The sequence below is a fragment of the Chromohalobacter canadensis genome, assembly GCF_034479555.1.
GTDB classification, from domain to species: domain Bacteria; phylum Pseudomonadota; class Gammaproteobacteria; order Pseudomonadales; family Halomonadaceae; genus Chromohalobacter; species Chromohalobacter canadensis.
This window is the reverse complement of record NZ_CP140151.1, coordinates 57,672-112,374: the sequence shown is the minus strand read 5'-3', so window position 1 is coordinate 112,374 and position 54,703 is coordinate 57,672. Positions and strand designations below refer to the sequence as shown.

At 59.9% G+C, this 54,703-nt stretch carries 56 protein-coding genes, 2 tRNA genes and 1 riboswitch (2 of these 59 only partly in view); of the genes, 22 read left to right on the top strand and 36 right to left on the bottom strand.

From position 1 onward, the window contains the following. Positions 1 to 315: the 5' portion of an ABC transporter permease gene (locus tag SR908_RS00550; protein ID WP_246922005.1), read on the bottom strand. 453 nt of this gene lie to the left of the window's left edge; only the first 315 of its 768 coding nucleotides appear in the window; it begins with the start codon at positions 313 to 315; its stop codon lies off the left edge, out of view. After that, positions 312 to 1,073: an ABC transporter ATP-binding protein gene (locus tag SR908_RS00545; RefSeq protein WP_246922003.1), complete on the bottom strand. Its 762-nt coding sequence runs from the start codon at positions 1,071 to 1,073 to the stop codon at positions 312 to 314. The genes SR908_RS00550 and SR908_RS00545 overlap by 4 nt, the downstream gene beginning before the upstream one ends. Before the next feature lie 33 nt (positions 1,074 to 1,106). Beyond that, a riboswitch (TPP riboswitch) is annotated at positions 1,107 to 1,211 on the bottom strand. Positions 1,212 to 1,296: 85 nt separating this feature from the next. On the opposite strand from SR908_RS00545, the gene SR908_RS00540 reads away from it, so the two are divergent. The 4 genes from SR908_RS00540 to SR908_RS00525 all read left to right on the top strand — a co-directional run bounded on the left by SR908_RS00540 (position 1,297) and on the right by SR908_RS00525 (position 4,955). Beyond that, complete coding sequence (locus tag SR908_RS00540) at positions 1,297 to 2,139, top strand: hypothetical protein (RefSeq protein WP_246922002.1); 843 nt, start codon at positions 1,297 to 1,299, stop codon at positions 2,137 to 2,139. A gap of 66 nt (positions 2,140 to 2,205) precedes the next feature. Continuing rightward, the gene (locus SR908_RS00535) at positions 2,206 to 3,915 is read left to right on the top strand and encodes a potassium/proton antiporter (RefSeq protein WP_097023644.1); all 1,710 of its coding nucleotides are present in this window, start codon (positions 2,206 to 2,208) and stop codon (positions 3,913 to 3,915) included. Between the two features lie 81 nt (positions 3,916 to 3,996). Then, positions 3,997 to 4,248, top strand: a complete 252-nt coding sequence (locus SR908_RS00530) for a hypothetical protein (protein ID WP_246921999.1) — start codon at positions 3,997 to 3,999, stop codon at positions 4,246 to 4,248. A gap of 44 nt (positions 4,249 to 4,292) precedes the next feature. Further along, positions 4,293 to 4,955, top strand: a complete 663-nt coding sequence (locus SR908_RS00525) for a metallophosphoesterase (RefSeq protein WP_246921996.1) — start codon at positions 4,293 to 4,295, stop codon at positions 4,953 to 4,955. A 104-nt stretch (positions 4,956 to 5,059) separates the two neighbouring features. On the opposite strand, the gene SR908_RS00520 is transcribed toward SR908_RS00525, so the two are convergent. Together SR908_RS00520 and SR908_RS00515 are read right to left on the bottom strand one after the other, a co-directional pair. Beyond that, positions 5,060 to 5,150, bottom strand: a tRNA-Ser gene (locus tag SR908_RS00520). Between the two features lie 108 nt (positions 5,151 to 5,258). Next, positions 5,259 to 5,348, bottom strand: a tRNA-Ser gene (locus SR908_RS00515). A 170-nt stretch (positions 5,349 to 5,518) separates the two neighbouring features. On the opposite strand from SR908_RS00515, the gene SR908_RS00510 reads away from it, so the two are divergent. The 6 genes from SR908_RS00510 to SR908_RS00485 all read left to right on the top strand — a co-directional run bounded on the left by SR908_RS00510 (position 5,519) and on the right by SR908_RS00485 (position 9,027). Next, entirely contained in the window at positions 5,519 to 6,190 is a 672-nt protein-coding gene (locus tag SR908_RS00510; RefSeq protein WP_246921993.1) for a Bax inhibitor-1/YccA family protein, read from the top strand. 729 nt (positions 6,191 to 6,919) lie between these two features. After that, a complete protein-coding gene (tusD, locus tag SR908_RS00505; RefSeq protein ID WP_246921989.1) occupies positions 6,920 to 7,312 on the top strand; it encodes a sulfurtransferase complex subunit TusD in 393 nt (130 codons plus the stop codon). 36 nt (positions 7,313 to 7,348) lie between these two features. After that, positions 7,349 to 7,729: a sulfurtransferase complex subunit TusC gene (gene tusC, locus SR908_RS00500; RefSeq protein WP_246921986.1), complete on the top strand. Its 381-nt coding sequence runs from the start codon at positions 7,349 to 7,351 to the stop codon at positions 7,727 to 7,729. Positions 7,730 to 7,782: 53 nt separating this feature from the next. Continuing rightward, positions 7,783 to 8,073: a sulfurtransferase complex subunit TusB gene (tusB, locus tag SR908_RS00495; protein ID WP_246921984.1), complete on the top strand. Its 291-nt coding sequence runs from the start codon at positions 7,783 to 7,785 to the stop codon at positions 8,071 to 8,073. Further along, positions 8,073 to 8,426, top strand: a complete 354-nt coding sequence (locus SR908_RS00490) for a TusE/DsrC/DsvC family sulfur relay protein (protein WP_097023651.1) — start codon at positions 8,073 to 8,075, stop codon at positions 8,424 to 8,426. The genes tusB and SR908_RS00490 overlap by 1 nt, the downstream gene beginning before the upstream one ends. A gap of 46 nt (positions 8,427 to 8,472) precedes the next feature. Then, a complete protein-coding gene (locus tag SR908_RS00485; RefSeq protein WP_097023652.1) occupies positions 8,473 to 9,027 on the top strand; it encodes an acyl carrier protein phosphodiesterase in 555 nt (184 codons plus the stop codon). A gap of 18 nt (positions 9,028 to 9,045) precedes the next feature. Here SR908_RS00485 and SR908_RS00480 read toward each other — a convergent pair whose 3' ends face one another. From SR908_RS00480 to SR908_RS00430, 11 genes are all read right to left on the bottom strand, one after another. Beyond that, positions 9,046 to 10,236, bottom strand: coding sequence for a molybdopterin molybdotransferase MoeA (locus SR908_RS00480; protein WP_246921982.1), 1,191 nt, complete (start codon positions 10,234 to 10,236; stop codon positions 9,046 to 9,048). Continuing rightward, positions 10,229 to 10,753, bottom strand: coding sequence for a molybdenum cofactor biosynthesis protein B (gene moaB, locus SR908_RS00475; RefSeq protein ID WP_097023654.1), 525 nt, complete (start codon positions 10,751 to 10,753; stop codon positions 10,229 to 10,231). Before moaB ends, SR908_RS00480 begins: the two co-directional genes overlap by 8 nt. Then, positions 10,750 to 11,070, bottom strand: a complete 321-nt coding sequence (locus SR908_RS00470; RefSeq protein ID WP_246921980.1) for a DUF1244 domain-containing protein — start codon at positions 11,068 to 11,070, stop codon at positions 10,750 to 10,752. Before SR908_RS00470 ends, moaB begins: the two co-directional genes overlap by 4 nt. Before the next feature lie 115 nt (positions 11,071 to 11,185). Then, positions 11,186 to 12,229: a formate dehydrogenase subunit gamma gene (locus tag SR908_RS00465; RefSeq protein ID WP_246921978.1), complete on the bottom strand. Its 1,044-nt coding sequence runs from the start codon at positions 12,227 to 12,229 to the stop codon at positions 11,186 to 11,188. 11 nt (positions 12,230 to 12,240) lie between these two features. Further along, on the bottom strand, positions 12,241 to 12,891 hold the full coding sequence (gene fdh3B / locus SR908_RS00460) for a formate dehydrogenase FDH3 subunit beta (protein ID WP_097023657.1): 651 nt from the start codon (positions 12,889 to 12,891) through the stop codon (positions 12,241 to 12,243). 58 nt (positions 12,892 to 12,949) lie between these two features. Further along, complete coding sequence (locus tag SR908_RS00455; protein ID WP_246921976.1) at positions 12,950 to 15,811, bottom strand: formate dehydrogenase subunit alpha; 2,862 nt, start codon at positions 15,809 to 15,811, stop codon at positions 12,950 to 12,952. A gap of 33 nt (positions 15,812 to 15,844) precedes the next feature. Then, positions 15,845 to 16,066: a twin-arginine translocation pathway signal gene (locus SR908_RS00450; RefSeq protein ID WP_246921974.1), complete on the bottom strand. Its 222-nt coding sequence runs from the start codon at positions 16,064 to 16,066 to the stop codon at positions 15,845 to 15,847. A 71-nt stretch (positions 16,067 to 16,137) separates the two neighbouring features. Beyond that, positions 16,138 to 16,845 carry a TorD/DmsD family molecular chaperone gene (locus tag SR908_RS00445; protein ID WP_246921972.1) on the bottom strand — a complete coding sequence of 236 codons (708 nt, stop codon included), beginning with the start codon at positions 16,843 to 16,845 and terminating at the stop codon, positions 16,138 to 16,140. A gap of 2 nt (positions 16,846 to 16,847) precedes the next feature. Continuing rightward, positions 16,848 to 18,506 (bottom strand): 4Fe-4S binding protein, encoded by a 1,659-nt coding sequence (locus SR908_RS00440; protein WP_246921969.1) that lies wholly within the window; start codon positions 18,504 to 18,506, stop codon positions 16,848 to 16,850. A gap of 194 nt (positions 18,507 to 18,700) precedes the next feature. Next, on the bottom strand, positions 18,701 to 19,300 hold the full coding sequence (locus SR908_RS00435; RefSeq protein WP_246921966.1) for a DUF3306 domain-containing protein: 600 nt from the start codon (positions 19,298 to 19,300) through the stop codon (positions 18,701 to 18,703). A 4-nt stretch (positions 19,301 to 19,304) separates the two neighbouring features. Then, complete coding sequence (locus tag SR908_RS00430) at positions 19,305 to 19,730, bottom strand: DUF3305 domain-containing protein (protein ID WP_097023663.1); 426 nt, start codon at positions 19,728 to 19,730, stop codon at positions 19,305 to 19,307. A 160-nt stretch (positions 19,731 to 19,890) separates the two neighbouring features. Between SR908_RS00430 and SR908_RS00425 the strand changes: the two genes are divergently transcribed. The 3 genes from SR908_RS00425 (at position 19,891) to SR908_RS00415 (ending at position 23,307) form a co-directional block, all read left to right on the top strand. Next, positions 19,891 to 20,778 carry a formate dehydrogenase accessory sulfurtransferase FdhD gene (locus SR908_RS00425; protein ID WP_097023664.1) on the top strand — a complete coding sequence of 296 codons (888 nt, stop codon included), beginning with the start codon at positions 19,891 to 19,893 and terminating at the stop codon, positions 20,776 to 20,778. Then, positions 20,775 to 21,698: a helix-turn-helix transcriptional regulator gene (locus SR908_RS00420; protein WP_097023665.1), complete on the top strand. Its 924-nt coding sequence runs from the start codon at positions 20,775 to 20,777 to the stop codon at positions 21,696 to 21,698. Before SR908_RS00425 ends, SR908_RS00420 begins: the two co-directional genes overlap by 4 nt. 160 nt (positions 21,699 to 21,858) lie before the next feature. Beyond that, on the top strand, positions 21,859 to 23,307 hold the full coding sequence (locus tag SR908_RS00415; protein WP_246921963.1) for an APC family permease: 1,449 nt from the start codon (positions 21,859 to 21,861) through the stop codon (positions 23,305 to 23,307). A gap of 67 nt (positions 23,308 to 23,374) precedes the next feature. Here SR908_RS00415 and SR908_RS00410 read toward each other — a convergent pair whose 3' ends face one another. After that, positions 23,375 to 24,007 (bottom strand): helix-turn-helix domain-containing protein, encoded by a 633-nt coding sequence (locus tag SR908_RS00410; protein WP_097023666.1) that lies wholly within the window; start codon positions 24,005 to 24,007, stop codon positions 23,375 to 23,377. 84 nt (positions 24,008 to 24,091) lie between these two features. Continuing rightward, the gene (locus SR908_RS00405) at positions 24,092 to 25,030 is read right to left on the bottom strand and encodes a histone deacetylase family protein (RefSeq protein ID WP_246921960.1); all 939 of its coding nucleotides are present in this window, start codon (positions 25,028 to 25,030) and stop codon (positions 24,092 to 24,094) included. Between the two features lie 262 nt (positions 25,031 to 25,292). On the opposite strand from SR908_RS00405, the gene SR908_RS00400 reads away from it, so the two are divergent. From SR908_RS00400 to SR908_RS00385, 4 genes are all read left to right on the top strand, one after another. Then, positions 25,293 to 28,040 (top strand): bifunctional acetate--CoA ligase family protein/GNAT family N-acetyltransferase, encoded by a 2,748-nt coding sequence (locus SR908_RS00400; protein WP_246921957.1) that lies wholly within the window; start codon positions 25,293 to 25,295, stop codon positions 28,038 to 28,040. A gap of 350 nt (positions 28,041 to 28,390) precedes the next feature. After that, a complete protein-coding gene (locus SR908_RS00395; protein WP_097023737.1) occupies positions 28,391 to 29,599 on the top strand; it encodes a quaternary amine ABC transporter ATP-binding protein in 1,209 nt (402 codons plus the stop codon). Next, positions 29,599 to 30,444, top strand: coding sequence for an ABC transporter permease (locus tag SR908_RS00390; RefSeq protein ID WP_097023669.1), 846 nt, complete (start codon positions 29,599 to 29,601; stop codon positions 30,442 to 30,444). Before SR908_RS00395 ends, SR908_RS00390 begins: the two co-directional genes overlap by 1 nt. 104 nt (positions 30,445 to 30,548) lie before the next feature. Then, a complete protein-coding gene (locus SR908_RS00385; RefSeq protein WP_097023670.1) occupies positions 30,549 to 31,433 on the top strand; it encodes a glycine betaine ABC transporter substrate-binding protein in 885 nt (294 codons plus the stop codon). A 118-nt stretch (positions 31,434 to 31,551) separates the two neighbouring features. Here SR908_RS00385 and pdxH read toward each other — a convergent pair whose 3' ends face one another. From pdxH to arsC, 5 genes are all read right to left on the bottom strand, one after another. Beyond that, on the bottom strand, positions 31,552 to 32,199 hold the full coding sequence (gene pdxH, locus SR908_RS00380) for a pyridoxamine 5'-phosphate oxidase (RefSeq protein WP_097023671.1): 648 nt from the start codon (positions 32,197 to 32,199) through the stop codon (positions 31,552 to 31,554). Between the two features lie 197 nt (positions 32,200 to 32,396). Continuing rightward, positions 32,397 to 33,665: a hypothetical protein gene (locus SR908_RS00375; RefSeq protein WP_097023672.1), complete on the bottom strand. Its 1,269-nt coding sequence runs from the start codon at positions 33,663 to 33,665 to the stop codon at positions 32,397 to 32,399. A gap of 3 nt (positions 33,666 to 33,668) precedes the next feature. Beyond that, positions 33,669 to 34,064 carry a DUF2069 domain-containing protein gene (locus SR908_RS00370; RefSeq protein ID WP_245846449.1) on the bottom strand — a complete coding sequence of 132 codons (396 nt, stop codon included), beginning with the start codon at positions 34,062 to 34,064 and terminating at the stop codon, positions 33,669 to 33,671. Continuing rightward, the gene (gene wrbA, locus SR908_RS00365) at positions 34,061 to 34,690 is read right to left on the bottom strand and encodes an NAD(P)H:quinone oxidoreductase (protein ID WP_246921954.1); all 630 of its coding nucleotides are present in this window, start codon (positions 34,688 to 34,690) and stop codon (positions 34,061 to 34,063) included. The genes SR908_RS00370 and wrbA overlap by 4 nt, the downstream gene beginning before the upstream one ends. Positions 34,691 to 34,717: 27 nt before the next feature. Continuing rightward, on the bottom strand, positions 34,718 to 35,065 hold the full coding sequence (arsC, locus tag SR908_RS00360; protein WP_246921951.1) for an arsenate reductase (glutaredoxin): 348 nt from the start codon (positions 35,063 to 35,065) through the stop codon (positions 34,718 to 34,720). 63 nt (positions 35,066 to 35,128) lie between these two features. Between arsC and SR908_RS00355 the strand changes: the two genes are divergently transcribed. Then, entirely contained in the window at positions 35,129 to 36,349 is a 1,221-nt protein-coding gene (locus tag SR908_RS00355; RefSeq protein ID WP_246921948.1) for a YihY family inner membrane protein, read from the top strand. A gap of 61 nt (positions 36,350 to 36,410) precedes the next feature. Here the strand turns inward: SR908_RS00355 and SR908_RS00350 are convergent, their stop codons facing one another. Further along, positions 36,411 to 36,830 (bottom strand): gamma-glutamylcyclotransferase family protein, encoded by a 420-nt coding sequence (locus tag SR908_RS00350; protein ID WP_246895050.1) that lies wholly within the window; start codon positions 36,828 to 36,830, stop codon positions 36,411 to 36,413. Between the two features lie 157 nt (positions 36,831 to 36,987). Here SR908_RS00350 and smrA point away from each other — a divergent pair, with 157 nt between their 5' ends. After that, on the top strand, positions 36,988 to 37,581 hold the full coding sequence (smrA, locus tag SR908_RS00345) for a DNA endonuclease SmrA (RefSeq protein ID WP_246921945.1): 594 nt from the start codon (positions 36,988 to 36,990) through the stop codon (positions 37,579 to 37,581). Positions 37,582 to 37,664: 83 nt separating this feature from the next. Here the strand turns inward: smrA and SR908_RS00340 are convergent, their stop codons facing one another. From SR908_RS00340 to metH, 3 genes are all read right to left on the bottom strand, one after another. Continuing rightward, the gene (locus SR908_RS00340; RefSeq protein ID WP_097023678.1) at positions 37,665 to 38,162 is read right to left on the bottom strand and encodes a DUF934 domain-containing protein; all 498 of its coding nucleotides are present in this window, start codon (positions 38,160 to 38,162) and stop codon (positions 37,665 to 37,667) included. Beyond that, on the bottom strand, positions 38,155 to 39,807 hold the full coding sequence (locus SR908_RS00335) for a nitrite/sulfite reductase (protein ID WP_246921942.1): 1,653 nt from the start codon (positions 39,805 to 39,807) through the stop codon (positions 38,155 to 38,157). The genes SR908_RS00340 and SR908_RS00335 overlap by 8 nt, the downstream gene beginning before the upstream one ends. 206 nt (positions 39,808 to 40,013) lie before the next feature. After that, positions 40,014 to 43,751, bottom strand: a complete 3,738-nt coding sequence (gene metH / locus SR908_RS00330; protein WP_246921939.1) for a methionine synthase — start codon at positions 43,749 to 43,751, stop codon at positions 40,014 to 40,016. A 203-nt stretch (positions 43,752 to 43,954) separates the two neighbouring features. On the opposite strand from metH, the gene nfuA reads away from it, so the two are divergent. After that, complete coding sequence (gene nfuA, locus SR908_RS00325) at positions 43,955 to 44,545, top strand: Fe-S biogenesis protein NfuA (protein WP_075369273.1); 591 nt, start codon at positions 43,955 to 43,957, stop codon at positions 44,543 to 44,545. 136 nt (positions 44,546 to 44,681) lie between these two features. Here nfuA and SR908_RS00320 read toward each other — a convergent pair whose 3' ends face one another. Continuing rightward, positions 44,682 to 45,647, bottom strand: a complete 966-nt coding sequence (locus SR908_RS00320) for a DNA-binding protein (protein ID WP_246921936.1) — start codon at positions 45,645 to 45,647, stop codon at positions 44,682 to 44,684. 213 nt (positions 45,648 to 45,860) lie between these two features. Between SR908_RS00320 and SR908_RS00315 the strand changes: the two genes are divergently transcribed. Then, a complete protein-coding gene (locus tag SR908_RS00315) occupies positions 45,861 to 47,081 on the top strand; it encodes a tyrosine-type recombinase/integrase (protein WP_246921934.1) in 1,221 nt (406 codons plus the stop codon). A gap of 27 nt (positions 47,082 to 47,108) precedes the next feature. Further along, entirely contained in the window at positions 47,109 to 47,519 is a 411-nt protein-coding gene (locus SR908_RS00310; protein ID WP_246921933.1) for a SufE family protein, read from the top strand. A 38-nt stretch (positions 47,520 to 47,557) separates the two neighbouring features. Here the strand turns inward: SR908_RS00310 and yidD are convergent, their stop codons facing one another. From yidD to ectA, 9 genes are all read right to left on the bottom strand, one after another. After that, positions 47,558 to 47,845 carry a membrane protein insertion efficiency factor YidD gene (gene yidD / locus SR908_RS00305; RefSeq protein ID WP_246921931.1) on the bottom strand — a complete coding sequence of 96 codons (288 nt, stop codon included), beginning with the start codon at positions 47,843 to 47,845 and terminating at the stop codon, positions 47,558 to 47,560. Between the two features lie 5 nt (positions 47,846 to 47,850). Next, on the bottom strand, positions 47,851 to 48,291 hold the full coding sequence (gene hisI, locus SR908_RS00300) for a phosphoribosyl-AMP cyclohydrolase (protein ID WP_178998675.1): 441 nt from the start codon (positions 48,289 to 48,291) through the stop codon (positions 47,851 to 47,853). A 29-nt stretch (positions 48,292 to 48,320) separates the two neighbouring features. Continuing rightward, positions 48,321 to 48,770: a transcriptional repressor gene (locus SR908_RS00295; RefSeq protein WP_246922219.1), complete on the bottom strand. Its 450-nt coding sequence runs from the start codon at positions 48,768 to 48,770 to the stop codon at positions 48,321 to 48,323. Positions 48,771 to 48,854: 84 nt separating this feature from the next. Beyond that, the gene (locus tag SR908_RS00290; RefSeq protein ID WP_246921929.1) at positions 48,855 to 49,817 is read right to left on the bottom strand and encodes an alpha-L-glutamate ligase-like protein; all 963 of its coding nucleotides are present in this window, start codon (positions 49,815 to 49,817) and stop codon (positions 48,855 to 48,857) included. Between the two features lies 1 nt (position 49,818). Next, positions 49,819 to 51,327 carry an inactive transglutaminase family protein gene (locus SR908_RS00285; RefSeq protein WP_246921927.1) on the bottom strand — a complete coding sequence of 503 codons (1,509 nt, stop codon included), beginning with the start codon at positions 51,325 to 51,327 and terminating at the stop codon, positions 49,819 to 49,821. A gap of 78 nt (positions 51,328 to 51,405) precedes the next feature. Further along, positions 51,406 to 52,239 carry an ATP-dependent zinc protease family protein gene (locus SR908_RS00280; protein WP_246921925.1) on the bottom strand — a complete coding sequence of 278 codons (834 nt, stop codon included), beginning with the start codon at positions 52,237 to 52,239 and terminating at the stop codon, positions 51,406 to 51,408. Between the two features lie 327 nt (positions 52,240 to 52,566). Further along, positions 52,567 to 52,962: an ectoine synthase gene (locus SR908_RS00275; RefSeq protein WP_040241151.1), complete on the bottom strand. Its 396-nt coding sequence runs from the start codon at positions 52,960 to 52,962 to the stop codon at positions 52,567 to 52,569. Between the two features lie 114 nt (positions 52,963 to 53,076). Continuing rightward, positions 53,077 to 54,348: a diaminobutyrate--2-oxoglutarate transaminase gene (ectB, locus tag SR908_RS00270; protein ID WP_246921923.1), complete on the bottom strand. Its 1,272-nt coding sequence runs from the start codon at positions 54,346 to 54,348 to the stop codon at positions 53,077 to 53,079. Positions 54,349 to 54,368: 20 nt separating this feature from the next. Next, positions 54,369 to 54,703, bottom strand: the 3' portion of a protein-coding gene (gene ectA, locus SR908_RS00265; RefSeq protein WP_040241148.1) for a diaminobutyrate acetyltransferase. It continues 244 nt past the right edge of the window; 335 of the gene's 579 nt are visible here — the last part of the coding sequence; the start codon falls outside the window, past its right edge; the stop codon is at positions 54,369 to 54,371.

Below are 54,703 nucleotides of genomic sequence, written 5' to 3'. Positions count from 1 at the left end.
GGCGAACAAGGGTACGGCTTGGCTGATCAGCAATATCGGCAGCAGGGTGCGCCGCAAGCCGTGAAAGCGCGCCAGGGCCAGCGCGGTGCCTAGCCCGCCGATGCACCCGATAAACAGCCCCGCGACAATCTCGATTACCGTGATACCGGCATGATGCCACAACAGTTGCTGGTGCGCCGCGAACGCTTGCATGACGGCCAGCGGTGAGGGCAAAACATAGCCGGGAACGCCGGTGATGACGACGAGCGCCTGCCACAGCCCGAGTATGCAGACAATCCCGAAAAGGGCGGGCCAGAAACGCTTGAGCACGCTCATGAGACGCTCCCATCGTCGGCATGAGGGGTGGCGTGAAGGCGCGCCACCAGCTGCGATTGCATGCGTTGTACATCGGGTGCGTCGAGCGCGCGGGGACGTTGCCCACCGGGAACCTCGAAGTCGCTCAACGCCGCTGGCTGACCGCCGAGTATCAGGATGCGATCGCTCAGGCGCAGGGCTTCGAGGGGATCGTGCGTCACCAGCAGCACAGTACGCCCGGCCAGCAGGCGTGCGGCGAGTTCATGCAATTCCAGGCGAGTGATGGCGTCGACGGCGGAAAAGGGCTCGTCCATCAAGACCACTGGGGCATCCTCGAAGAGTGTGCGTGCCAGCGCCACTCGCTGGCGCTCCCCGCCGGATAGCGTCTTGGGCCATTGTTCGGCCTTGTCGCTCAGGCCGACGTCGTCGAGCAGGGTCATCGCGTGCTGACGTTGCGCCGCCGTGGGACGCCCACGCAGCGCGGGACCAAGCAGGACGTTGTCGATGACCTTGCGCCAGGGAAGCAACTGATCTTGCTGGGCCATCCACGCCAGGCGGCCGGCCAACGGGCGCTGATCGTCGGTAGTGATGGTTACGGTGTGGGTATCGGGAATGGGTAGGTCGGCGATCATGCGCAGCAAGGAGCTTTTGCCGCTGCCGCTGCGGCCGAGCAGTCCCGTCCAGCTGCCTGCGGCGAAGGTGGCCGAAAGGCCATCGAACAGCCATTGTCCCGAAAAGGCGAGTCGCGCCTGGGACAGGGAAAAACCGAGGGACGTCATCAAGGCTCCATGAGTGGGGCGAAGGACGTGCCGACGGCACGCTCTGGTATTTCCTCCGCCGGTGCTAGCCGGATCAGGTTCCAGGGTTGCGCGTGGCGCTCTCAGCCCATTGCGTGATGGGCACCCCTATCCAGAGATGATTATTGTATCCTGATACGGTGGCGACTGCCCAGGCGTGGCGGGGGCCGCCGTCTCGCTATCGCTTGGGCTATCAGGAGTGTGCATGTATCCCGATCCCGCATTGACGCACCGCGTCGAAGTCTTCACCGGTCATGCGCTTGCCCCACTGCCATTGGCGTGGGATGACAGTGCCAATTGGTTGTGGCGAACGCGCGATGAGGCACCACAGTTGCTCAAGCTGGCACGAACGCACCCGGCCCAGGATCCATTCTGGCAGGGGTTGGAGCGTCTCTTCGGCTTTGACCGCTGGCGCTGTCCCGAGGCGCTGACGCGTTTGGTCGGTGCCTTGCCGACACAGTTGCCGCTCCCGCCATTACCGTTGACGTATCTGGGAGCACTGCACCAGACGCCGCTCTGGAGCCTGCCCTGGAGCGATGGTGCGTCGGCACGCATGGGAGAGGTGTTCGCTGAACTCTTGGGGAGTCAGTTGGGTCATCTGCACCGTGAAGCAGTATCGGGCTGGGGGCATCCTCTGGAGACGGTCTGGCCGCTATCGCAGTGGCCGCGACGGGCGCACGATTTTTTGAGGCGCCATCCACGTTGCGCCGATTGGGAAACGCTTCCCGATTTTCCTATACCGTCACGCGCGGTGTGGTGCCTGCCCGATTTGCGTGCCGATCAGTTCCTGTGCGGCGCCACCGGTTGGCTATGGAGTGATTGGGAGGCGCTGGTATGGGCGCCGCTCGAGTTCGATCTATGCGTGGCTGAACTGCTCATCACGGAGGGCGCCGAGCGGGACGCCTTTGTCACCGCCTACCGGCGGCAGTCGCCGGACGTTACGCTTGGCGAATATCGGCAGGGTATGCGCGCTCTTATCTGGGCCATGCGATTACAGGGCGATATCGACTGGCCTATCTTGCAATCGCATCCCGCCTGGTTGATGTAGATAACAGCATGGCGTGTCGGGACATGGCATACTAGGCCCTTGAATTTAGGGAGATAGTCGTTAGTCGTGGATACCATCAACAGCCTTTTTCTGTTTTCGGGGTTTCTAATCGCGCTCAGCATCGTCGCGAGCCGTGTCTCGTCGCGCATCGGCGTGCCACTGTTGGTGCTGTTCCTGGGGTTGGGCATGATGGCCGGCGAGGAAGGTGTACTAGGCATCGAATTCGATGACTATTCACTGGCCTACCTGATTGGGCACCTGGCGCTGGCAATGATCCTCCTCGATGGCGGGTTGCGCACGCGGCTCAAGACGTTCCGTGTGGGTCTCAAACCGGCGCTGTGCCTGGCGACACTGGGGGTCTTCGTGACCAGTGGCCTCGTTGGCCTGATGGCGACCTGGATCTTCGATCTGTCCTGGGTGGAAGGCTTGCTGGTGGGGGCGATCGTTGGTTCCACGGACGCTGCCGCGGTCTTTTCGATGCTCAGCGGTCAGGGTGTGACGCTCAACGAGCGGGTGGGGGCGACGCTGGAGATCGAGTCGGGCACCAACGACCCGATGGCGATCTTTTTGACTATCACCCTGGCCGAAGTGCTGGTGAGCGGTGCCAGCGGTGTTGGGCATACACTGATGACATTCGCCTCGCAGTTCGGGTTGGGCTTGTTGGTCGGGGTTGGGGGCGGCTGGCTAGCTGCCAAGTTGCTGCGCTGGCTCGACCTGGCATCGGGACTCTATTCGCTACTGGCGCTGGCGTCGGGCTTTTTCATCTTTGGCTTGACCAGTGCGGCTGGCGGTAGCGGTTTCCTGGCGATTTATCTGGCGGGCTTGATGATCGGGAACCAGCCCGGGCGGCATCTTACGCATATTCTTCCGGTCCACGATGGCTTGGCTTGGCTGAGTCAGATCGGGCTTTTCCTGGTGCTGGGATTGTTGGTGACACCCAGTGAAATGATCGATTACGCCATACCGGGCGCTGTCTTGGCGTTGGGCCTGATTTTCGTGGCGCGTCCGTTGGCCGTACTGGTTTCGCTCAAGCCGTTCTTCAATTTCCGCTGGCGGGAGCTCGGCTTCATTTCCTGGGTCGGCTTGCGTGGGGCGGTGCCCATCGTGCTTGCCATCTTTCCGGTGATCGCCGGGGTCGAGAATGCAACGTTGTATTTCAACGTCGCATTCTTCGTGGTGCTGATGTCGTTGTTGATGCAGGGGGCCTCCCTGGCACGAGTGGCGCGTTGGATGCGCGTCGAAGTGCCGGCCGGGACAACGCCCAATCGCCGCGGGGCGCTTGGGGTGTTGCCGGAAAACGATTATGAGATGTTCGTCTACAAGGTCGAGAACGAAGCGCTTGAGGACGTGCCCATTCGCTTGCTGCGCTTCCCGTCAGGGGCCTTGATTTCCGGCCTGTTTCGCAAGCACACCATGCTGCATGCCAAAGGCAGTACGCGGTTGAAACTTGGTGATGTCATTTGCGTCATCGGACGCAGCGAAGATCTACCGGCGCTCAATCGATTGTTCAACGGAGATGCCACACTCAAGCGTGAGCGCGCCTTCTTCGGCACCTTTACATTGGATGGAGAAGCCGTCATGAGCGATGTGGCAGATGCTTATGGACTGACCTTGAGCGCCGGGGAGCAGAACATGACCCTGGGCGAATTCGTGTCGCTGCGTGTCGGCGGCCACCCCGTGGTAGGGGACGATGTCGATTGGCATGGCTTTCACTGGGTCGTCAATGCGGTGGAAGGTAATCGAGTGACTCGGGTTGGGTTGAGGCTTTATCACTGAGCCAGGAACTTGAAGGCAATAGCGCACAGCACGTTATCTTGTTCTATGCTGAGTAGATTGTTTTGTCCTGCGGAGTTTGTCATGTCCATGCCCCATCGGCGCCTCTATCGTTGTCGCGCTTGTCAGGTTGAAGTATTCATCCAGGCAACCCGACGGCCGCTGGAAGCCAGGTGCCCGGAATGCGCGGCGAGCGATTTCGAGAGCGTCGAGATGGCCGGGGCGCATCCGCGTGCCACCGTCGATGAACTGCTGGCGAAGGCGTTGGAGCGCGAGGGCAAGGACTCTCGTGATGTTTTGCGGCAGGTTGAAGAATCGGTGTGTCGTGATATTTAATCGCTCCGTGCGGTGTTTTGGTTAGTTGATAAGGAGCCGTTTGCGTGATTCAACGGCACGGTCCCAATGAGCACGGCCGCGACTTCATCGTCGGCGATATACATGGCCAGTTGGCGTTGCTTAATGACAGGTTGAGCGCAGTCGATTTCGATCGACAACGCGATAGACTGTTCAGCGTCGGGGATCTGATCGATCGTGGTGCCGATAGCCTGCAGTGCTTGTCTCTAGCCCTCGAACCCTGGTTCTACGCCGTGCGTGGCAATCACGAAATGCTGGCGCATGACGCGTTGCTGGGCGAAGAAAGAGGCAGTCTAAAAACCCGCGATGCCTGGATGATCAACGGAGGCACATGGGCCCTGGAGGCGGGGTTGGCCGAGGCACAGATGATGCTTCAGCAGGCTTTGCCATGCATGCCTTATGCGCGCGAAATAGCCGTCGCCGGCAAGCGTCTCGGCATTGTTCACGCCGAACCTCCCGCCGACTGGCGGGATGTCGTAACGCCTTCTCAGGACCTGCTTTGGGGAAGAACACGCATCCGGCGTGGTAACGAGACCCCGGTCAGCGGCATCGATGCCGTGGTGGTAGGACACACCATCGTGGAGCGCCCCTTGTGGCTGGGGAACGTCCACTACATCGACACCGGCGCCTTCACGACGGGGAGATTAACGCTCATCGAAGCGCGCTCGTTGATGAGTAGTGTCGAATAGTAGTCACTGTAATGGTGCGATGTAACGACGGTGGGATGTAACACCCGAAACGAAAACGCCCCGAGACCAGCAAGTTACTGAAATCTCAGGGCGCTTGGATGTAGTGGCGGAGGGACAGGGATTCGAACCCTGGGTAGGCTATTAACCTACGCCGGTTTTCGAGACCGGTACATTCAACCACTCTGCCATCCCTCCAGTTTAAGCCGCATACATTACCAGTGTGTGCTGAAGCGTCAATAGCTTTTATACGAAAAACGCCCTGAGACCAGTAAGTTACTGAAACCTCAGGGCGCTTGGATGTGGTGGCGGAGGGACAGGGATTCGAACCCTGGGAAGGCGCAAACCTTCGCCGGTTTTCAAGACCGGTGCATTCAACCGCTCTGCCATCCCTCCGGCTTACGGCGGTGTATACTACCAGTATTCATTGAGTCGTCAAGACTTTTTGTGCTTTCAATGAGTTAAAACAACGGTAGGGCGTTGAATATCCATCTTGCAGTGGGAACTCAAGCGGGGCATCCTAGGTCTTACCTTATGTTTTCAGCGCCACCGAGGAGAGAAATCCCATGGCACACCGTACTTCTCAGATTGCCGGTCAGCAGACGCGATCGGAAATCAGTACTAACAAGGTGTTGCGTAACACCTATATGCTCCTGGCCATGACGCTGTTGTTCTCCGCTGTGACGGCGGGAACCGCGATGGCCATGGGCATCGGGCAGATGAATATCTTCATCTTCCTGATTGGCGCCTACGGCTTGATGTTCCTGGTTCACAAGACCGCGAATTCGGCGGCGGGCATCTTGTCGATCTTTGCGTTCACAGGCTTCATGGGGTTCACGTTGGGGCCGATGTTGAGCCTCTACCTGTCATTGCCCAATGGGCCGCAATTGGTGATGACTGCGCTGGGGATGACAGGGGCGACTTTCATCGGGCTGTCGGCCGTGGCCTTGATTACCCGCAAGGATTTCAGCTTCCTGGGTAACTTCATGATCGCCGGGGCGATCGTGTTGGTACTGGCGATGGTCGCGGCGATGATCTTTAACATCACCGCGCTGGCGCTGGCCGTATCCGCTGGCTTCGTGCTGTTTTCATCGGCTGCGATCCTGTACCAGACCAGCGAGATCATCCATCGCGCAGGGGAAACCAACTACATCTTGGCGACTATCACCCTGTTCGTATCGATCTACAACCTGTTCGTTAGCCTGTTGTCTCTTCTGGGCTTCATGTCCAACGATTGATCAGGCTAGTGGCGCTGCGGCGCCTGTTTGTCGAAGGCCCGCGCCCCGAGAGGTGCGGGCCTTTTGTGTAGGGAGGGTTTATCCTCTCCAAAATTGCAGCAGGGGTTCGGCCAGTCCGTGCCAGCGGGTATAGAAGATCGCGCGTCGGCGAGCATTGGCGAGATCCTCGGTGTCATATATGTCATGACGAAGGTGCAGGTCATGACGAAGGAGTGCCAGACAGCCTATCTCGCAATGAGGCCTTGGACCTGAGGTAGTCGCTCGGTCGCAGTGGGTGCTCGACAGCGTGGCTGAAACGTCCTTGTCGGCCGTCTTCAGCGTCGCTGGCGAGCGCTTGGTCGGGGAAAGCAGGGCAACGGTCATGATCGTAACCTCCACGAATCAGTGGGTGTGCCGGTACATTACGACACATACACTTTCAATTTAGCCGGATTTCGTAACGGCTAAAGAAGATTCGAACAAACCGTGACGGCGCTCATATTAGCCGCTTCCCGTTGCGGTACGGCATAAAAAAAGCCGCCTGAGAAGGCGGCCAAGGTTGGGGATATCAACAGATCGTATCGCTAGCTAAGGACGTGCTATACGTTAGCTTGTTAAAAATATACTCGCTAACATGATTGGCGTCAATGATCGTTTGATGCCATGCCGCGTACCTATCCATTATTTGCCTGATCTCGCTACGTCGAGGACAATCGCGTCATTCAACACGTCCGTGATGGGAGACTCTCGATGCGTTACGCGTTACTCGTGCTGGGAGGGCCGTACAGCGATCAGGCAGCGCACTCTGCCTTGCGTTTCGCGCATGCCGCCATTGCGCGGGGGCATCGTGTCGACACGGTGTTCTTCTATCACGACGGGGTTCACAACGCCGCACACCTTGCGGCGCCGCCGCAGGATGAACCGCACCTTGTCGATGCCTGGCGCGACTTGCAGCGCATGCATGGAACCGCCTTGCAGGTCTGTGTGGCGGCGGCGCTGCGTCGTGGCTTGCTCGATGCCCGTGAGGCCGAGCGTCATGGCAAGAGCGGGGCGAGTCTCGAGCCTCCCTTCGAGTTGACGGGGCTGGGACAGTTGCTCGACATCGGCCAGACGCACGAGCGGCTGATTACCTTCGCGCCCTGAATTTGGCGTTTCTCATTTATGTCACGGGGAGCTGTCATGTCCGAGATAACCGAGGTACCGCACGGCGATCTTCTGGTGATGTTGCGCCATGCGCCGCACGGCGGTTTATGGCTACGCGAGGCTCTCGATCTAGCATTGGTGGGTGCGGCTTTCGGCCAGTCCGTCTCGTTGTTGCTGATGGGGGACGGCGTCTGGGCATTGCTCCAGGGACAAGGCCCGGGCCCGCTGGGACAGAAGGGCTCCCAAAGCACCTTCGAGATGCTGGAGATGTATGATATAGAGCATTTGTATATCGATTCCGAGTCGCTCGAGGAGCGTGGTTTAACCCGCGACGATCTGCTCTTGCCGGTGATTGAAGTTCCGACGTCGGAACTCTCGACGGTGCTTGCCGGCCACCGCCAAATCTTCAATTTCTGAACGCTGCCTGTACTGAACGCCAGTTGGATAGCGCTGTTAGGAGACACCTGCGAATGTTGTTGCACTTGCTCAATCGTGCCCCAAGTTCGAGTTCCGTTCATCAGGACGTATTGCGCGCGATGGGGGAGGAAGATGCGTTGATGCTGATCGAAGATGGCGTGTTTGGCGCGGTAAGTGCACAGGTACAACATTTTCCCGGACTGGAAGGGCGCTTGTTCGCCCTGCGCGAGGATCTGGAGTCGCGCGGTCTGGCGGGGCGCTGCGATGCGCGCGTGATCATCGTCGACATGGATGGTTTCGTCGCCTTGACTGAGGACGCACAACGCACGGTGAGCTGGTTCTGATGGCGACCACACAAGCGACACGTTATATCACGGTGGAAGATCGAGAAATCGGGCTCGACCCCGAGGGGTTCGTGGTCGATCTGACGGCCTGGACGCCGGCTGTGGCCGAGGCGCTGGCCGCCGAGGAAGGCCGAGAACTGACGTCTGAACATTGGGAAGTTCTCGAGGTGTTGCGGGCTTTCTATGCGCGTTACGAAAACGCCCCGGCGATGCGGCCCTTGGTCAAGGCCGTCAGCCAGGCGCTGGGGCCCGATAAAGGGCGCTCCCTGCACTTGATGCGGTTGTTCCCCGATAGCCCGGCCAAGGTGGGCGCGCGCCTGGCGGGATTGCCCAAACCAACCAACTGTCTTTAAGAACTGTCTTTAAAGACTGTCTTGAAGCATTACCTCTAGGCCTTCGATGAACTTTCTTGCACATGCCTGGCTGGCACGTGGCGGCAACGACGCCTTCCTGTACGGTAACTTGATCGCCGATGGTGTCAAAGGCGATCCTGACGGCGATTGGGCGGCGGATATCGCGCGCGGTATTCGCCATCATCGCCGCGTGGATGCCTGGGTTGACGACCATGCCGTGATCCGTGGCGTGCGAGAGCGCGCGCCACGCCCTCAGCGGCGTGTGGTGGGTATCGCGCTGGACCTGGTGTGGGATCACTTCGTGGCGCGCGATCACGCCGATGCCGCCTTGATCGCGCGTTGCTACCGAGTTCTGGGGAAACAAGGTTCGGCCCCGAATCGCCTGGCGCCGATGATTCCCGCCCTGATCGAAGACGACTGGCTGAGTCGTTACGCCGACTTCGACTTTACCTGCCACGCGATCGCGGGCCTCGGGCGTCGTTTGAGTGGTCCCAATCGCCTGGCCGAATTGGTTCCCTGGTTGCGCACCGACTACCCCACACTAGAGCACGATTTCCATGTCCTCTGGCCGGCGCTCAATAAAGCGTTGAGCGCTGACTAGGCCTCGTTTTCAGTGGTATTAATCCGTTAGCCATAGGCATTCCACACGCCCGCCCTCGTTGAGGGTGGTGTGTTCGGGTACGACCGCCAGGGCGTCGGCCTCCAGGCAGGAGGACAACACAGCCGAGTTCTGATCGGCGAAGGCATGCGCGACGACACCCTCGGGCGTGAATTCGAGTCTCACGCGCATGTAGTGGCGACGTGCCTGGGTGCGCGTCTCGAAGTCGGCACGCGCCCACAAGCGAGGTAGCGTGGCCATGCGTGGGCAACCCAGCAGGGCTCCCATGAGGGGGCGGAGGTATACCCAGGCGCCGACAAAGCAGGACACGGGGTTTCCGGGTAGGCCTACTAACCGCGCCTGACCGATGCGTCCCAGCGCCAGGGGCTTGCCGGGGCGCATGGCCAACTGCCAGAGATCTAGCTGACCCAGTGATTCCAGCGCGTGCTTGACGTGGTCTTCTTCGCCGACGCTTACGCCACCGGTGGTGACGATGACATCGGCGCGTTCGGAGGCCTCGCGCAGGAGACGTTGGGTTGTCGCGAAATCGTCGGCGACGTGCTTACGCATGACCAGCTCGGCGCCGAAACGTTCGAGCAGGCGTGACAGCATGGGGCGGTTGGAGTTGTGGATCTGTCCCGGCGCGAGCGATTGACCGGGCTCGATGATCTCGTCCCCGGTGGAGAGTAGCGCCACGCGTGGGCGACGATACACCCCGACCTGAGTGATGCCCTGGCCGGCCAGATGCCCCAAAGCGGCCGCCTCGAGCCGGGTACCTGCTTCCAGGAGTGGGGTGTCGGCTCGTACGTCGCGCCCACGGCGACGCACGTTATCGCCCAACGTGATGTCGCCGGGAATATAGGCCTGGGCGTCTTGCGCTTCCACGCGCTCTTGCATGATCACTGTGTCGGCGCCCGGCGGAATTTCACTGCCGGTGAAGATACGTGCGCAGGTGCCCGGTGCGAGCGAATCGGGCGCGTGGCCGGCGGCGATGCGCTGGCTGATGGGCAACCACTGGCCGGCATCGGCCTGGCGCAGTGCATAGCCATCCATGGCGCTGTTGTCGGCGGGCGGTACGTCAAGGCGGGCGGTGACCGATTCGGCCAGCACGCGGCTCGCCGCTGCCTCGCAATCGATTCGTTCGACCTCTCCCGCCTTCACGTCCTTCAGCAGTGCCTCCAGCGCGCTTTCGACGCTTTGTAACTCAGCCATGCTGACCTCTCCCGGGGATCACGAGATTGGCAAAGTTGCAGGGTTTGTGACGGCTATCGAGCTGTTCGTGAAGGATGCCGTCCCAGGCGGTACGACATGCCCCGGTGGAGCCGGGGAGGCAGAACACCACGGTGGCGTTGGCCAGGCCGCCGAGGCAGCGGCTCTGCACGGTGGAACTGCCGATTTCCTGCCACGAGAGATGGCGAAACAGTTCACCGAAACCTTCTATGTGCTTGTCGAGCAACACCTCGACCGCCTCGGGGGTGGAGTCACGTCCGGTGAAGCCCGTTCCGCCGGTGGTGACGATGACCTGCACCGCCTCATCGGCAATCCATTGGGCGACGACCGCTCGAATACGATAGACGTCATCCGCGACGATACGCTTTTCGACCAGCTCGTGGCCGTCGCTCTTGAGGCGTTCGACCAGGGCATCGCCGGACCGGTCGGTCGCTTCGGTGCGTGTGTCAGAGACGGTCAGCACTGCGATCTTGAGAGGAATGAAGGCGGCCTCGCTCATGCCTGGGTGTCCTTCTTGCGCTGCTGGCGGGCATCCAGCGCCTCGAGTTGTTCGGGCGTGGCAGGGGCCTGATAGAGTTCCTTCCATTCGCTATAGGGCATGCCGTAGACGTATTCGCGGGCCGTGTCGTAGTCGAGCTCGACTCCCCGCTGCTCGGCGGCGGCCACCAGCCATTTGGACAGGCAGTTGCGGCAGAAGTCGGCCAGGATCATCAGGTCGATATTCTGCACGTCCTTGTTGGCGTCGAGGTGATCGAGTAGTTGGCGAAAGGCGGCCGCCTCGAGTTCGGTGCGCGTGGCAGTGTCGATGTTGTGCATGGGAAAGCCTCCTCGCTGGGTATGTCATCATGAGATGGCATTAGCATAACAAAGAGCGACACCGCCCGGGGGCGGTGTCGTCTCGCTTGCGGTGTTTCAGCGCTCGTGATGGCGTTCAATTGGGTCGGTGTGCCGTTGCCGTGTCGTCGCCGACGGGCGGGTCGCTTTGCTGAGGCTGGCCGGCGTTGTCCTTGACCTCCTCGTACCACAGGTTGTGGTGCTGCTTGGCCCAGGTTTCGTCGACATAGCCGGTGGCCATGCCTTCCAACGCGCCCTCGGTGCCCAAGGTGCCGATATAGATATGCCCGAGCGCCACGGTCATCAGGATCAACGACGTCACGCCGTGGAACATGTTGGCCCACTGCATGTTGTCGCGGGTCTGGCCGAAGATGGGGAAGTCGAGCACGAAGCCACTGACGACGACCAGCATGCCGACGCTGGCGAGCAGCCAGAACCAGACCTTTTCGCCAGCATTGGCGAAACCGGCATCGGGGTGCTTGTCGCCAACCATGCCGCCGCCTTGCTTGAACCACTCCCAGTCATGCTTCTTGGGCAGGTTGACCTTGAGCCACTTGGCAAGAATGACGATGAGCAGGATACCGAAGACGGGCCCCGCGTAGTTGTGGATTAGCTTGGAGCCCATGATCATGTTGGCCCAGAAGACATCGCCGAAGACATGCCTGAATACGAACTTGCCATACAGCAGGTTCAAGCCGGTCAGCGATAGGGCAATGAATAGCGTCGCCACGGTCCAGTGCAACGAGCGCTCGAAGGCGGTCCAGCGCAGGATCTTGCGTCCCGTACGCTCGTGATTGAGGTCGTTGCGCCCGACAACCAGGTAGAAAATCACGAGAACCGTCAGCATGCCGCCGATGGCGATAAGGCCGGCGGGCGAAACCCACTCGTTGCGGATTTGACGCCAGGTCTCACCGCTGGGGTTGATCAGGTTATACGTCGAGTCATAGCGGGAATCGATGAAGTTCTCGCCACTCTTGACCTGCCGCCAGGTGTCGGCGTCCACCGTGCCGACCGCTTGACCTATTTCCTCGTCGGGCTCAGCCGCCGATGTGGGTGGGGCCAGGCTGGCGGCCAACACCGCCAGCAATAGCACCGCACCGATCATACGCAGCCGCCACAGGCATTGCATGAGTGTGTGCATTAGCTTTCTCCTCACCCTTCACGTGTGGCGCGGGTGGCGTCGTAGGCCATCTCGTCGAGATTGGCCGAGACGTCCGGGCCCGACATTTGCGCCTTCTCGACGGACGACCAGCCACCGTCTTCATGGCCGCGATAAACCACACGCTCACGGAAGATGTCGGAAATGGTCTGGGCGTCACCGGCCAACAGCGCCTTGGTGGAGCACATCTCGGCGCACAGTGGCAGCTTGCCTTCGGCGATGCGGTTGGCGCCGTACTTCTCGTATTCCTCTTCCTTGGTCTCGGCGGGGCCGCCGGCGCAGAAGGTGCACTTGTCCATCTTGCCGCGCTCGCCGAAGGCTTCTTCCTTGGGAAACTGCGGTGCGCCGAAGGGGCAGGCGTAGAGGCAGTAGCCGCAGCCGATGCAGATGTCCTTGTCGTGCAGGACGATGCCGTCATCGGTCTTGTAGAAACAGTCGGTCGGACAAACCGCCATGCACGGCGCGTCGTCGCAGTGCATACAGGCCACCGAGATCGAGACCTCGGAGGGCTTGCCGTCGTCCAGGGTGACCACGCGACGACGCTGGATGCCCCAGTCGGTCTCGTTGGCGTTCTTGCAGGCCGTGACGCAGCCGTTGCATTCGATGCAGCGTTCGGCGTCGCACAGGAATTTCATTTGAGCCATGGTGTTCTCCTCTTGCCGATGAGGCACGTGGCCTCATCGGTGTTTCAAGCATCGTCGGTCAGGCGGAGGCTTTCTCGATCCGGCACAGGGTGCACTTGGTTTCCTGCATCAGGGTCACCGGATCGTAGCCGTAGGTCGTGGCGGTGTTGGCCGCTTCGCCGAGCACGTAGGGCTTCGCCCCTTCGGGGTATTTGTCGGCCAGGCTTTCGCCTTGGTAGACACCGCCGAAGTGGAAGGGCATGAACGCCACGTCACGTGCGACGCGTGGCGTCACCATGGCCTTGACCTTGACCTTTCCACCCTCGGGGCCGTGAACCCAGACCATGTCGTCGTTCTTGATGCCCAGGTCGTTGGCCTGCGCTGGGTTCACCTCGACGAACATTTCCTGCTGAAGCTCGGCGAGCCATGACATGGAGCGGGTTTCTTCGCCGCCGCCCTCGTACTCGACCAGGCGTCCTGAGGTCAGAATGATCGGGAAGTCCTTGCTGAAATCCTTCTCCTGAATCGAACGGTAGAGGGTTGGCAAGCGGAACAATGAGGCCTTGTCGTCCCAGGTCGGGTACTCGTCGGCGAGATCGCGACGGTTGGTATAAAGCGGTTCGCGGTGCTTGGGCACCTCGTCGGGGAAGGTCCAGACACGGCAGCGAGCCTTGGCGTTGCCATAGGGTGCACAACCGTGTGCGATGGCTACGCGCTGAATCCCACCGGACAGATCGGTCTTCCAGTTCTTGCCTTCTGCGGCGGTTTTTTCGTCCGCAGTGAGGTCGTCCCACCAGCCCAGATCCTTGAGCATGTCGGCGGTGAACTCGGGATAGCCATCGTTGAGTTCGGAATCCTTGGAGAAGGAGCCGTCGGCGAGTAGCGGTTGGCTGTCATACTCGATCCCGAAACGGGCGCGGAAGGGCATCCCGCCCTCGGCGACACTCTTGCTGATGTCATAGAGGTTGGGCGAGCCAGGGTGCTTCATGCCCGGTTTGCCCCAGCACGGCCATGGCAGACCGTAGAAATCGCCATCCGAGGGGCCACCTTCCGCCTTCAGGGTGTCGAAGTTGAAGGTATGCCAATTCTTCTGGTGTTCCTTGAGGCGTTCGGGGCTTTGCCCGGTATAGCCCACGGTCCACATGCCGGCATTGATCTCGCGCAGCACGTCCTCGATCACTGGACGACCGTCCTCGATGGCGTAGTTGCGTGTGAATTCGTCACCGATACCCAGTTTCTGGGCGATGAGATACATGATCTCGTGATCGGGCTTGGAATCGAACATGGGTTCGATGACCTGATCGCGCCATTGCAGGGAGCGATTGGTGGCGGTCACGCTGCCGGTGGTTTCGAACTGGGTCGCGGCGGGCAGGAGATAGACCCCGTCCGTGCGGTCGTGCATCACGGCGGCAACGGTGGGATAGGGATCGACCACGACCATCAATTCGAGCTGACTCATGGCCTTTTTCATTTCCGGGCCGCGGGTCTGAGAGTTGACCGCGTGCCCCCAGTAGAACATCGCCTTGAGACTGGAGCGCTGGGCGATGTGCTCGTCTTCCTCGAGCACCCCGTCGACCCACCGCGAGACGGTGATGCCGTTGGAGTTCATCGGCAGGGCGCCGTTGTACTCGGTCTGGTCGTAGCGGTTCTTGATCCACTCGTAGTCGACGTCCCAGACCTTGGCCCAATGCTGCCAGGCGCCCTCGCTGAGGCCGTAGTAGCCGGGCAACGAGTCGGAGCCCAGCCCCAGGTCGGTGGCGCCCTGCACGTTGTCGTGACCGCGGAAGATGTTGGCCCCACCGCCGGAAACGCCGATATTGCCCAGCGCCAGCTCGAGAATGCAGTACGCGCGGGTGTTATTGTTGCCGGTGGTGTGCTGGGTCCCGCCCATGCACCACACCACACAGCCGGGACGATTGTCGCTGATGCGCTTGGCGACATCGTACATGTCGGCTTCGCTGACGCCGGTGATACGTTCGACCACGTCCGGGGTGAATTCGGCGACTTCGCGGCGGACTTCTTCCATGCCGAACACGCGCTGATCGATGAACTGCTGGTCCTCCCAGCCATTCTCGAAAATATGCCAGAGCAGGCCCCAGATATAGGCTACGTCGGACCCCGGGCGCAGACGCACGTACTTGTTGGCCTTGGCCGCCGTGCGCGTGAAGCGGGGATCGACGACGATGATCTGCGCCTGGTTGCGCTCCTTGGCATGCAGAATGTGCTGCATGGCCACCGGGTGCGCTTCGCTGGGATTGGACCCGATGAACAGGATCGACTTGCTGAAGTGCATGTCGTTCAGCGAGTTGGTCATCGCCCCGTATCCCCAGGTGTTGGCCACGCCCGCCACAGTGGTGGAGTGGCAGATGCGTGCCTGGTGATCGGTATTGTTGGTGCCCCACAGCGAGGCGAGCTTGCGCATCAAGTAAGCTTGTTCATTGCTGAACTTGGCCGAGCCCAGCCAGTAGACGCTGTCTGGACCGTGCTGCTCGCGCAGTTCCAGTACCTTGTCGCCGATCTCCTCGATGGCCTGATCCCATTCGAGACGCTGCCACTTGCCGTCGACCAGCTTCATGGGGTACTTCAGGCGCTGGGTGGAGTGTCCATGCTCGCGCAGCGAGGCACCCTTGGCGCAGTGCGCGCCACGGTTGATGGGATGGTCGAATGCCGGCTCCTGCTTGGTCCAGACACCTTCCTGCACCTCGGCGTAGACGCCGCAGCCGACCGAGCAGTGCGAGCAGATGGTGCGTTTGGTTTCGACGGGAGCGTCGGAGTAGGCCGTTTTTTCCTTGGCGTTGGCGGCCTGCATCATGCCATGGCCCATGAAGCCAGCCGCAGCGAGGCCGCCCGTGGCCACGCCGCTGCGCTGAAGGAATTGTCGGCGGCTGATGCCGAGGCCGCCCTGGCCGGCGGGTTGGGAGGATTTTCGAGTCAATCGCATGGTTATGTCCTCAGTTCCGGTTCTCTCGACCGTTTAGTCGCGCAAGGTGGCGTAAAATGCTTTGACGTGATCGGTCTCGCGATACGTTGTTTCGTTATTGTCGGGTGTTTCCTGCTTTTCGTCCGACTGTGCCTGCGCCAGCGTGACGTGACCGACGGTCACGGCAGCGCCAGCGGCCACCGTGCCCAGCCCGATGTGGCGCAAGAAACGCCGCCGGGCAGGATTGTTCGACGCGTTGTTGTTCGACTCTTTCATGGGACGACTCCTGTGGTCACTGCGCACCGTGTCAGCGCCGTCAGGCGGGCGGTGTGCGTCATTGGTGCAGGTCATGAGTGGGTATCCCCTTCACTGAACTTGGCCCCTTCACCAAGCGTAGAGGGGGTTGGCGAAAACGTGACGACTTGCGCGTCGGGCTCGCTTTGCAGCTGATTGTCCTCGCGAGAGAGAAAGGCATCCCCCAGGGCGCCGACGCTGGCATAGAACGGGTCCTCGACCTGGGCGAGATCGCGCATGAAGCGCAGCACCCAAGGGCTCAGATGGCGTTTGAAGAACACCGCCTGGGCCTCGGCCTGAGATTCGATGAGCATGGCCATGACTTCGCACATCGCGGAGAAGTGGTCCTCGGGCTCCTTGACGTGCGCGGCGCGCTCGAAACCCAGATGCTTGAGGTCGTGGCGCAGTGCCACTAGCGGCATTTCCATCAGTGAGCCGGTGAGATACCAGGAGGCATACGGCACGAGTTGGCCCTGGATCACGCCGATCAGCAGTCCAAAATGCACATCGTGCAGCGTACCGGGATGCGCATGCTGAGCCGCCAGCGATAAGGACGCCCAGTGCCGCTTGAGTGCCGAGTTCTCGTCATCGGGTTCGAGCGCGGAGAGAAACTCGAGCAGCTCGGCATTGGGGGGTTCACGTACAAGACGCGCCAGCAATAGATAGACATCGGCGCGCAGGGCGTTGCGCTCCTCGAGTGCCGCGGAAAGCGACGCGGGCGTATCGGTCGAGTGCGTGTCGGTATGCTCGGATGTCGTCATGGTCATACCTTGAGCTGAGCGTTGGGGTCACGCGCCATGTCGTGCCAGATATCCTTGACGCGGCAGTCTTCGCACATTTCCAGGCGTTTGATGGCATCGCCGGCAAAATACGGGTGGTCGGCCAATTTCTGCTTGATCGAGGCGATGGTGCTGGCGGTGGCAAAGGGCTTGCCGCAGCTGATGCACTCGAAGGGCGGCTCCTCCTTGACCGTCGCGACGCGGTTGCGCGGCTCGGGAGCGGCCATGAAGCCGGGGTGCAACGCAATGACTTGCTCGGGACACGCGGTCTCGCACAACCCGCATTGCACGCAGGCACTTTCCTGAAAGTCGAGAGCCGGTGACTGCCCGGGACTGCTGAGGGCCTGGGTGGGGCAGACCGCCACGCAGGCCATGCACAGCGTGCAGTTGTCGGTGTCGATATCCAGCGTGCCGAAAGGCGCGCCTGCGGGCATGGCCACGCGCTCTTCACTGGGGGTGCCATGTGCCGCCAGGAAGTCGAGGATGGTGTTGAGGGCCTCGCGCTTTCCGTGTGGGCGCGCCGTCTCCAGGCGTTCGTCGAGGGGCGGCACGCTCGGGAGTGCATCGCGTATGGCGACATCGCCTGCATCGATCAGGTGCAGGCGCTGGGGGTCATGCCCCAGGGCCTCTAGCATGGTAATGGCCTGTGCATGCTGGTCGCGTACTAGATGCGCCAAGGACGGCGGCAAGGCGTCATGCATGACGATGCGTACTTCGGCGGCGCCACGGACGAGGGCGCCGAGCCAGTGGTCGAGCCCCGCCGCGCCGAGCTCTTCCAGCGGTACGTCGAGTACATGGCCTGCCGCTTCAGACGTTTCGCTGGCTTGGGTTTCCTGATCCAGGAAGCGCACGACCGCAGTGTCACCCCCTTCGGAATGGTATGTCGCGAGGAGACGCATGATGTAATCGTCCAGGCGCTCCGGCGTGGGCAAGGCATAGCGAATGGCCCCTGTGGGGCAGGCGCTGGTGCAGCTTCCCGCGCCATGGCAGCGAAACGGATCGACGACGATTTCCTGCTTGACGCTGGAGATGGCGTCGGCGGGGCATATGTCGAGGCAACGGGTACAGCCGCTTTGACCGCGACCCGCGTGGGCGCATAAATCACTGTCGATTTGAAAATAGCGCGGCTTTTCGAACTCGCCGATGCATTCCTGGAGTTCCTGCACGGCCTGTTCGAGGGGCGTCGCTTGTGTGACGCGGTGATACCCCGGCGGCGGCAATTCGTACTGCAATAGCGCTGGTGTGCCGAGGTCGAGCACGGCGTCGAAGTGGTCACGGCCGATCGTCGCCTTGGAGAGGAGCGGACCACCTTCGCCCGCGGTCATGTGAAAGGCGCCGAGATAGCCTTCCAAGTGCGGGGCATCGCAGGCGATGTAATGCGCATTGGTAAGGTCGGACGCCTCGTCACCATCGGCATGCGTCGCGACCAGTGTCACGCTGGCAAGCTCGCTGTCCGCGAGCTGCCGGCCTGCCTGACGAATCGCGTCTGCCGGGCCTACGATGGCGACATGGCCGTGGCTTACGTAGCTCACGGTGGGCGGAGCGAGGTTCTGCGGCCATGACACCTGCTGCAGGGCAGCCTCACGGGCGGCTACATTACGAGCGTCGCCATTTAGCGCGCGCGTATCGATGAACTGGGGCATGTCACCTCATCAACTTGTCGGTCTTGCCACGGGGCTTTGAATCTTGTGTGCCAATCGTGTGGCATCTCGTCTCGGTCTTTGCCGAGCTTTATATAGTGTTATGACTGCAGGTTAGATACCCGTTCTCGTCGTAACCGAAGGGCTCTCCGGGCAAGATACGGGAGTGCGCGGGCGATATTGGTGACCCCGGTGGGTCAAGTTGACGCACCCGAGCGATCCTGTGTGTCATTTGGCGCCTTTTCCGCATTCGATAGCTTGTCCTCGCTCGAGGCTACAGGGGCCGGCGACGCCGTAGGGTCGTCCTCTTCCGTTGCTTGGGCGACTTCTGCTTGATCAGGAGTGTCGTCGTCCTGCGCGGGCTCGAGAATCTTGTCGCGCTCTTGGCGTAACCATTGACGCATCCGCTCGCCGGTTTCGGGCGCCATCTGGGTGAGCTGCGAGTAATCGTCGTCGTAATCGTCGAGACCGTCGCGCACGTTGTAGTTGCCAACCTTGAACATGCGGCGCAGGGCGCGGCGTTTGAGGAATTCACCGACCCCGGGCAACATGAAGGCCCTGAAGTCGTCCCCGGCGCCCAGCGCGTCGGGATCGGGCAGTTGTTCGTCCAGCGGACGCTCGGGGTCATAGCCCGGAATCAAGGCGGCGGCGCGCGATGACGTTGCGTTCTCTTCGTTCGGGGAAGGCGCGTGTGTCTGTTCAGGTGAGGTCGTCGGTGTTTCTTCGCTCAGTGTCTCGAGCGATGACGCCTCGCCATGATCGCGTTTGCGCTGTGACCAGCGTTGCATGAAGCTCATGAAATCACTCCTGACTGGCGCGTCCGGCGCCTGCGCGTTTCTTCTTGCGGCCACCTTCGGCACGTTCGCCGTGACGCGCGAGGTAGGCCTCGATCCAAGCCTGTATCGCCAAGGGCATGGGGGCATCGAGGACCTGGGTGTCGCCGTCCATCCAGTTGGCCGCGACCTCCTGGCTTGCGGTCAGCTCGCGCGGGGCTGGGCCGTCGTCGGTTGCCTCGCAGCGCAAGAACAGGCGGGGGTGTTGGGAGTTCAGGTTGAAACGGTAGGCTGTACGTTCGGTGAGAAAGAGCGTCAGCGGCAGGGCGTGGGAGCCGCGATCATGGCATCCCATGTCTGCAATGTACCAGGCCAGGGACGTGAAGCCCTTGACCTCCTGGCGCTGAAACGCCAGCTCGAAGCTTAAGTGTCTCAGATTATCGTCGGCCGCCATGACGGTTGCCTCCCTGTGAGATGAAACATGGCACGCTGTGTCTTAATCATATAGCAAGCCGCGTGCCTGATAGCCTGGAAAATGCGTCATCGGCGGATATTTCCCTTGAGCATGCGTGTCGCGCTTTGGGTATCCTGTCGCCACAAGTAAGGAGGTGAGCATGTCCAACGTAGTGCTGAGCCAGGCGCGAATGCCAACCACGCTCGAGATCACGGTGACCGATGAGTACGGCCAAAGTCGCCAGCAGGCCATCGCCGCCGAACGCGCGTTGACCGTCTACTTGAACCGCCAGGAGATCGTCACTCTGATGACGCTGGGCGCCGAGCCGGAAGCGCTGGTGCTGGGGTATCTGCGCAACCAGGGCTTGCTGACGCGCGTGGAGGACGTCGAAGTCTTGCAGGTCGATTGGGAAGTGGAAGCGGCGGCCGTGGTGACGCGGGCCTTGCCCGAGGATCTCGATGCTCGCTTGGCACAGCGAACCGTGACCACGGGGTGTGGCCAAGGGACCGTCTTTGGACGTCTGCTCGACGCCACTGATCTGCGTCCGTTGCCGAGTACGCCATTGTCGCAGGCAGTGCTCTACCGTCTGCTCGACGAGCTGGGGCGCTTCAACGAGACCTATCGCAACGCTGGCGCCGTGCATGGCTGTGCCCTGTGCCGCCAGGATCGGGTGCTGGGGTTCGTGGAAGACGTGGGACGTCACAACGCGGTGGATACATTGGCCGGTCGCCAGTGGCTTTCCGCCTTGGGCGAAGGCGCGCCGGAGGATGCCGAGCTGGTTTCGGCCGATATCTTCTACACCACGGGACGACTGACCTCGGAAATGGTGCTCAAGGTCGCGCAGATGGGAATCAGCGTGCTGGTCTCGCGTTCGGGGATGACCCAGAAAGGGGTCGAGCTGGCCAAGCGCTTTGGCGTACTGCTGGTGGCACGTGCCAAGGGGCGGCATTTTCAGGTCGTCGACGAACAGGCGCGTCTGGTGCTGGATGCCATGCCCGTGCAGCGTCCCGGTGACAAGGCGGCTACGCGCCGTAAGGGCGAGGCATGAGTGATACGTCTTCGACCTCACCGTTTCTCAACGTCCATCAAGTTGCCGAGCTTCTACATCTCAATGAAAAGAAGATCTATCAGCTCGCCAGCGATGGGGCGATCCCGTCCACCAAGGTGACCGGCAAGTGGTTGTTTCCGCGGCGCCTGGTCGAGCAATGGATCCTCGAGTCCTGCCATCACGGCGTGTTGGCCGATCGCTTGATGGTCACCGGGAGCGATGACCCATTGCTCTCGGCGTTGATCATGCGACTCAATCAGCAGCAGCAAGGGCATGCTTTCTATGGTTATAGCGTGACCGGGACGCAACTGGGTTTGTCGCTACTCTCGCAAGGCCGTGCCGATGTGTGTGCCATTCACTGGGGGCGGGCCGAGGAAAGCGAGTTGCGCCATCCCGCCTTGGTGAGAAGCCATAGCGGCTATCGTCATTGGGTGCTGGTACGTCTTTTCCGCCGCAGTCAGGGGTTGATCATTCGCGCGGAGGACCGACACCAGCCGCACGACCCTTCGGGGCTCTTCGGGGCCAATCGGCGTTGGGCGATCCGCCAGGAAGGAGCTGGCTCGCAGCGTTTTCTCAAGGAATGGCTGGCGGGGCATCAGTTGCGACTCGAGCAGCTCAACACCCAGGTCGTCGCGTATAGCGAGCGTGAAATCGCCTCGCTCATCGCGCGTCACGAAGCCGACATCGGTCCGGGGACGTTGTCGGCGGCCAATGAATTCGGCCTAGGCTTCATTCCCATCAGCGAGGAGGCGTTCGACCTGGTGACGCCGCGCAATGTGTACTTCAGATCACTGTTGCAGCAGATGTTCGATTATCTGCACAGCGCCGCCGGCTTATCCCTGGCCCAGTCACTGGGCGGCTACACCCTCGATGAATGTGGCACATTGTTGTGGCGAGGCGACGATGTACAACATACCTGACTGATTCGTAGGGAAAAAGATTATTGCGATGCGTGGTTGTGTCGTTTAGTGGGGACAGTTATGTTCGCGATTCGCGTGCATTATTTGAAACGATGCCGCGATCTGGATGCTACTAGCGACAAGCACTTTCAATAACATAGCTTCGACAATGAGTATCGCAATGAATCGAACTAAGTCTTCTCCAGGGGCAAGCGAGCTGACGCGTGTTCTGGCACGCAGGGATGTATTGGCACTGGCATTTGGGGCCATGGTCGGCTGGGGCTGGATCGTCATGACCGGCAACTGGATCCAGTCGGCAGGAAGTATGGGCGCGATCCTTGCCTTTCTCATCGGCGGCGTTGCCATCGTACTGGTCGGGTTGACCTATGCCGAGCTGGCGTCGGCGATGCCGCAGGTGGGTGGCGAGCATGTGTACAGCTATCACGCCTTAGGGCATGTCGCGTCTTTTCTGTGCACGTGGACCATCGTGCTGGGCTACATGAGTGTGGTGTCGTTCGAGGCCGTGGCATTGCCCACGGTGTTCGAAAACCTGTTTCCCGGCTATGCCGTCGGCCATCTATGGACGATTGCAGGCTGGGAGGTCGAAGCTACTTGGGTGGCGGTTGGCGTTATTGGCTCATTGGCCATGATGGCGATCAACTACATCGGCATTCGTACGGCGGCTTTGGTACAGAAGCTGGTGACCGTGTTGATTCTGGTCGTGGGCGTGATGTTTATCACGGGGGCGCTCTTCACCGGTGAGGCCGTCCACATGGAGCCGTTGTTCAACGTCGAGAACGGCCTCGTGGGCGGTATCATGACGGTCATGATCATGGTGCCGTTCATGTTCGTGGGCTTTGACGTCATCCCCCAGGCGGCAGAGGAAATCGATCTGCCGTTTCGCGATATCGGCAAGGTGCTGATGATCTCGGTCATTCTGGCGGTGTTCTGGTATGCGTTGATCATCCTGGGCACGTCGCTGATGCTGAACCCGCAGGCGCTGGAAGCCTCCACGCTGGCGGTACCGGATGCCATGCAGGCCGTTTTCTCGGCGCCCTGGGCCGGCAAGCTGATGGTGCTGGCGGGGATCGCGGGCATCATTACGAGTTGGAACGCCTTCTACGTCGGCGGCTCCCGTGCTGTTTACGCCCTGGCACACGCGGGCATGCTGCCGGCTTTTCTGGGCAAGCTGCACCCGCGTTACAAGACGCCCAGCAATGCGGTGATCATGATCGGTGCCGTGTCGTGCCTGGCGCCGTTCTTCGGCCGTCCGATGCTGGTATGGCTCGTCGATGCCGGCGGGCTGGGCATCGTCATCGCGTACCTGTTCGTGGCCTTGTCGTTCTTGGTAATGCGCCACAAGCGTGCCGACATGCCGCGTCCCTTCAAGGTTCGCTATGGCAAGGCGGTGGGCATCGTCGCCGTGCTTCTGTCGCTGGGGATGGTGAGCCTTTACCTGCCGGGCAGCCCCTCGGCGTTGTTGCCGATCGAGTGGGTCGTCTTCGGGGCCTGGATGCTGTTGGGGCTGGCGATGTATCTCTGGTCGCGCAAGCGCTACGGCGTGGCGTATAGCGACCGTATGATGGCACGCGAACTCTCCGGGGATAGCGCGGTAAAAGACATCGAATAAGTGGTACCTATTCTGTTTTGCTAATTCAGCGCCCGCCCGGCCTTGAGCCGGGCGTTTTTGTCATGCGCTATGCATTCTCGCCGCGGGTACAGACCGACAGCACGACGGCGTCTGACTCGCTGACGGAGACCAGAGCGTGCCCCATGTCGCTGTCGAAATAGATGCTGTCACCATGGGTCAGGCGTAGCGGTTCGTAGAACTCGGTATACAGCAGGATGTCGCCATCGAGGACCATCAGGAATTCCTCGCCATCATGCCGTACCCACTCCTGGAACTCATCGAAGCTACGGGCGCGGACGATGGTTTTGAAGGGGATCATCCGCTTCTGTGCCAGCTGCCACGATAGTAGCTCGTGCTCATAGGTAGGCGTGGGGTGCTGTTGACCTTCGCCGACGCGCGTCAAATCGCGGCGACCGAGCGTGTGTGACTGCGGCTTGGGCGGCGTGAGCAGCTGTGGTAGATCGATCCCGAGGCCGCCGATGAGTTTCTGCACGGCGCTGAAGGTAGGCGATATCTGATCGTTTTCGATCTTGGACAGTGTCGAGCGCGCCAAACCGGTACGTTGACTGACATCTTCCAAAGTCCAGTGGTTGGACAGGCGAATTTCCTTGAGGCGATCACCCAGACGTAGCGGCTCGACGAACGCTTTGCGTCCGGAGGCGATGCGCAGGGCGGCGTCGCTATCGGTTTGGGTAGCCATGGGTTCCACAATAGGAAATAAAGTTTCCGTTAGGATACCACAGCCCGATGGGAGCGGGGCGAGTCGTACGTCGTTGGGACGCGCTCACGGGTCGCCTAGAGGAAAGCCCAGGAGCGCCTTGAGATGTGCCTCGACACTGGTACCCAAAGCATCCAGATGGTAGCCCCCCTCGAGTACCGAGACTAAGCGTCCTTCGGCGTATACGCGGGCGATATCCAGGGCGAGTTGTGTTACCCAGAAGTAATCGGACTCGACGAGATTAAGCTCTGCCATGGGGTCGTCGCGGTGAGCATCGAACCCCGCCGAGAGCATGATCAACTGTGGTTTGAAGGCTTGCAGGGCGGGCAGCCAATGCGTTTCCACGCCGCGTCGGAACGCGGTGCCGTCGCTGCCGGCCTTCAAGGGCGTGTTGATGATGTTGTCCCATGTGCTGTCCTGATAGCGCCAAGGGTAGAAGGGCGCTTGGAAGCTCGAGCAGACGAGAACGCCGGGGTCGTCCTTGAAGATATCCACCGTGCCATTGCCCTGATGGACGTCGAAATCCAGCACGGCGATACGCTCGACACCGTAACGCTGGCGGGCATGGGCCACCCCGATGGCGACATTGTTATAGAAGCAAAAGCCCATCGCCGAGCAGCGTTCGGCATGATGTCCGGGTGGGCGTACGGCGCAGAAGACGTTGTCCGCCTGGTGTCGAAAGACCTGGTCCACGCCACGCACGACCGCGCCGGCGGCGACGCTCGCGGCGGCCAGCGTGTCCGGGTTCATGTGGGTTTCGCCGTCGAGCTCGCTCAAGCCTTCTTGCGGGACGTGAGCCTCGAGCAGTTCCAGATACTGCGGACAATGCGCCAGGGCAAGCGTCTGCGCTTTTACCGGCTGTGCCTCGGATTGCATGGTATGCGTCAACACACCGCTCAAGGCCAGGCGAGCGCGTATGGCTTCCAGGCGTTTGGGGCTCTCGGGATGGCTCGGCGCCATGAAATGCCGCATGCAATCGGGGTGGGTAATATACGCAGTGATCATGGGAACTCCATCCAGAGGACGTCTATCGGCTGAGACGTTGGGCGCATGCTGTCCGCGTGGGACCTTAAGGCCTGATAGGATGTGAGAACAGTGCCCATAGGTCGAACGATGCCATGTCACTGCGGCCGTGACGAGAGGCCTGCGTTATGCTGTGTCTAAAAAATGGTCTGGCCATCGCGCGCCGACTTTTCGATAGAGCTTAAGTTTAGCTGCGCGAACGCGATGGTGAGCGGCAAAGTCGGATCAAGCGGGAGAGATTGCTGTGGGAACGCGTTTTCTGCGTCACTTCTTCGAGCCACATAGCGTGGCAGTGATCGGCGCTTCGGAAAAGCCGCATTCAATGGGCGGCATGGTGCTTGGCAATCTGCTCGAGGCGGGGTTTTCCGGCACGCTTTGGGCGGTGAACCCGCGCGGTTATGACACGGTCTACGGCGTCACCTGCGTAAAGCGTATTGCGGATTTGCCCGCCGTGCCGGATCTGGCGATCCTCTGCAATCCGGTGGAAGGCGTGCCGCGGAGCATCGAGGCGCTGGGCAAGCTAGGGGCACGCGCTGCCTTGGTGCTGTCGGGGGGCTCCTATCTCGACGATCGCACTCAGGATGGCGGTTCGCTTCGAGAGCGTATGCTCAAGGCGGCACTGCGTTCGGGAATTCGCGTGTTGGGGCCGGAGTGCCTGGGGATCGTGGTGCCCGGCAGCAAGCTCAACGCCACTTATGCCAGCCAGCCGATCAAGGCGGGACGCGTCGCCTACCTGGGGCAGTCGGGGATGCTCGGCAATGCCATGATCGACTGGGCCGCGGGCCGCGACATCGGCTTTTCGCATTTGGTGACATTGGGCGACAGCGTTGACGTGATGCTGTCCGATCTAATGGATTACATCAACCAATACTCGCCGACACGTGCCTTGCTGCTGCATCTGGAACGAGTACACGATGCGCAGCATTTCATGACCGCGTTGCGTGATGCCTCACGACACCGGTTGGTGCTGGCAATCAAGAGCGGACGCTCGGTTCAGTCGACACTCACCCATGAACCGCAGACGCCAGGAATCGATAATCGCGACGTGGTGTTCGATGCAGCGCTGGCGCGCGCAGGGGTCGTGCGCGTGGATGATTCCGATGAGTTGTTCGATGCATTGGAAACACTGACGCGCATGCGTCCGTTGCGTGGTGACCGCTTGGCCATCGTGGCGAATGGGTTGGGACCGGCACTCTTGGCGATCGACAAGCTGGTGATCGCGGGGGGCAAGCTGGCGGAATTAACCGACGTTACCCGTGATGCACTGGTGCAGGGGGAGTTCGATGTCAGCTTGCCGGGGCGTAATCCCGTCGATTTGGGCGGTAACGCCTCGCCTGAGCGGTTCGTCGATGCGTTGGAAATCGTGGCGGCCGATGCCAACGTGGACGCCGTGCTGGTGGTACACGCACCGACTCGTCTGGCGCCTTCCAAAATTACGGCCGAGGCGTTGATCGCCAATCGCAAACGCTTCAAACGCAACCTGCTGACCAGCTGGATGGGGCTCGAGGAAGCGCTCAAGGCACGCCATGAGTGCAATCTGGCGGGTATCCCCACCTATATCTCCCCAGAGAAAGCGGTCAAGGCTTTCATGCACATGGTCGATTATCAGCGTGTGCAGACCCTCCTGCAGGAGACGCCGCCAAGCTTGCCTTTCACGACGCAACCCGACATCCGCGCTCGCTGCCATCGTTTGATCGCCTCGGCCAAGCGGCGTGAGCGTGATCGCCTGACGCACCAGGAGACCGCCGAGGTCCTGGCCGCCTATGGCATACCGGCGGCGCCGAGCCAGTATGTCTTCAGCCCCGAGGAGGCGCTGCAAGCCGCGCGTGACATCGAAGGCCCCATGGCACTGAAAATCGTGCATGCAAATAACTGCCTGCCGTTTCGCTACCGTAGGCATCCGCATAAGCTCTCCGCGGGCTTGCTGCAAGATCTCGAGACGCCGGAGCAGGTGGCCGATGGCGTGCGGCGTCTGGGGGACAAGGTCTGCGAAAAATTCCCCGAAAGCCCGATTTTCAGCTATTGCCTGCAACGTATGCAGCGCGGCAAGGCATCGATGCAGCTCTGTGCGGGAATCACGCGTGACCCGGTGTTCGGGCCGATCATTGTCTTCGGCATCGGTGGTTACAAGATCAATGTGTTGGCGGATCGTCAGGTTGCCTTGCCGCCTCTGAACATGACCCTGGCCAATGAGCTGATATCGCGTACGCACGCGTACCGCCTGATTCGCGAGCACGCCGCCGACCCGGAACAGGACGTCGAGCGCCTCTGCGAATTGCTGGTCAAGCTCTCTCAGATGGCGTCGGATTTACCCGAACTCCAGGGGTTGGAGCTCAATCCGCTATTGCTCAACCGCGATGGCGTGGTGGCAGTGGACTTTGCCATGGATCTGGGGCAGCCCGCGCGTCATGCGATCATGCCCTATCCCGAGGAACTGCGTGAATGGCGGGCGTTGGGCAATGGCATGGATGTCGAAGTGCGCCCGATCCGTGGAGAGGACGCGCCGTTGATCACGTTATTTCATGAGCGGCTCTCCGAGGAAAGCATTCGCTTTCGTTATTTCCACCACAAGGCGGATCTAACCCAGCGCGACCTGGCCGTGCTGGCGCAGATCAATTACGACCGGCAAATGGCCTTCATCGCCGAGCATGCGCGACCCGATGGCGATAAGGAAATGCTGGGCGTAGTGCGTGTGTGGAACGATCCGGACAACATCCGCACTGAATTTTCCGTGATCATTCGCGATGATCTCCACGGGCATGGTCTCGGTAGCCTGCTGATGGAAAAGATGATCCGTTACTGCAAGGGCCTCGGCATCCTCGAGATGGTCGGCACGGTGATGCTCGACAACCAGCCCATGCGCGCGTTGCTGAAACACTTGGGCTTCAGTTTCCGCTATATCATGGAAGAGCAGGTGGTCGAGGCCTCCTTGCGACTCAACGAGCCGAGCAGCGATTGGCAACGCCACCGTTTGGATAGCCCGACGGACTAATGCTCCTGGGCCTGTCTTTCGATGTCGCGACGAGGCCGCTTAAGGTCGGCTTCGTCGCTTGCCGAGCTCGGCGGTCGGGTATGATCGAGGCGCCTGGCGGCGCGCGCCGGGTTATTGAACCATGGATCAATCATCAGTTGTTTTTATTTGAAGCAATATCAATAAGTAGGTATGATTCGATACGAAACATAACGAAATTTTATCTTCATGATCATCTCTTATCATCTCCATGACCATAATAAGAGCCAGGAGACTGACCCGCCAGATACTCGCAACGTGACAACGTGACATTGCCGAGCGCTCTTGCTTCGCAAGGGCATGGCGACGACTTGACCAAAGCAGGCAAGCCTATGACTGAAACAGACGAAACCAATATCAAGATTCAGGTGCGCGGTCTGAGCAAGGTGTTTGGCTCCCAGCCTAAGAAAGCACTCGAGCTGCGTAACCAAGGGAAAAAGCGTCCCGAAATTCTTGAGAAAACCGGCCAGACCCTGGGTCTTTCCAATATCGACTTCGATGTACGTGAAGGTGAGCTTCTCGTCATCATGGGTCTGTCGGGCTCCGGGAAATCGACGTTGATTCGCTGTCTCAATCGCCTCATCGAGCCCACCGAGGGCGATATCGTGATCGATGGTCAGAACATTCCCAAGCTCAGTGAGAAAGAGCTGCTGGAATGCCGCCGCCGTCACTTCTCGATGGTTTTTCAGAATTTTGCGCTATTTCCGCATAAGACCGTTCAAGAAAATGCCGAATATGGCCTTGAGGTGCGCGGCGTCGAGAAAAAATCTCGCGTGGAAAGTGCTCGCAACTCTCTCAAGCAGGTAGGCTTGGACGGCTGGGAAGATGCCTACCCGAGCCAGCTTTCCGGCGGCATGCAGCAGCGTGTCGGTCTGGCCCGCGCATTGGCTAACGACTCGACCGTGATGTTGATGGACGAGGCGTTTTCGGCGCTCGACCCGCTGATCCGCAAGGATATGCAGCAAGAATTGATCGAGCTGCAGCATCGTATGAAGAAGACCACGATCTTCATCACCCACGATCTCGATGAAGCGATCAGCATTGGCGATCGCATCATCCTGCTCAAGGATGGCGAGGTCGTGCAGATGGGCACGCCCGAAGATATCCTGACGCGGCCCGCTGACGATTACGTGGCGCGCTTCGTCGAGGGCGTGGATATGTCGCGCATCTTCACGGCAAATAGTGCCATGCGTTCCGTGCGTGCCACGGCGCGTGATAGTGATGGCCCGCGTACCGTGTTGCGCAAGATGAGCGACAACGGACTCGACTCCATCTACGTCATCGGTCGTGACCGTACCTTGCTGGGCATCGTGAGCGTCGACGATGTCGATGCCGCTGCCAAGGCTGGCAAGGACACGATCAACGAGTTGATCCAGAACGACTTCCCGAAGGCCGGTCCGGATGAACCGATGAACAATCTCTTTGCCATGTTCAACGATAAAAGCTATCCGATTGCCATCGTCGACGACAACCAGCGTCTATTGGGGGTGGTCGTGAAGGGCGCGGTACTTGAGAAACTGGCTGAAGCGGGAGAGCACTGATGGCGATTGATATTCCACGCATTCCCCTCGGCGACGGCATCGAGGGTGGTCTCGATTTTCTAACATCGCACTATTCCATAGTGACCCGAGGCATCTCGCGTGTTACGCAGAGCGGGATTACGGTGCTCAACGATGGGCTGATGTGGCTGCCTGAGTGGGCACTGATGGCGATCATCGCGCTGATCTGCTGGCGGGTTGCCAACTTGCGCCTGGGGATTGGCGCGGTGTTGGGACTGGCCTTGATCTGGAACCTTGGGCTTTGGGACCCGATGATCGAGACCTTGACGCTGGTGGTGATTGCCACTGTGGTCGCGGTAGTCATTGCTATGCCAGTTGGGGTGCTCGCGGCCATTTCGGATCGCTTCTATAGTGTCATCATGCCGGTTCTGGATTTCATGCAGACCATGCCGGCTTTCGTTTACCTGATTCCGGCCATTCCGTTTTTCGGGATTGGTTCAGTGTCGGCTATTTTCGCTACGGTGATCTTTTCGATGCCGCCGGCGATACGCTTCACGACGCTGGGTATTCGACAGGTGCCCAAGGACTTGATAGAGGCGGCGGATGCGTTCGGTGCCACGCGTAGTCAGAAGCTGATCAAGATTCAGTTTCCGTTGTCCTTGCCGACGATCATGGCCGGCATCAATCAGACGATCATGCTAGCGTTGTCGATGGTCGTGATCGCGGCCATGATCGGGGCTGATGGCCTGGGTAGCGAAGTGTGGCGCGCCATCCAGCGTCTGCGTCCTGGCGATGGTTTCGAAGCCGGTATTGCTGTAGTGATCCTGGCCATGTTGCTGGATCGCATTACGCAGGCGCTTCGCAAGCCGAAAAAGAAAACTAGCTAAGAAGCAAGGCGTAACAAAACGCCATGTATCGAGCATATGCTCGAAAAGGAACGGCCGCGGCCGTTCCGGCAGGATCTCCCATCAATAAGAGAAGGGGAAAAACGATGACACGCACTCCATTGACGAAAGCCGTACGCTATGGCGCCATCATGATGGCCGCCGGTGCAGGGCTCAATGCGGGCATCGCGCAAGCGCAGGACAGCAAGGGTGATATTACACTCGCCTATGTCGAGTGGTCTTCCGAAGTGGCCTCCACCAACGTGGTGCGAGCGGTGCTTGAAGAGCAAGGCTACAACGTGGAAATGTCCTCACTGTCTGCCGCTGCGATGTGGCAAGCTGTGGCGTATGGTGATGCTGATGGCATGGTGGCGGCATGGTTGCCTTCCACGCATGAACAGTACCTGAATGAGGTGGGCGACAAGGTCGAGAACCTGGGGCCGAACCTTGAAGGTACCAAGCTGGGGCTTGTTGCTCCCTCTTATACCGATATCTCATCCATTGATGAGCTCAATGACAAAGCGGATATGGTCAACGACGAGATCGTGGGCATTGATCCGGGCGCCGGTCTGATGAATCTGACCGAAAATGTCATCGAAGAATACGATCTGGGCGACGCCATCAATCTGCAATCGGGCAGTGGCGCTACCATGACGGCGGCGCTGGATAGTGCCATCAAGAACGACGAGGACATTGTCGTCGCCGGCTGGACACCGCACTGGATGTTCGCACGCTGGGATCTTAAGTATCTGGACGATCCCAAGAATGTCTACGGTGGAGCCGAGCACATCAATACCGTCGTGCGCAAAGGGCTGAAGGACGATATGCCGGAAGCCTACGCGATTCTCGATAACTTCGAGTGGACGCCGGAGCAGATGGGCGAAGTGATGCTCATGAATCAGGAAGAAGATTCCGATCCGTACGAAAACGCCAAGAAGTGGGTTGACGAGAACCCCGAAGTCGTCGACGAGTGGGTAAACGGCGACAGCTGATAGGCGCTACTTACGACATTATTTGTCGAAGAGTGTTGAAGCAGACGCCCGGTCCTTAGTGGATCGGGCGTTTTGCATGGTGGGCTCGCTGACGTGCTGGAGGGGGCAAGACTTGAGATTAAGGCGCCAAACGCGTTTTGCTCCAGGCTGAATCCTGCTCGTGATGGCGATAGCGAATACGATCATGGAGGCGATTGGATTGGCCTTGCCAGAACTCCAGAATAAGCGGCCGAACACGATAGCCACCCCAGTGAGGGGGGCGCTCGACGGTTTGGTCGGAATAGACCTGTTCGAAGCGTTGCTTGCGTTCTTCCAGCCATTCGCGGTCGGGGATTTCCACGCTTTGCTGGGAAATCCACGCGCCTAGCTGGCTGTCCCGAGGACGGCTGGCGAAATACTCATCCGAGATGTTGGCCTCGGCTTTTTCCACGCGTCCCTCGATACGTACCTGCCGGTGAAGTGTGGGCCACCAGAACACCAGGGCAGCATGAGGGACATTTGCCAGCTCACTGCCCTTGTGGCTTTGGTAGTTGGTGAAGAACACGAACCCTTGCTCGTCGAAATGCTTGAGCAATACCACGCGGGCATGAGGGAGCCCTTGGCTATCGACGGTGGCCAACGTCATGGCATTGGGATCTTGAGGTTCATGCTCTCGGGCGGCCGAGAACCAGGTCTGAAACAAGTCGATGGGCGATGCCGGCGTGTGCGCGTCGGAGAGTGTCTCGCCAGCGTAATCGCGTCGCAGGTCAGCGATATCGTAATTCATGGTCTTCCTCTCCTAAGTGTGCATCCATCTTTATTAGGCGGCGGCATTCGGCGGACATTCCCGATGAATGCGGTCATACCCATCAGGATAGCGCTCTAGGCGGTCGAGATAGGTAAAAGTCGTCATGTCGATGGCAAAGACTTCAACCATTATGCGCGCGCGCGAAGCATGAATGTCATCCTTATGCAGCGTGAGGGTCAGGGTGTCTGCCACCAGGCGTACAAGGCAAATACCGCGCCACATGCCAGCCAGCCGAGTACCGCATAGGGCAGGTTCCAGCGCATCATGTCTCGGGACTTGATGCCGTAGCGAACGCATAGCGCGAGGTTGCTGCCCGACAAGGGACTGCAGCCGGTCCCCAGCGCCCAACTCATGAGAAACAGCATGCCCAACAAGGTAGGATCCGGTTCCAGAGGTTGTACCAGTGGCGCGATCGTGGCGATGCCGACAAGCGGGTGAATACCCACGAACGCCAATATCACCAGAATACCTTGCGTGATCCAGGCGGCGAAACTCCCGAAATGATCAAGTGGGAGAAACTGCCGATCCGGTGTACTGGCCAGTAGGGCGGCGAGACCGCTCGAGATGAGCCCTGCAGCGAGAAACAATGCGAACTGGGGCCCCAGGCGTGGCAATCCATCGTTGAGTTGTTTATGCAATCGGCCACGGCGCTCGCGCGAGGGGACCAGCAGTATCGCGAACAGTGGCGAGACGATGCTAATGATCAAGGGGATGGATAAGCTCGGCCAGATGAAGTGCGCCACGATGACGCTCAGCGCTAGTATGCCGGGTAGCACAAGACTGCTCTTGCCCAAAGGGTAACCGATGAATTCACCGGGCAGGCGCAGTGCATCGATGGCCACCAGCGCCAGCAGAAGCAACGACGCTAGAAGCCCCCAGGGAAGTAACGCAAGGAAGTCGATGCCCGGCGCATAGGTCAGGGCGACCCCCATGGCGACGAAGAACGGTGACCAGGCTGCTGCCGCCGGGAAGGCGCGTCCCAGGACGATGGCTTGTTGGCGCGTCAATCGTCCTTGGCGCTGCATGCGGTCCCCGAACAGAAACAGTACGGAAAGATTGATGACCGCTCCAAAGAGGTGGACGCCTAGCAACGTGCCCCAGAAGCTACCGCGCCGTTCGTGCTGCGTATCGTCATCCTTGAGAGGGCGCGCCATGGAGAGAAAGCTGACGCCGGCGAACATCATCAGCAAGGGCTGGTTGACGCTGAGTCCGGCAACCAGCGAGGCCGGCGTCTCGCGCCATAGAGCGACGCCCCAGATAACCACCCCGGCCAGGCCCAGCCACATGGCTTGTCGCTGGGAGGCTCGTGGCAGTTGCAAACTCAGGCGCAACGTCGCGAGCCATCCCAGAATCGCGGCTGGCCATAGCGGCAGGTGGAGCAACGAGCAAGCGATACTGACCATGAGCATCGCGAGTATGAGGCAGCTCGACGGACGTAGCGGCATTCCTCAGCCTGTCAGCTGTTGTCGGCGCCAGCGCGCGTAGGCGGCGGCGCTAACGAACAAGACGAGGGCTGCGAGTGTTTCCAGCGTCCCCCATGCCAGCCGACCCGGTAGCTGGGCGATCATCAGCCCCTGCAAGATATACAGCAGGCTGACGAACGCGAGCATGACGTGTCCACGCGGGCGTCTGGTGATAATCGGGAGGAGGAAGAGCACCAGCGGCAAGAGGCGGACGGCGATCGGCATCAGGCCGATCTGGCCACTGGCATGCAACTGCCAACCGCCGAGAATTTGCAAGATAGCCAGTGCCGCCAAGCCGCCCCAGACGCCTCGACGTGCCTGTGTCGTGACATATGCTAAGCCGTGGCGTGTCGCCAGTTGATCGAGCTGTTGACGCATCATGTGGCCTCATGAAGCGAGCGCATTGCCAGGGCGAGGCGCCCTAACCGCTCACCCTGGGCGCGAGCCAGCGCCGTTTCGTCGTCATCCAGGGGACGATCTGCTTGTGCGCCGGCCAAGTGGCTCGTGCCATAGGGTGTCCCGCCGGATTGCGTCGTCAGCAGGCGCGTCTCGCGATAGGGCACGCCTGCGTAGACCATGCCGTGATGCAGCAGAGGAATCAGCATGGTCAATAGCGTGGCTTCCTGTCCGCCGTGCAGGCTGGCCGTGGAGGTGAACGCGGTGGCGGGTTTGTCGGCAAGGACGCCGTTCATCCAAAGCTCGCTGGTGGTATCCAAAAAGTATTTGAGGGGCGAGGCCATGTTGCCAAACCGTGTGGGACTGCCTAGCGCCAGACCATAGCAGTGGCGGAGATCATCTAATGTTGCGTAGACGGCCCCCTCGGCGGGAATTTCCGGGTCGACCGCTTCGCATGTCGTGGAAACGGGGGGAACGGTGCGTAGCCGTGCCGCGATGCCGGAGATACTTTCCACGCCGGCGGCGAGCTGCTCCGCCATCTCTCGCGTGGCACCGTTCCGTGAATAGAACAGTACGAGTACATAAGGTGTTTCAGAAGCGGGGCGAGTCATGGGAGGCCTCGTGTCGTGGGACATCGATCATTCGATCAAGTCGAGAAGAGCTTCCGGGGGACGACCGATGCGGGCACGTGTGCCATCGTCGAGTATCGGGCGTTGCATGAGCCGAGGATTGTCGGCAATGGCCTGCAAGCGTTCCTCGTCACTAGGATCCTGGAGCGCTAAGGCTTTCCATTGGGCTTCGCTGGTGCGAACCAAAGCCGGCACGCCGTCATCGAGCCGCTGTGCGAGGCTACGGAGTTGCATGATGTCGAGTGGATCATCGAGATAGCGATGCACGCTGACAACGACGTGGCGGGCCTCGAGCAGGGCCAAGGCCTCACGCGACTTGGAGCAGCGTGGGTTGTGGTAAAGTGTAAAAGTCGTCATGCCTTAACTCCGGCAGCTGGGGTCGACGAATCAAATAATTAGCCAAGCATTGTAGAGTGCCACATGCGACGCCCACAACTCCTCGACCGCCGCTGGCCCGCGCTCATCCTGCGTAGCCTGCGTGAACTGATACAACGTTTCGACTCTCACGACGGGCTCAAGACTGCCTCGGCGTTGACCTATACCACCTTGTTTGCCGTGGTTCCTTTCATGACCGTCGTCTATGCGATGTTATCGGCCATCCCCAGTTTTCAGGGAATCAGCGAACAGCTCCAGGGCTTAATCTTCAGCCAGTTCGTGCCCGCCACGGGATCGGCGTTGGTCGAGCACCTGCGTGATTTCTCTCGCCAGGCGCGTAGCCTGACGTTGATCGGGCTGATTTTTCTGCTGGTGACGGCCGTCATGATGATGGTCACCGTCGAAAGGGCATTCAACACGATCTGGCATGTGTCGCGCAGTCGGCGGGGAGTATCCAGTTTTCTGCTGTATTGGGCGGTGCTGACGCTTGGCCCGCTGTTGGTCGGTTCGGGATTTCTGCTGTCTTCCTACCTGGCGTCATTGACCCTGGTACGCGGCGCCGCTGATGTGCTGGGCGGCCCGGCGACCTTCCTGCGTCTGTTGCCGCTGACGCTGAGTTTCACGGCATTCGTCTTCATTTACATGGCAGTTCCCAATTGCCGCGTTCGGTTTCGGCATGCCGTGGCCGGGGCAGGGGTGGCGGCATTGGCGCTGGAGCTTGCCAAGGGGGCCTTTTCGCTTTATGTCACCTATTTCCCATCTTACCAAGTGATCTACGGCACTTTTGCTGCCGTTCCCTTGTTCTTGATATGGGTGTTCCTGTCTTGGGCGATCGTGTTGGTAGGGGCCGAGCTGGCCGCTTGGCTGAGCGAGCGGCGGCGTGTCGAATGGCGCTATTGGCCGCCGTTCTGGCAAGCCTTGGGCGTAGTGTCTCGACTTCACGAAGCGCATCAGCATGGGCGATCGCTTGCCGATCGAGAATTGGCGATGTGCCTGGGGCTGCGGTACACGGAAGTGATGACGCCGCTGGAAAAGCTGGGGGTTGCTGCTCAGTTGGACAATGATCGCTGGATGCTGGGGCGCGACTTGGGCGTGTTGACGCTCTGGGAGTTTCAGCGCGCCATGCCGTGGCCGGTGCCACTCGGCGAAAATGCGCCGACGAGTGAAATGACGCTCGTGCATGCTGCACTCCAAGAAGCCGAAGATCACTGCCAGCAGGTGTTGACCCAGCCCATGGAACGCCTACTGCACACGCCTCGGGAATGATGCTGTTATCCTGAGGCATACTTTATACCGTTATCTATCTTGATGGGCCAAATCTAAAAATTCATAAACGTCGATAGACCCAAGCACTTTGCCCGTTATCGAGTTTGACGTTTACACGCCGATAACGCTCCCCTAAATGTTCGTATCGGTCCAAACGTTTGAGCTCATCGCTTGTGACCGAAAGGGTATATCCATCGACCTGCTCGTTAGGCGCCGGTGAAATATCCAGCTCATCTCGGGTATAACCTCGGAGCGTGGCGGGTGTTGCGGTGCCGGCACGTCCCATGACCAACCAGCGGATCGGAGCATAACGCAGGGTGCCATAGACGAACACTCTGTGATGCTCGAGACGACGATCCATGATTGGCGGATTGTCTGGTGCTTCATAGCCATAGGGACTCTGGAAGGTGTACCAGAGATAGCCGAACCCGAGGACGATAGCGATCACGGCGAGAAGCCCGATTCTATAGACCCAGCGCATTGGCATCTCCCAAGTTCTTGAAGCGCGAGGCTACGGACGAGTGAGGTAGGGCATCTGCGTTTATGCTTGCCGCCAAGGGTGGGGAGTGTGGCATTATCTCGTTAGCTTGGGAACCGTCGAGGCTTCTCGAGATCGTAGGCCATAGGAGAGCAAGCCAATGAGCCAGCACATGCGAGACGATCTATTTCGGCAGGCGTTAGGGGAAGACGTTCAGCCCTTGACTAAAGGCCGCGACAAGGCGGACGTTGAACATTCTCCCTCCGCTCCTTCAGAGGCTCAATTGGCTCGCCGCGCTCAGGCTGAGGCCGATGACAAAGAGAGCAATTTCTTATCCGATGAATTCGTCGACCTGATAGGGCCGGCCGATCCCATTGAGTACCGCCGGGACGGCATTCAGATAGGCGTGCTCGAGCGTTTACGTCATGGCGGTTATGCTCCGGAAGCGTCTTTACACTTGCAAAAGAAGCCGCTTGAGGTGTGCCGCCGCGAACTGTTTCGATTCATACGAGACGCGCGAGAGCATGATCTGCGCTGTGTCTTGGTCGTTCATGGCCGCAGCAAGGAAGCCGAAGGACAGGCGAATATCGTACGCTCGTACATCGGTAAATGGCTGGCGCAATTCGACGACGTGCAGGCTTATGTCTCGGCGCATAAAAGCCACGGTGGTTTGGGCGCTACCTATGCCATGTTGCGGAAGTCGGAGCGTGCTCGCGCCAGAAATCGCGAACGCCAGCAGAAACGGCGAGGGTAGTTCCCTATCTTGAATGATAAAGCGGGGGAGAAGGCCGACGTCGTTCTCGTGTGAACCGTACGTCGGCCAGTGCCTAGTCAGCGTCAGGCGCTTTCGCGCATACGCCGTCTGAACAGGGGTTCCGGCGTGTCGATGCCGGGCTGATAGCTGAGGCTGAACGTGTCGAGAGCGTTGAGCGCATCTTCGACGACCTGGTCCTCACGCAGCGAGAAGGCGTCGAAGCCGCACCGGGACATGTAATACAACTGATCGATCAGCACATCCCCAACTGCGCGGATCTGGCCGCGATACCCATACCGTTCTCGCAACAACCGCGCGATGCTATAGCCACGGCCATCGGTGAACTTGGGAAAGTCGATGGCAACCAGCGGCGCATCGAGCAGTTGCTCGGCGAGCTCGGGTGTGAGCTCGGTATCGCTGGCCAGCAGCGGTGCGAGGTCGTCGCCGGGCGCTTCCTGCCACTCCACCAGCGGGACGATGACCCGCCCGTTCTCGGGGCGTGGTGCATCCTCCGCGGACAGTACCCAGTCATCGTCCTGGACGCGGCGATCGGCAATCAGAGTGCGTGGCTGCTCAGGCATAGACATGCTCCTTGAAAGGCTTCAGGCCGATGCGCCGGTAGGTATCGAGGAACGTTTCATCGGGCGTGCGCTCCCCGACGTAGACCTTCAGCAGCTTATCGATCACGTCGGTCACATCTTCACGGTAGAAGGAGGGGCCGAGAATCTTGCCCAGCGACGATTCGTTGCCCTGGCTCCCGCCCAGCGAGATCTGATAGTACTCCTCGCCTTTCTTGTCGACGCCGAGAATGCCGATATGCCCCACGTGGTGGTGTCCGCAAGCGTTCATGCAGCCGGAGATGTTGAGCTCCAGCGGTCCCAGATCATACAGAAAGTCGAGGTTTTCGAAGCGTTCCTGAATTTCCTGGGCAACCGGGATCGACTTGGCATTGGCCAGTGAGCAGTAATCGCCACCGGGGCAGCAGATCAGGTCGGCCAGGGTGCCCACGGTGGGGTTGGCCATGCCCAGCGTCTCAAGCCGCTGCCAGAGGTCTTCCATGCGATCCACCGGCACATCGGTCAGCACCAGATTTTGCTCGTGCGTGACGCGCAGCTCGCCATAACTGAATTCGTCGGCCAGGTCCGCGACGGCGGCCATGTCTTCGGAGGTCACGTCGCCGGGCGAATGGTCGTGACGCTTGAGCGATAGCGTCACGGCCTTGTAACCGGGGACCTTGTGGTCGGTGACATTGTTGGTCACGAAGCGGGCGAAGGCACGGTTTTCCCCACGCAGGCGATCATAAGCCTGAATGGCGTCCTCGGCGACATCACGACGGGGCGGCTCGACAAAGTGGCTGGTCACGGCGGAGATCGCCTCGTCGGTCAGCGTCTGGGGGCCATCCTTGAGATGCGCCCATTCCGCCTCGGCACGACGCCGGAACTCGTCGATGCCCAATGCTTTGACCAGAATCTTGATGCGCGCCTTGAACTTGTTGTCGCGTCGACCGTATTGGTTGTAGACGCGCAGGATCGCTTCGAGATACGTCAGCAGGTGTTGCCACGGCAAGTCGTCACACATCACGCTGCCGATCATCGGCGTGCGACCCAGACCGCCGCCAGCCAGTACCTTGACGCGTACCTCGCCAGCTTCGTTGCGCCAGAAGCGCAGGCCTACGTCGTGCACCTGGATGGCCGCGCGGTCTTCTTCGGCACCAGTCACTGCGATCTTGAACTTGCGCGGCAGGTAGGCGAACTCGGGGTGGAAGGTCGACCACTGACGAATGAGTTCGCACCAAGGGCGCGGATCGACATCTTCGTCGCTGGCGATGCCGGAGAACTGATCGGTCGTGGTATTACGGATGTCGTTGCCGCTGGTCTGGATAGCATGCATCTGCACGCTAGCCAGGTCGGCCAGGATGTCCGGTACGTCCTCGAGTTTCGGCCAGTTCAGTTGCAGATTGGTGCGCGTGGTGAAATGGCCATAGCCGCGATCGTAGCGTGCGGCGATCTCGCCCAGCTTGCGCAGTTGATAGGAGGCCAGCATGCCGTATGGAATGGCAATACGCAGCATCGGCGCATAGCGCTGGACATAAAGGCCATTCTGCACGCGCAGCGGTAGAAATTCCTCGTCGCTGATCTTGCCTTCGAGATAGCGGCGCATCTGGTCGCGGAACTGGGCGACGCGCTCGTCTACGAGCGTTTGGTCGTACGTGTCGTACCGATACATACAGGCGGTGTCCTGCTAGTCACATGGATTGCCGTAGCAGGGCACCTTACCCTGCCTTCTATATTCTTTGAAAGAATAAATAATAATAGCTTATTGCATTTATGTTATTAAAAAGGTCGCGCGATCAGACCGCGCAACCTAAGGAGCTTAGGCACCAATAGCCTAGCGTAACCCACCAGTCCCCTGCCATCGTTCGATGGCGTCTCTCATTCGGGATCGTAGGACAGGACGGGCGATAACCAGCGTTCTAGCTCCTTCAACGGCATCTGCTTGCGTGCCGCCAGCGATTCGACTTGGTCGCGACCGATCTTGCCGGTGGAGAAATACTTTGAGCGCGGATGCGAGAAGTACCAACCGGAGACCGCCGCCGAGGGCCACATGGCGTAGCTGTCGGTCAGCTCGATGCCCGTCTTGGCCGTGGCATCCAGTAGCCGGAAGAGCGTGGCTTTTTCGGTATGGTCCGGGCAGGCGGGATAGCCGGGGGCAGGGCGAATGCCCTGGTATTTCTCGGCGATCAGCGCATCATTATCCAGGGTTTCATTGGGCACATAACCCCAAAACTCCTTGCGCACGCGCTCGTGCATGCGTTCGGCGAATGCCTCGGCGAGCCGGTCGGCCAGGGCCTTGACCATGATGGCGTTGTAATCGTCGCCAGCCGCCTCGTATTGCTTGGCCAGCTCATCCGCGCCATGGCCCGTAGTCACCGCAAAGCCACCGATCCAATCCTGTTTGCCGCTGGGCTCGCCGTTTGTCAGGTCTCTCGGCGCGATGAAGTCGGCGAGGCTCTGGCAGACGCCATCGCGGTTTTTGGTGGTCTGCTGGCGAATATGGTGAAGACGCTCGATCACCTCGCTGCGCGAGGAGTCGGCATAGACCTCAAGGGTGTCGTCGTCGACGCTATTGGCCGGCCACATGCCGATCACGCCGCGCGCCGTGATATGGCGCTCATCGATCAGCTTGTGAAGCATTGCCTGGGCATCGGCGAACAGGCTGCGAGCCGCTTCGCCAACCACTTCGTCCTCAAGAATCTTGGGATACTTGCCAGACAGCTGCCAGCTCATGAAGAAAGGCGTCCAGTCGATACGCTCGACCAGCTCTTCCAGCGGGTAATCGTCGAATACCTTGAGCCCGCTGAAGGTCGGCTCGGGCGGCGTGTAATCGGCCCAATCGAGAGCGGGGCGGCGTTCTCGCGCTTCGGCATAGCCCAAGTCGGCCGCCTTGGGGCGACGCTTGGCATTGCGCTCGCGAACCTTGTCATATTCCTCGCGTATCTCTTCGACGTAACTCGGCTTGAGCGTCGGCGAGAGCAAGCGGCTGGCGACGCCGACGGCACGCGAGGCATCGCTGACGTAGATGACCGGCTGTTCGTACTGTGGCGCGATCTTGACCGAGGTATGGGCCTTGGAGGTCGTCGCGCCGCCGATCAGCAGCGGGATCGTGAAGTCCTGACGCTGCATTTCCTTGGCTACATGGACCATCTCATCCAGCGACGGCGTGATCAGCCCGGATAGGCCGATGATATCCGCATTGTGCTCGCGCGCGGCGGCGAAGATCTTCTCCGCTGGCACCATAACGCCGAGGTCGATGACCTCGTAGTTGTTGCACTGCAGGACCACGCCGACGATGTTCTTGCCGATGTCGTGCACGTCGCCCTTGACCGTGGCCATCACGATCTTGCCCTTGGCTTGGGCACCCGCGCTCTTCTCGGCCTCGATGTAGGGGATGAGATAGGCGACCGCCTGTTTCATGACCCGTGCCGATTTGACCACCTGGGGCAGGAACATCTTGCCATCGCCGAACAGGTCGCCGACCACGTTCATGCCATCCATCAGCGGGCCTTCGATGACCTCGATGGGGCGCTGGGCGCGCTGCCGCGCCAGTTCGGTGTCGTCTTCGATGTACGCAGTGATGCCCTTGATCAAGGCATGTTCGATGCGCTTCTCGACTTCCCAACTACGCCATTCCAGGTCTTCCTTCTTCTCGCCGCTACTGCCGTCGCCCTTGTACTTGTCGGCAATGTCGAGCAGGCGTTCCGTGCCATCGTCACGACGGTTGAGGACGACGTCTTCGACCGCGTCGCGCAGTTCGGCGGGTAGGTCGTCGTAGACCGCAAGCTGACCGGCGTTGACGATGCCCATGCTCAGGCCGGCCTTGATGGCGTGATAGAGAAACACGGAGTGAATCGCCTCACGCACCGCGTTGTTACCGCGGAACGAGAACGACACGTTGGAAACGCCACCCGAGAGCATGGCATGTGGCAGGTGCTCGCGAATCCACTGCGACGCCTCGATGAAATCGACGGCGTAGTTGTTGTGCTCCTCGATGCCCGTGGCGATGGCGAAGATATTGGGGTCGAAGATGATATCTTCGGCCGGAAAGCCGATGTCGTCGACCAACAGGCGGTAGGCGCGCTCGCAGATCTGCGTCTTGCGTTGGAAGGTGTCCGCCTGGCCTTCCTCGTCGAAGGCCATGACCACGATGGCAGCCCCGTAACGGCGGCAGGCCATGGCCTGTTGGCGAAAGGCGTCTTCGCCTTCCTTGAGCGAGATCGAGTTGACCACCGCCTTGCCCTGGACGCACTTGAGGCCTGCCTCGATGATCTCCCACTTCGAGGAGTCGAGCATGATCGGCACGCGCGAGATATCCGGCTCCGAGGCGATCAGGTTCAGGAAGCGGACCATGGCTTCCTGAGACTCGAGCATGCCCTCATCCATGTTAATGTCGATGACCTGGGCGCCATTCTCGACTTGCTCGAGCGCCACTTCGAGCGCGGTGGTGTAGTCCTCTTCCTTGATCAAACGCTTGAAGCGCGCCGATCCGGTCACGTTGGTACGCTCGCCGACGTTGACGAATAGCGAGTCCGCTTCGATGTTGAAGGGCTCTAGCCCTGCGAGCCGGCAAGCCTTGGGGCGCTCGGCAACGTGACGGGGCGCCAGCTCGCCCACCGCCTCGCGAATGGCGGCGATGTGCTCCGGCGCGGTACCGCAACAGCCGCCGATGATGTTGACCATGCCGCTTTCGGCAAATTCACGCACGATCGCCGCCATTTCCTCGGCGGTCTGGTCGTATTCGCCGAACTCGTTGGGTAGCCCTGCATTGGGGTGCGCCGAGACGAAGGTATCGGCCTTGTGGGAGAGCTCTTCGAGATAGGGGCGTAGTTCCGCCGCGCCGAGGGCACAGTTAAGGCCTACGGACAGCGGCTGAGCATGACGGATCGAGTTCCAGAACGCCTCGGTGGTCTGGCCGGAAAGCGTGCGCCCGGAAGCGTCGGTGATAGTGCCCGAGATCATCACCGGCCAACGCGCGCCGCGCACCTCGAACAACCTTTCGAGTGCATAGATGGCCGCCTTGGCGTTGAGCGTGTCGAAGATGGTCTCGATCATGAACAGATCGACACCGCCGTCGATCAGGGCGTCGGCCGCCTCGTAGTAGTTGTCGAACAACTGGTCGAAAGTGACATTGCGCTTGGCGGGGTCGTTGACATCCGGCGAGAGTGACGCCGTGCGCGAGGTCGGCCCCAGCACGCCAGCAACATAGCGGGGCACGCCGGTTTCCGAGCCCACCGCTTCGCAGACGTCCTTGGCCAGGCGTGCCGCTTCACGGTTGATTTCCGGCACCAGGGCCTGCATGCCATAATCGGATTGCGACAATTGGGTGCTGTTGAAGGTGTTGGTCTCGACGATATCCGCGCCGGCCTCGAGATAGGCGCGATGAATGTCACGCACCACACCAGGACGCGTCAGCACCAGCAAGTCATTGTTGCCCTTGAGATCACTCGGCCAATCGGCGAAGCGTGGCCCCCGGAAGTCGTCTTCAGCCAACTCGTAGCCTTGCAGCATGGTGCCCATGCCACCATCGAGAATCATGATGCGCTGTGCCAGCTGTTCGTGGAGCGACGAAAACGAAGCGGCGAGCGTTAATGACGAAGCAGTGGCGGCAGGCATGTCAGCGTATTTCTCCAGCGGGATCCGAGCGATAGGGCGAAGGTCAGCGAGGCCGGCACGAGGCCGATGCCACGCAGGCGGGAATGGTACCAGAAGCACCGCAATGTGGGCAGTCGCCAAGACCCAGCAAAATACTCGGGATTGTGTCCGGCGACGCTTTTTCATACCATGAAGGCAACATCTCAGGTAGAGAGTAACGTTTTATGAGCCAGCCCATCCAAATTACCGACAACGCTCAGGAGTATCTCGCCGAGCTGTTGGCCAAGCAGAACGTCGAAGGCATTGCGGTGCGCATCTTCATCACCCAGCCGGGGACGCCCTACGCCGAAACCTGCCTGGCGTATTGTCGGCCGGGTGAAGAAGAGCCGAGCGACGAGCGTCTCGATCTGGACAAGATCACGGTGTATCTCGAGAAGAACAGTATCGCGTTTCTCGAAGAGGCAGTGGTCGACTTCAATGCGGATCGCATGGGCGGCCAACTGACCATCAAGGCGCCCAACGCCAAGATGCCGCAGGTCAACGCCGACAGCCCGCTCGAGGATCGCGTCAATTACGTGCTTTACAGCGAAATCAACCCTGGCCTGGCAGCTCATGGGGGCGAAATTCGCCTGATGCAGTTGACCGAGGAAAACGTCGCCGTACTGCAGTTCGGCGGTGGTTGCCAAGGTTGTGCCGCGGTCGATATCACCCTCAAGGATGGGGTCGAAAAGACGCTGGTTGAGCGCGTTCCCGAACTGGTCGGTATCCGTGACGTCACCGACCACACCGACGATACCAACGCCTATTACCGCTGATTGGTGCTAGTCGCGACCATTCCCTTGTCGTGACAGCCCGGACTCAGCATCGAAAGCCCGCCATGTGAACTGACCCCCAATTGTTGGACGGTTCATTCAGGCGGGCTTTTGTCGTTGAGGGCTACGCCCAACGTCGTTACACGACGAAGGGCGGCAATGGCAGGCGTGCCAGCTTTTCGCGCAGCTCGCGATTGATGGCGTGCTGTTGCTCGAGCTCACGCTCTGCGCGCCGGTTGTCGCTTTGCGTTTGCTGTAGTTGGCCCTGACTCTCCCGCAGTTTGCTTTCCAATGCCTGCCGCTGCGAGGTTTCGTTGCGCGCCTTTTCTTCCAGCGTCGTGTACTGACGACGTTGCTCGGCGAGCTCTGCCTGCACACGCTCGAATTTCTGTTCCAGAGATGCAGTGCGTTTTTGGGCCTGCTTTTCGACATTCTGGCGCTCTTGGCGCGCATCATCGAGAAGCCCCATCAAGCGTGCTTCCGCTGCCTCGTGGCGCTGTTCTTCCTGCTTCAATTGCGTTTGATGCTCACGCGAGAGCTCTGCCATGGCATCGCGATGCTCGCTGCGAGCGGTTTCCAGATGGCGCTGATGCTTCTGGCATTCCTCGTCGAGTTGCTGCACGCGTCGTGCCTGCTGGGTTTCCTGCTGATGGGCCGCTTGCAGTTCGCTTTGCGCATTGGCCAGTTGCATTGTCTTTTCTTCCAGCCGCGCCTGAGCCTGCTCGAAATGCGTATTCAACGCTGCCAGGCGTTCCTCGGCGTCAGCTGCCTTGCGGGCGGCGGCTTGGGCCTCGGCTTGCGCCTCTTCGACACGCTGGTCGGACTCCTGTCGGTAATGCGCCAGGGACTCAGCCGCCAGCGCCTGGGCTTTTTCCCAGAGATCCGTCATCCATGCCTGTAGCGCCTCCGGTGGTGCCTCACTCGACGTGATATCCCGGTTACGCTCCCGCCGTAGCCGCCACTCCCGCAAATGATCGCTGATCGTCGTGAAGCTCCCTGTGCCCAGAATGTCGCGAATTTTCTGAACGGTGGGCGCGTCGTCTTGACGTAGCAGCGTATCGATCGCGTGCTGCACGTCCTCGTATTGAATGCCGTTGCGGGCCATGTCGAGTCCTCTGTACCGGGCGCCACACAGGGCGTTGGATTACTCCTCACAGCATACCTCGTTACCCGGAATTGGCCAATATTACATTAAACGTAATACGTAAAATACACTACGAAATTGCCAATAAATTCAAGATTACGCGCATTATCTTGAATTTTTGAACGTAACGACGGACACTGCTCGACATTGGAAACAGAGAGGGCATGAGCCGTCATGCAAGACGAGCGGGGGCAGGAGCAGCAAGAGCAGGAACTGGAAGGGCCGCTCGAAGCAATCGTCGCGCTCGAAACCAGTGCCGCCACGGTGGCGTCACAACCGCCAGGGGGGCTGGAGAAACGCGTCAAGGAGCGTGAGGCACATATCTCGGCTCGTACCGATGTGGAAGCCGTCGCATCCTGGCTGAGTGAATTTCAGTCGAGCCCTCAGACATGGCGCGCGTATCGCAAGGAAGCCGAGCGACTGTTGCTGTGGCTTCAGCGGCGTGATGAAGCGTTGGCCGAGGTGCGGCGCGACACGCTGGATGCCTATGAGCGCTTTCTGGCCGATCCGCAGCCGGCCTCGCGCTGGGTGGGGCCGTCACGGCCTCGCGCTGCCTTGGATTGGCGACCGTTTCGTCAGCCGCTCTCGGCGGCCAGTCGGCGCCAGGCACTGGTCATTTTGCAGGGTATGTTCGCTTGGCTGGTCGAGGCGGGGTGGCTCGAGCACAATCCGTTTCGCCTGATGCGCGACAAACGTCGTCGCATGGACAATCGCAACGAACGTATCGAGCGTTATCTCGAAAGGACGCTGTGGCAGCGCTTCTGGGCATGGCTGCAAGTGCCGCCATCTCCGCGGGCGGGCGACGGCGCCTATTATCGTTGGGCGCGGCGTCGGTTTTTGCTTGGCTTTGCGTATCTGCTGGCACCGCGCCTTGGCGAAGTGGCCCAGGCACGCATGGGTGACTTCATCCAGCGTGAAGGACGCTGGTGGTGGCAGGTCGTGGGGAAGGGCGACAAGCTTGCCGAGGTGCCGGTGCCGCCGGACATGATGACGCTGCTCGCGGATTGGCGGATGACGCTGGGCATGTCGCCACAGCCTGAGCCCGACGACACCACGCCGCTGCTGCGTGCGCTTGATGGCCGGCGTGGGCTAGGGGACAACCAGCTTTATCGGCTGATTCGCGAAACATTTCGTGAGGGCTACCAAGCCCTTGATGATCTGCCGGAAGCCAAGCGCGCCCCGCTACAACGAGCCACGCCCCATTGGTTGCGCCACACAGCATTGACACATCAGGCGCAGGCCGGCGTGGAGTTGCGCTATCTGGCACGTACCGCCCGCCATGCACGCCTGGATACCACCGCGCGCTATCTGCACGCCGAGGCTGAAGAGTGGCATCGTCAACTGGCACATCACCGGCTCGCGGCCCCCGACACACATGGCGATGGCGCGTTATAATGGGCAATCGATTTGCGAGGAGGGCGCATGACAGCACGCGAAGCACAAGCCGAACTGGCAGATGAGTTCGCCATATTCGACAACTGGATGGACCGCTACCAGTACATCATCGACATGGGCAAGCAATTGCCGACATTCCCGGAATCGTTGAAAAGTGACGACACCAAGATTCAGGGCTGTCAGTCCAATGTCTGGATTCACGACCACCTGGAGGATGGCCGGCTGCATTTCGATGCCACCTCCGATGCCGCCATCGTCTCGGGGCTGATTGCCGTTCTGCTGCGGATCTACAACGACCGGCCGCCCAGTGAGATTCAGGCGACGCCGCCGGACTTCCTGGGCGAGCTTGGCTTAGACAAGCATTTGTCGCCGACACGCAGCAATGGGCTGCATGCCATGCTTGATCGTATCTATGCGGTGGCCAAACAAGCCGCATAGATTGGCTGACTTGTGGTGGCCTGAAAAGTGGAAGGCTTTCAGTGCGTATCGGGGCGCCCGTGATCGGCGTGAGTGTCACAGTCACCTGGCCCGGGCGGCACCGGATCGACACCGCCGGGGTGGCCGGGATGGCATTTCAGAATCCGTTTGAGTGCCAGCCAACCGCCTCTTAGAGGACCATGAATCTGGATGGCCTCCACGGCGTATTGCGAGCAACTGGGCCAGAAACGACAGCGCGGGCCGAGTAGGGGGCTGATGACGTACTGGTAACCACGCAGCAAGCCGATCATGAGACCGGCAAGGCATTTGCGAAGAAGGCGACGCATGGCGGCTAGCGCTGGCCGTATAGCTCGGCGGGATCCATCAGTGGCGCGCTGCCGACTTCCGCTGTTTCCTCGCCTAATGCAACATAGAAGCAGCTACGCCGCCCGGTGTGGCATGCAGGTCCTTGCTGATCGACGCTCAGCAACAGAGTGTCACCGTCGCAATCGAGATGCGCCGCCACCAACTTCTGAACCTGCCCGGAAGATTCACCTTTGCGCCACGGTTTGCCGCGTGAGCGCGACCAGTAGCAGACACGCCCGGTGGCGAGCGTTTCCTCCAGCGCGGCGCGATTCATCCATGCCATCATCAGTACCTCGCCACTCTCATGTTGCTGCGCAATGGCGGGCATCAGTCCATCCTCGTTCCAACGCGCGGCGTCGAGCAGGGTGTTTGTCGGTTCGCGCGTGCCTTGCGGGGCCGGCTCGAGTTGCTTGAAGAGATCGGTCATGGCATGTCGTCTTGGCGTTATAGGGTGAGTTAAGCGGACGCTTGCTCAATGCAGGACGCACATAGGCCCAGCAGTTCGATAGTTTGCCGCTCGATCCGGTAGCCTTGTTGATGAGCTACCTGAGTCAGTTGCTCGTTGACATCGTCGAGGTGCAATTCTTCGACCCGACCGCACGAACGACATATCAGTAGTTGGAAGCCATGCGCATGCTCGGGGCAGGGACAGGCAACGTAAGCGTTGAGCGACTCGATACGATGCACTAGGCCTTGCTCAATGAGAAACTCCAGCGCGCGGTAGACGGTCGGGGGGCGCGCTGAGGCATGCTCCGTAGCGAGACGGTCAAGCAGATCATAGGCTTTGAGACCGCCTGGCGAGGTGGCAATCATCTCCAAGACACGTCGCCGTATCGGAGTGAAGCGCGCACCGTGCTTGTGGCACTGGCGTTCCGCCTGAGTCAGTAGCGCATGGGAGTCGAGCATCGCAACACCATCGTTCTCGGTAGTGCGGGGCATTCTACGCCGTTGCCCCGGGCGGGGCCAGACGTGCCCGGCCTTCCGCTCCGGTCATGCGGAACTGGCCAGCTCTCCCTCGCGCGCGAAATGCCGCTGTGCGAAAGCGACGCGTGCTTCGACCGAGCGTGTCTCGGCTTGCTTCTCGATCAGGTCCAGTCGCCGCCTTAACCCTTCGCCATTAGCCATCTGAATGGCTAGCCCCGGGCGTGCGTTGAGTTCGAGGAGCATTGGGCCGTGGTGGCGATCGAGCACCATGTCGGTGCCCAAGTAACCGAGTCCGGTCATTTCATAGCAGCTGGCTGCCAGGTGGAGCAGGGCATCCCAACCTGGAACGTACAAGGAGGCCAGGCCGTGGCCGGTGTCGGGATGGTCTTCGCGCGGGCGATTGAACTGCACGCCTCGCAAGGCCGCACCCGTGGTGATGTCTAGCCCTACGCCGACGGCGCCCTGGTGCAGGTTTGCCTTACCATCCGACGCCGCCGTGGAAAGGCGCATCATCGCCATGACTGGATACCCGCGAAAAATAATGACGCGGATATCGGGCACGCCTTCGTAGGTATACGCGGCGAAGACTTCGTCGAAGGCGATCAAGGACTCGATAACCGCGACATCGGGCGTGCCGCCCAGTGAATAAAGCCCGGACAGGATATTGGAAACGTGACGTTCCAGGTCCACCCGTTCGATACGCGCACCACTGGGCTTGACGTAACCACCATCCTGTTGGCGTTCGACGACGAGAATGCCCTTGCCGCCACTGCCCTTGGCGGGTTTGATGACGAAACCTGGTGCGTCTTTCACCATCTCGACGACGTGCTTCACGTCGAATTGCGTGCTCACGGTACCGATCAAGTCTGGCGTAGTAATTCCATGGCGCTTGGCCAGGAGCTTGGTCTGCAGCTTGTCGTCGACGAGAGGATAGAGCCGGCGATCGTTATAACGGCCGATGTAGCGTATGTTGCGGCGGTTCATGCCAATGACGCCCTTGGCCTGCAACCTGGCTGGAGTCGCCCACATATCAGTCATCCTTCGCCAGGGGCTGGAAGCGTCGCAATTCCAGCAAACGGTATCCGGTATAATTCCCCAGCAGCAGAATCATGGCCATGAGAATCAGCTGTACGCCCAGGAAGTTAAAGGTGATGTGGCGGACCCAAGGATTGTTCATGGCTAGATAGGCCAGCACGGCAGTCAGCAGGCTGCCGAATCCTTGCTTGAGGACTTCTTTCGGGCCTTCTTCTTCCCATAGGATCGACATCCGCTCGATGGTCCAGGAGAGAATGATCATCGGGAAGAAGGTGATGGTCAGCCCCGCATTGAGGCCGAAGCGATAGGCCATGACCGAGAACAACGAAATGATGGCGATGACCGTTATGATCACCGCCGACACTCGCGCCACCAGTAATAGATTGAGTCGCGATAGATAGCTGCGAATCACCAGGCCTACGGCGACGACGAGCAGGAAACCGACCAATCCGGTGATCAAGGTCGTTTGGATGAAGGCCAGAGCGATCAACACCGGCATGAAAGTACCGGAGGTCTCGAGCCCCACGAGAACGCGCAGCAGCACGACGACCAGCGCCCCAATGGGAATCAAAAGGATCGTCTTGAAAAGGGCCTGTTCTTCGATGGGCAAGCTGTGAATAGAGAAGTTCAGCAGGGTGTCGTCGGCAAACTGATTGCGCACCGCAACCGATGCCGGCTCGTTATGACGCAACATGGAGAAACTCACGCGAGAGTCGCTGCCCCCCTGGACTTCGAGCACGGCATTGCCGTGACGCTCCCACAGCAAGAGATCATCCGGCTTGCCTTGCTCGCCCGTCCGGGGATTGATCAGTACCCATTTCTCATTTTCGAACACTTGCAGCCACGGGGTCAGCGACTGTCGACGACGGCCGTCTTCCAGCCTCAGCCCATTGACGATCCGAGCGTGAACATTGGCTTGATTGAGTAAGCGGGTCAGCAAGACAGGGCGCTCGTATTGAGAGAGCAGAAGTCGAGCGTTTTCCCCCTGGCGTTGATCGGTGAACTCCTTGATCAACTCACGCGTGAACGTGAAGGCATCCGCCGAGCGCTCATGTGCCTGGTCGATGACTTCTCTCGCAGCGGTATCGTAGGGCCGCTCCCAGCCGATATCGCGTTGCAATGCTGGAGGTTCGGCCAGAAACTCTTCCTCGCCATCGGTCACCAGCAACTGCGCTGAGTAATAAAGCTGCTGGGGCCCATTGGCTTGCCGGATTGCCCACTGCGCATGGCGTGCCTTGTCGTCACGCAGATATGATAGTCCGAACCCCGAAGAGGCGGTGTTTTCCGTCAGCAGACGAAAGCCTGGCTGGTTGGAGGGCAGGGCAAGATCGATTCTGACGGGGCCGTTCTCGGCATCGAAGTTGACCTGTGCCTCGACTTCCCATATCTGCCGTTGCTCGCCCGGCATGAAGGGAACGTCGTAGTGAAAATGTCGGAAGATGGTCAAGATGATACCAATGACCAGCAAGGCGCCGACCAAGAGGTAAAAGGGCACTCGGGACATGCATTATCCTTGTCGACAAAGCGGCGCGCCGTGACGCCGTCCACTTGAGGTTATCGAGATGCGCCATGGGGCGCCGACTCAGCGAGCTTCTTCCTCGCTATCGTTGTCTTGCTGATCCTTTTCCGCCTCTGACGCGCTCTTGCCACCGGGAAATTCCGGCCGCGGATGGATGTAGGCCTGGCTGACGTCGATCAGCGCTATATCCATGAAGAAACGCCGCCCCAGCAAGACGGGGTAATCGAGATGCGAGCGGTCGTTGAGCGTGAACTCGACGCGCTGCTTGAGGGGGCCCAGAGTCATCAGCAGGCTGATCACGGGGCGACTGTCGGTCCCCGAAGCTTGAATGATTTTGACGCGGCGTGTCACCGGTGCCTCGATCGCGTCATCACGTATACCGTCGACGGCTGGCTCGTCATCTTCGAGTGCCAACTTGAAACGCACCCAGCTTTCGCCATCGCGTTCGAATTCCGTCACGTCATGCGCCGAGAGCGAGGATGTATTAGCACCGGAGTCCACACGAGCCTTGAGGTAGGTGCCGACCGTGGGGAAGCCAACCCATTCATTGCGACCCAGCATTTCCTTGCTGGCAGTATCGCTGCGCTCGATGGGGCATGTGGTCACTACGCGAGGTTCTTGGCCGATATTCTCGACATCGGCGCGTAAATGACGCAGCAGCTTGCCATTAGCCCGCACATTGTCACCGATGCGCTGCGCACGCTCAGCTTGAACGCGTAATAGCTCGGTTTGAGTCGAGCAGCGTAGCGCCAGGTTACTTTCTAGGCTCTCCAGACGTTGGTTGAAAGCCGTCTCGGTCAAGTCGTCGGTATGATGTGTCGCTTGTGGTACGGCACAGCCTGCGAGTGTCAGTACACCAACACACAAAGCGGAAATAAATAACGAGCGGGAGCGCATAGCATTTTCCTGTCTAGGGCCATCTTGGCAACGCATTGAAACGAAACGAGAGGGCGTGGGGCTCAGGCACCTGAACAAAATCGCGCTTGATCATACGGAGTTGGTTGCTGGGATGTCCATTACTGGCACAAGATAAATATAAAATTTAACATAATATATATTATGCGAACCAAGAGGATAGGCAATACGGAGACAAGCACCATCGTTATCCATTGGCTATCCATCATGGTGTCGAGCGACATCTTCGCCAGTTGCATCGCTAACTCATACAAAAGAAAACGCTGCCTGGTCCGGCAGCGTTTTTGCAGTCGTGCTAGCCGCTAGCGCTTATTCATCGAGCGGTGCGTACGAGCCGTCTTCACGGTGAACTTCACGCCCGGTCAACGCAGGATTGAAAACGCATGCCACGGTCATGCCTTTTTCTTTGCCGCGTAGCAAATGCTCATCGTGCTGATCGAGAAGATACATATCGCCGGCCTTGATGGGATGAATCTTGCCGTCGGCCAGCGTTTCGACTTCACCTTCACCTTCGTAGCAAAATACGGCTTCGAAGTGATGCTTGTAATGAATGTGGGTCTCAGTGCCCGGATGGATACGGGTAATGTTGAACGAGAAGCCAACGTTGTCGTCGGCCAGCACCAGGCGCGTGCTATCCCAGTTCCCGTTTTCGGCTTCAACGAAGCGCTCGGTCTTGCGGCACTCTTCTAGGTTACGAACGATCATGTAGCGCAATCCTCCATGGGGCTCAATAAAGGGCCCGCGGTCTCGCGGGCCACATCCGACGTCCACTGTAATGCATGTGACGATAATAACTTAGTGGACTAACGAAAAGCACGTTCAGGCTTGACTAAAGACTTCCTTGACGCTTCGTTCAAGAATATCCAGACCTTCATTGAGGTCTTCGTCGGAGATACTCAGCGGGCACAGGCATTTGACGACCTGCCCGGAGTGTCCCGACGTCTCGATGATCAGGCCGTTCTGGAAGGCCTGAGCGGTGATCTTGTCGGCCATATCGCCGTCGACGACATCCAGGCCACGCATCAGGCCACGGCCACGCTCGCTAGCTTTATGCCCTTGCTCGGTCATGAAGGTGGCGATCTTCTGGAAGCGCTCTTCAACGACACCGCCTTTGCGTTGCACATCACGCTCGAAGGTATCGTCGCTCCAGAAGTGGCGCATGGCGGCGGCCGCCGTCACGAGCGCAAGGCTGAAGCCACGGAACGTGCCGTTGTATTGGCCAGGCTTCCAGATATCCAGTTCTGGACGCATCAGCACGTGAGCGAACGGTAGTCCGTAGCCTGATAGCGATTTGGAGTTGGTAACGATGTCTGGGTGGATGTCGGCATGCTCGAAGCTGAAGAACTTGCCAGTACGACCGCAACCCGCCTGGATGTCATCGACGATCAGCAAGATGTCATGGGCGCGGCAGATTTTCTCAAGGCGTTGTAGCCACGGAATGCTGGCCGGATTGATGCCGCCCTCGCCCTGCACCGTTTCGACGATCACGGCGGCGGGAATATCGAGACCGCTGGAGTTGTCGCCCAGCAGCTTTTCGAAATAGCCCAGAGTGTCGGTATCTTCGCCCATGTAGCCATCGAAGGGCATGAAGCTTCCGCCCTGCATCGGGATGCCGCCGGTGGCTTCACGGAACTTACGATTACCGGTGGTGGCCAGCGCTCCCATGGTGACCCCATGGAAACCATTGGTGAAGGCGACGATGTTATGACGCCCTTTGGCATTGCGCGCTATGCGGATGGCGGCTTCCACGGCATTGGTACCCGTCGGCCCCGGCAGTTGAACCTTGTAGTTCAGTCCGCGCGGCTTGAGGATTACCTCTTCCAGGGTTTCCAGATATTCACGTTTGGCCTTGCTCCACATATCGAGGCCATGAACGATGCCGTCGGACGCGATGTAATCCACCAGCGCCTGCTTGATGTGGGGATTGTTGTGCCCGTAGTTCAGCGTACCGGCGCCCGCGAGAAAGTCGATGTACTGCTTACCGTCTTCAGAGTGCAGACGGGCACCCTTGGCTTCGGTGAAAACGGTAGGAAACGAACGCGAATAGGTCCGAACTTCAGATTCCATACGTTCGAGAATCTCGGTCTGCATAGATTGCCTCTTTAAGCGGATCAAATTCGTTGCGGCTCGAACGGGCCGATTCGGACGAGATTCTCCGGATCGTGCTCGCCACCCAGCTGCCCCGTAGAGAAATACTCACGGCTATTCAAGGGTGCCTGCCAACGGTCGGCAAGACGCTTGAACAGCCCCCACGATGCCTCATTATCGGGTGTGATGGTAGTTTCGAGATGACGGACACCGCTCATCCCGGAGCGCATCAGTACGGCTTCGACGAGACGCCGTGCCAAACCCGTTCCGCGGGCTTTATCACCCACGGCCACTTGCCACAGGAAATAGGTATCCGGTGCATTGCGCTTCACGTAACCGGAGACGAAACCGACGATCT

What these genes read in the sequence shown, in the direction of transcription:
- SR908_RS00545 (WP_246922003.1), bottom strand. Translation starts at nt 1,073, where the DNA reads ATGACGTCCCTCGGTTTTTCCCTGTCCCAGGCGCGACTCGCCTTTTCG.
- SR908_RS00540 (WP_246922002.1), top strand. Translation starts at nt 1,297, where the DNA reads ATGTATCCCGATCCCGCATTGACGCACCGCGTCGAAGTCTTCACCGGT.
- SR908_RS00530 (WP_246921999.1), top strand. Translation starts at nt 3,997, where the DNA reads ATGTCCATGCCCCATCGGCGCCTCTATCGTTGTCGCGCTTGTCAGGTT.
- SR908_RS00510 (WP_246921993.1), top strand. Translation starts at nt 5,519, where the DNA reads ATGGCACACCGTACTTCTCAGATTGCCGGTCAGCAGACGCGATCGGAA.
- tusD (WP_246921989.1), top strand. Translation starts at nt 6,920, where the DNA reads ATGCGTTACGCGTTACTCGTGCTGGGAGGGCCGTACAGCGATCAGGCA.
- tusC (WP_246921986.1), top strand. Translation starts at nt 7,349, where the DNA reads ATGTCCGAGATAACCGAGGTACCGCACGGCGATCTTCTGGTGATGTTG.
- tusB (WP_246921984.1), top strand. Translation starts at nt 7,783, where the DNA reads ATGTTGTTGCACTTGCTCAATCGTGCCCCAAGTTCGAGTTCCGTTCAT.
- SR908_RS00490 (WP_097023651.1), top strand. Translation starts at nt 8,073, where the DNA reads ATGGCGACCACACAAGCGACACGTTATATCACGGTGGAAGATCGAGAA.
- SR908_RS00485 (WP_097023652.1), top strand. Translation starts at nt 8,473, where the DNA reads ATGAACTTTCTTGCACATGCCTGGCTGGCACGTGGCGGCAACGACGCC.
- SR908_RS00480 (WP_246921982.1), bottom strand. Translation starts at nt 10,236, where the DNA reads ATGGCTGAGTTACAAAGCGTCGAAAGCGCGCTGGAGGCACTGCTGAAG.
- moaB (WP_097023654.1), bottom strand. Translation starts at nt 10,753, where the DNA reads ATGAGCGAGGCCGCCTTCATTCCTCTCAAGATCGCAGTGCTGACCGTC.
- SR908_RS00470 (WP_246921980.1), bottom strand. Translation starts at nt 11,070, where the DNA reads ATGCACAACATCGACACTGCCACGCGCACCGAACTCGAGGCGGCCGCC.
- SR908_RS00465 (WP_246921978.1), bottom strand. Translation starts at nt 12,229, where the DNA reads ATGCACACACTCATGCAATGCCTGTGGCGGCTGCGTATGATCGGTGCG.
- fdh3B (WP_097023657.1), bottom strand. Translation starts at nt 12,891, where the DNA reads ATGGCTCAAATGAAATTCCTGTGCGACGCCGAACGCTGCATCGAATGC.
- SR908_RS00455 (WP_246921976.1), bottom strand. Translation starts at nt 15,811, where the DNA reads ATGCGATTGACTCGAAAATCCTCCCAACCCGCCGGCCAGGGCGGCCTC.
- SR908_RS00450 (WP_246921974.1), bottom strand. Translation starts at nt 16,066, where the DNA reads ATGAAAGAGTCGAACAACAACGCGTCGAACAATCCTGCCCGGCGGCGT.
- SR908_RS00445 (WP_246921972.1), bottom strand. Translation starts at nt 16,845, where the DNA reads ATGACGACATCCGAGCATACCGACACGCACTCGACCGATACGCCCGCG.
- SR908_RS00440 (WP_246921969.1), bottom strand. Translation starts at nt 18,506, where the DNA reads ATGCCCCAGTTCATCGATACGCGCGCGCTAAATGGCGACGCTCGTAAT.
- SR908_RS00435 (WP_246921966.1), bottom strand. Translation starts at nt 19,300, where the DNA reads ATGAGCTTCATGCAACGCTGGTCACAGCGCAAACGCGATCATGGCGAG.
- SR908_RS00430 (WP_097023663.1), bottom strand. Translation starts at nt 19,730, where the DNA reads ATGGCGGCCGACGATAATCTGAGACACTTAAGCTTCGAGCTGGCGTTT.
- SR908_RS00425 (WP_097023664.1), top strand. Translation starts at nt 19,891, where the DNA reads ATGTCCAACGTAGTGCTGAGCCAGGCGCGAATGCCAACCACGCTCGAG.
- SR908_RS00420 (WP_097023665.1), top strand. Translation starts at nt 20,775, where the DNA reads ATGAGTGATACGTCTTCGACCTCACCGTTTCTCAACGTCCATCAAGTT.
- SR908_RS00415 (WP_246921963.1), top strand. Translation starts at nt 21,859, where the DNA reads ATGAATCGAACTAAGTCTTCTCCAGGGGCAAGCGAGCTGACGCGTGTT.
- SR908_RS00410 (WP_097023666.1), bottom strand. Translation starts at nt 24,007, where the DNA reads ATGGCTACCCAAACCGATAGCGACGCCGCCCTGCGCATCGCCTCCGGA.
- SR908_RS00405 (WP_246921960.1), bottom strand. Translation starts at nt 25,030, where the DNA reads ATGATCACTGCGTATATTACCCACCCCGATTGCATGCGGCATTTCATG.
- SR908_RS00395 (WP_097023737.1), top strand. Translation starts at nt 28,391, where the DNA reads ATGACTGAAACAGACGAAACCAATATCAAGATTCAGGTGCGCGGTCTG.
- SR908_RS00390 (WP_097023669.1), top strand. Translation starts at nt 29,599, where the DNA reads ATGGCGATTGATATTCCACGCATTCCCCTCGGCGACGGCATCGAGGGT.
- SR908_RS00385 (WP_097023670.1), top strand. Translation starts at nt 30,549, where the DNA reads ATGACACGCACTCCATTGACGAAAGCCGTACGCTATGGCGCCATCATG.
- pdxH (WP_097023671.1), bottom strand. Translation starts at nt 32,199, where the DNA reads ATGAATTACGATATCGCTGACCTGCGACGCGATTACGCTGGCGAGACA.
- SR908_RS00375 (WP_097023672.1), bottom strand. Translation starts at nt 33,665, where the DNA reads ATGCCGCTACGTCCGTCGAGCTGCCTCATACTCGCGATGCTCATGGTC.
- SR908_RS00370 (WP_245846449.1), bottom strand. Translation starts at nt 34,064, where the DNA reads ATGATGCGTCAACAGCTCGATCAACTGGCGACACGCCACGGCTTAGCA.
- wrbA (WP_246921954.1), bottom strand. Translation starts at nt 34,690, where the DNA reads ATGACTCGCCCCGCTTCTGAAACACCTTATGTACTCGTACTGTTCTAT.
- arsC (WP_246921951.1), bottom strand. Translation starts at nt 35,065, where the DNA reads ATGACGACTTTTACACTTTACCACAACCCACGCTGCTCCAAGTCGCGT.
- SR908_RS00355 (WP_246921948.1), top strand. Translation starts at nt 35,129, where the DNA reads ATGCGACGCCCACAACTCCTCGACCGCCGCTGGCCCGCGCTCATCCTG.
- SR908_RS00350 (WP_246895050.1), bottom strand. Translation starts at nt 36,830, where the DNA reads ATGCGCTGGGTCTATAGAATCGGGCTTCTCGCCGTGATCGCTATCGTC.
- smrA (WP_246921945.1), top strand. Translation starts at nt 36,988, where the DNA reads ATGAGCCAGCACATGCGAGACGATCTATTTCGGCAGGCGTTAGGGGAA.
- SR908_RS00340 (WP_097023678.1), bottom strand. Translation starts at nt 38,162, where the DNA reads ATGCCTGAGCAGCCACGCACTCTGATTGCCGATCGCCGCGTCCAGGAC.
- SR908_RS00335 (WP_246921942.1), bottom strand. Translation starts at nt 39,807, where the DNA reads ATGTATCGGTACGACACGTACGACCAAACGCTCGTAGACGAGCGCGTC.
- metH (WP_246921939.1), bottom strand. Translation starts at nt 43,751, where the DNA reads ATGCCTGCCGCCACTGCTTCGTCATTAACGCTCGCCGCTTCGTTTTCG.
- nfuA (WP_075369273.1), top strand. Translation starts at nt 43,955, where the DNA reads ATGAGCCAGCCCATCCAAATTACCGACAACGCTCAGGAGTATCTCGCC.
- SR908_RS00320 (WP_246921936.1), bottom strand. Translation starts at nt 45,647, where the DNA reads ATGGCCCGCAACGGCATTCAATACGAGGACGTGCAGCACGCGATCGAT.
- SR908_RS00315 (WP_246921934.1), top strand. Translation starts at nt 45,861, where the DNA reads ATGCAAGACGAGCGGGGGCAGGAGCAGCAAGAGCAGGAACTGGAAGGG.
- SR908_RS00310 (WP_246921933.1), top strand. Translation starts at nt 47,109, where the DNA reads ATGACAGCACGCGAAGCACAAGCCGAACTGGCAGATGAGTTCGCCATA.
- yidD (WP_246921931.1), bottom strand. Translation starts at nt 47,845, where the DNA reads ATGCGTCGCCTTCTTCGCAAATGCCTTGCCGGTCTCATGATCGGCTTG.
- hisI (WP_178998675.1), bottom strand. Translation starts at nt 48,291, where the DNA reads ATGACCGATCTCTTCAAGCAACTCGAGCCGGCCCCGCAAGGCACGCGC.
- SR908_RS00295 (WP_246922219.1), bottom strand. Translation starts at nt 48,770, where the DNA reads ATGCTCGACTCCCATGCGCTACTGACTCAGGCGGAACGCCAGTGCCAC.
- SR908_RS00290 (WP_246921929.1), bottom strand. Translation starts at nt 49,817, where the DNA reads ATGTGGGCGACTCCAGCCAGGTTGCAGGCCAAGGGCGTCATTGGCATG.
- SR908_RS00285 (WP_246921927.1), bottom strand. Translation starts at nt 51,327, where the DNA reads ATGTCCCGAGTGCCCTTTTACCTCTTGGTCGGCGCCTTGCTGGTCATT.
- SR908_RS00280 (WP_246921925.1), bottom strand. Translation starts at nt 52,239, where the DNA reads ATGCGCTCCCGCTCGTTATTTATTTCCGCTTTGTGTGTTGGTGTACTG.
- SR908_RS00275 (WP_040241151.1), bottom strand. Translation starts at nt 52,962, where the DNA reads ATGATCGTTCGTAACCTAGAAGAGTGCCGCAAGACCGAGCGCTTCGTT.
- ectB (WP_246921923.1), bottom strand. Translation starts at nt 54,348, where the DNA reads ATGCAGACCGAGATTCTCGAACGTATGGAATCTGAAGTTCGGACCTAT.